This window comes from Pseudomonas sp. Root329, from assembly GCF_001424925.1.
Lineage (GTDB): Bacteria > Pseudomonadota > Gammaproteobacteria > Pseudomonadales > Pseudomonadaceae > Aquipseudomonas > Aquipseudomonas arabinosi.
The window spans coordinates 1-57,377 of the sequence record NZ_LMCV01000026.1; the positions used below are offsets into that span (position 1 = coordinate 1).

General features: G+C 57.1%; 58 protein-coding genes and 1 tRNA gene (1 of these 59 running past the window's edge). 9 read left to right on the forward strand and 50 right to left on the reverse strand.

Features of this window, described 5'->3' with window-relative positions; genetic code table 11:
- The first annotated feature begins 171 nt into the window (after positions 1 to 171).
- On the forward strand, positions 172 to 4,488 hold the full coding sequence (locus ASC74_RS19865; protein ID WP_056743410.1) for a DEAD/DEAH box helicase: 4,317 nt from the start codon (positions 172 to 174) through the stop codon (positions 4,486 to 4,488).
- 50 nt (positions 4,489 to 4,538) lie between these two features.
- Here ASC74_RS19865 and ASC74_RS19870 read toward each other — a convergent pair whose 3' ends face one another.
- A complete protein-coding gene (locus ASC74_RS19870; protein WP_056743412.1) occupies positions 4,539 to 6,668 on the reverse strand; it encodes a mechanosensitive ion channel family protein in 2,130 nt (709 codons plus the stop codon).
- 242 nt (positions 6,669 to 6,910) lie between these two features.
- Here ASC74_RS19870 and ASC74_RS19875 point away from each other — a divergent pair, with 242 nt between their 5' ends.
- From ASC74_RS19875 to ASC74_RS19895, 5 genes are all read left to right on the forward strand, one after another.
- Entirely contained in the window at positions 6,911 to 8,122 is a 1,212-nt protein-coding gene (locus ASC74_RS19875) for an MFS transporter (protein WP_056743413.1), read from the forward strand.
- A gap of 227 nt (positions 8,123 to 8,349) precedes the next feature.
- A complete protein-coding gene (locus tag ASC74_RS19880; protein WP_056743415.1) occupies positions 8,350 to 9,276 on the forward strand; it encodes a DUF72 domain-containing protein in 927 nt (308 codons plus the stop codon).
- Entirely contained in the window at positions 9,273 to 10,070 is a 798-nt protein-coding gene (locus ASC74_RS19885; RefSeq protein WP_046047336.1) for an endonuclease/exonuclease/phosphatase family protein, read from the forward strand. Before ASC74_RS19880 ends, ASC74_RS19885 begins: the two co-directional genes overlap by 4 nt.
- A complete protein-coding gene (gene clsB / locus ASC74_RS19890) occupies positions 10,067 to 11,350 on the forward strand; it encodes a cardiolipin synthase ClsB (RefSeq protein ID WP_056743417.1) in 1,284 nt (427 codons plus the stop codon). Before ASC74_RS19885 ends, clsB begins: the two co-directional genes overlap by 4 nt.
- Positions 11,350 to 12,339 carry a lysylphosphatidylglycerol synthase domain-containing protein gene (locus tag ASC74_RS19895; RefSeq protein ID WP_056743419.1) on the forward strand — a complete coding sequence of 330 codons (990 nt, stop codon included), beginning with the start codon at positions 11,350 to 11,352 and terminating at the stop codon, positions 12,337 to 12,339. Before clsB ends, ASC74_RS19895 begins: the two co-directional genes overlap by 1 nt.
- Before the next feature lie 90 nt (positions 12,340 to 12,429).
- Here the strand turns inward: ASC74_RS19895 and ASC74_RS19900 are convergent, their stop codons facing one another.
- The 3 genes from ASC74_RS19900 to ASC74_RS19910 form a co-directional block, all read right to left on the reverse strand.
- Positions 12,430 to 13,188 (reverse strand): alpha/beta hydrolase family protein, encoded by a 759-nt coding sequence (locus tag ASC74_RS19900; protein ID WP_046047333.1) that lies wholly within the window; start codon positions 13,186 to 13,188, stop codon positions 12,430 to 12,432.
- On the reverse strand, positions 13,178 to 14,287 hold the full coding sequence (locus tag ASC74_RS19905) for a DUF3182 family protein (RefSeq protein ID WP_056743421.1): 1,110 nt from the start codon (positions 14,285 to 14,287) through the stop codon (positions 13,178 to 13,180). The genes ASC74_RS19900 and ASC74_RS19905 overlap by 11 nt, the downstream gene beginning before the upstream one ends.
- A gap of 208 nt (positions 14,288 to 14,495) precedes the next feature.
- A complete protein-coding gene (locus tag ASC74_RS19910; protein ID WP_056743423.1) occupies positions 14,496 to 15,488 on the reverse strand; it encodes a GlxA family transcriptional regulator in 993 nt (330 codons plus the stop codon).
- 101 nt (positions 15,489 to 15,589) lie between these two features.
- Here ASC74_RS19910 and ASC74_RS19915 point away from each other — a divergent pair, with 101 nt between their 5' ends.
- A complete protein-coding gene (locus tag ASC74_RS19915) occupies positions 15,590 to 16,144 on the forward strand; it encodes a cysteine hydrolase family protein (RefSeq protein ID WP_056743425.1) in 555 nt (184 codons plus the stop codon).
- A gap of 153 nt (positions 16,145 to 16,297) precedes the next feature.
- A complete protein-coding gene (locus tag ASC74_RS19920) occupies positions 16,298 to 18,502 on the forward strand; it encodes an OsmC domain/YcaO domain-containing protein (protein ID WP_056743427.1) in 2,205 nt (734 codons plus the stop codon).
- A 65-nt stretch (positions 18,503 to 18,567) separates the two neighbouring features.
- Here the strand turns inward: ASC74_RS19920 and ASC74_RS19925 are convergent, their stop codons facing one another.
- Both ASC74_RS19925 and ASC74_RS19930 read right to left on the reverse strand, forming a co-directional pair.
- Positions 18,568 to 19,095, reverse strand: a complete 528-nt coding sequence (locus ASC74_RS19925; RefSeq protein WP_056743429.1) for a single-stranded DNA-binding protein — start codon at positions 19,093 to 19,095, stop codon at positions 18,568 to 18,570.
- A gap of 9 nt (positions 19,096 to 19,104) precedes the next feature.
- Complete coding sequence (locus ASC74_RS19930; protein WP_033059461.1) at positions 19,105 to 20,502, reverse strand: MFS transporter; 1,398 nt, start codon at positions 20,500 to 20,502, stop codon at positions 19,105 to 19,107.
- A gap of 191 nt (positions 20,503 to 20,693) precedes the next feature.
- Between ASC74_RS19930 and uvrA the strand changes: the two genes are divergently transcribed.
- Positions 20,694 to 23,528, forward strand: coding sequence for an excinuclease ABC subunit UvrA (gene uvrA / locus ASC74_RS19935; protein ID WP_056743432.1), 2,835 nt, complete (start codon positions 20,694 to 20,696; stop codon positions 23,526 to 23,528).
- A 65-nt stretch (positions 23,529 to 23,593) separates the two neighbouring features.
- Here the strand turns inward: uvrA and bfr are convergent, their stop codons facing one another.
- The 44 genes from bfr to tuf (ASC74_RS20155) form a co-directional block, all read right to left on the reverse strand.
- A complete protein-coding gene (gene bfr / locus ASC74_RS19940; protein WP_056743433.1) occupies positions 23,594 to 24,058 on the reverse strand; it encodes a bacterioferritin in 465 nt (154 codons plus the stop codon).
- A 149-nt stretch (positions 24,059 to 24,207) separates the two neighbouring features.
- Positions 24,208 to 25,662, reverse strand: coding sequence for a catalase (locus ASC74_RS19945; RefSeq protein WP_056743436.1), 1,455 nt, complete (start codon positions 25,660 to 25,662; stop codon positions 24,208 to 24,210).
- Between the two features lie 209 nt (positions 25,663 to 25,871).
- The gene (gene rplQ, locus ASC74_RS19950; RefSeq protein ID WP_008145500.1) at positions 25,872 to 26,258 is read right to left on the reverse strand and encodes a 50S ribosomal protein L17; all 387 of its coding nucleotides are present in this window, start codon (positions 26,256 to 26,258) and stop codon (positions 25,872 to 25,874) included.
- A 42-nt stretch (positions 26,259 to 26,300) separates the two neighbouring features.
- A complete protein-coding gene (locus tag ASC74_RS19955) occupies positions 26,301 to 27,302 on the reverse strand; it encodes a DNA-directed RNA polymerase subunit alpha (RefSeq protein WP_003186012.1) in 1,002 nt (333 codons plus the stop codon).
- Between the two features lie 22 nt (positions 27,303 to 27,324).
- A complete protein-coding gene (gene rpsD / locus ASC74_RS19960; protein ID WP_003210056.1) occupies positions 27,325 to 27,945 on the reverse strand; it encodes a 30S ribosomal protein S4 in 621 nt (206 codons plus the stop codon).
- Between the two features lie 18 nt (positions 27,946 to 27,963).
- On the reverse strand, positions 27,964 to 28,353 hold the full coding sequence (gene rpsK / locus ASC74_RS19965) for a 30S ribosomal protein S11 (protein ID WP_002555466.1): 390 nt from the start codon (positions 28,351 to 28,353) through the stop codon (positions 27,964 to 27,966).
- Between the two features lie 30 nt (positions 28,354 to 28,383).
- A complete protein-coding gene (gene rpsM, locus ASC74_RS19970; protein ID WP_003186020.1) occupies positions 28,384 to 28,740 on the reverse strand; it encodes a 30S ribosomal protein S13 in 357 nt (118 codons plus the stop codon).
- A 130-nt stretch (positions 28,741 to 28,870) separates the two neighbouring features.
- Positions 28,871 to 28,987 (reverse strand): 50S ribosomal protein L36, encoded by a 117-nt coding sequence (gene rpmJ / locus ASC74_RS19975; RefSeq protein WP_002555468.1) that lies wholly within the window; start codon positions 28,985 to 28,987, stop codon positions 28,871 to 28,873.
- Between the two features lie 27 nt (positions 28,988 to 29,014).
- Positions 29,015 to 30,343, reverse strand: coding sequence for a preprotein translocase subunit SecY (secY, locus tag ASC74_RS19980; protein WP_003228718.1), 1,329 nt, complete (start codon positions 30,341 to 30,343; stop codon positions 29,015 to 29,017).
- On the reverse strand, positions 30,344 to 30,781 hold the full coding sequence (rplO, locus tag ASC74_RS19985; RefSeq protein WP_007896782.1) for a 50S ribosomal protein L15: 438 nt from the start codon (positions 30,779 to 30,781) through the stop codon (positions 30,344 to 30,346).
- A gap of 3 nt (positions 30,782 to 30,784) precedes the next feature.
- Positions 30,785 to 30,961 carry a 50S ribosomal protein L30 gene (gene rpmD / locus ASC74_RS19990; protein WP_003186033.1) on the reverse strand — a complete coding sequence of 59 codons (177 nt, stop codon included), beginning with the start codon at positions 30,959 to 30,961 and terminating at the stop codon, positions 30,785 to 30,787.
- 2 nt (positions 30,962 to 30,963) lie between these two features.
- Entirely contained in the window at positions 30,964 to 31,464 is a 501-nt protein-coding gene (gene rpsE, locus ASC74_RS19995; protein WP_007943782.1) for a 30S ribosomal protein S5, read from the reverse strand.
- A 3-nt stretch (positions 31,465 to 31,467) separates the two neighbouring features.
- Positions 31,468 to 31,818, reverse strand: coding sequence for a 50S ribosomal protein L18 (gene rplR / locus ASC74_RS20000; protein WP_003186037.1), 351 nt, complete (start codon positions 31,816 to 31,818; stop codon positions 31,468 to 31,470).
- A gap of 10 nt (positions 31,819 to 31,828) precedes the next feature.
- Positions 31,829 to 32,362, reverse strand: a complete 534-nt coding sequence (gene rplF, locus ASC74_RS20005; RefSeq protein ID WP_003176412.1) for a 50S ribosomal protein L6 — start codon at positions 32,360 to 32,362, stop codon at positions 31,829 to 31,831.
- A 12-nt stretch (positions 32,363 to 32,374) separates the two neighbouring features.
- Complete coding sequence (gene rpsH / locus ASC74_RS20010) at positions 32,375 to 32,767, reverse strand: 30S ribosomal protein S8 (RefSeq protein WP_003186040.1); 393 nt, start codon at positions 32,765 to 32,767, stop codon at positions 32,375 to 32,377.
- A gap of 209 nt (positions 32,768 to 32,976) precedes the next feature.
- A complete protein-coding gene (rpsN, locus tag ASC74_RS20015) occupies positions 32,977 to 33,282 on the reverse strand; it encodes a 30S ribosomal protein S14 (RefSeq protein WP_003176414.1) in 306 nt (101 codons plus the stop codon).
- Positions 33,283 to 33,295: 13 nt separating this feature from the next.
- On the reverse strand, positions 33,296 to 33,835 hold the full coding sequence (gene rplE, locus ASC74_RS20020; RefSeq protein WP_003176415.1) for a 50S ribosomal protein L5: 540 nt from the start codon (positions 33,833 to 33,835) through the stop codon (positions 33,296 to 33,298).
- Between the two features lie 20 nt (positions 33,836 to 33,855).
- Complete coding sequence (rplX, locus tag ASC74_RS20025) at positions 33,856 to 34,170, reverse strand: 50S ribosomal protein L24 (RefSeq protein WP_008145498.1); 315 nt, start codon at positions 34,168 to 34,170, stop codon at positions 33,856 to 33,858.
- 11 nt (positions 34,171 to 34,181) lie between these two features.
- Complete coding sequence (rplN, locus tag ASC74_RS20030; RefSeq protein WP_002555479.1) at positions 34,182 to 34,550, reverse strand: 50S ribosomal protein L14; 369 nt, start codon at positions 34,548 to 34,550, stop codon at positions 34,182 to 34,184.
- Between the two features lie 23 nt (positions 34,551 to 34,573).
- On the reverse strand, positions 34,574 to 34,840 hold the full coding sequence (gene rpsQ / locus ASC74_RS20035; RefSeq protein ID WP_003176419.1) for a 30S ribosomal protein S17: 267 nt from the start codon (positions 34,838 to 34,840) through the stop codon (positions 34,574 to 34,576).
- 2 nt (positions 34,841 to 34,842) lie between these two features.
- Positions 34,843 to 35,034, reverse strand: a complete 192-nt coding sequence (gene rpmC / locus ASC74_RS20040) for a 50S ribosomal protein L29 (RefSeq protein ID WP_002555481.1) — start codon at positions 35,032 to 35,034, stop codon at positions 34,843 to 34,845.
- Positions 35,034 to 35,447: a 50S ribosomal protein L16 gene (gene rplP, locus ASC74_RS20045; RefSeq protein WP_008145497.1), complete on the reverse strand. Its 414-nt coding sequence runs from the start codon at positions 35,445 to 35,447 to the stop codon at positions 35,034 to 35,036. Before rplP ends, rpmC begins: the two co-directional genes overlap by 1 nt.
- A 12-nt stretch (positions 35,448 to 35,459) precedes the next feature.
- Positions 35,460 to 36,146, reverse strand: a complete 687-nt coding sequence (gene rpsC / locus ASC74_RS20050) for a 30S ribosomal protein S3 (RefSeq protein ID WP_003176422.1) — start codon at positions 36,144 to 36,146, stop codon at positions 35,460 to 35,462.
- Positions 36,147 to 36,159: 13 nt separating this feature from the next.
- Positions 36,160 to 36,492 (reverse strand): 50S ribosomal protein L22, encoded by a 333-nt coding sequence (rplV, locus tag ASC74_RS20055; RefSeq protein WP_003103908.1) that lies wholly within the window; start codon positions 36,490 to 36,492, stop codon positions 36,160 to 36,162.
- Positions 36,493 to 36,503: 11 nt separating this feature from the next.
- Complete coding sequence (gene rpsS, locus ASC74_RS20060) at positions 36,504 to 36,779, reverse strand: 30S ribosomal protein S19 (RefSeq protein ID WP_002555486.1); 276 nt, start codon at positions 36,777 to 36,779, stop codon at positions 36,504 to 36,506.
- Positions 36,780 to 36,795: 16 nt separating this feature from the next.
- Positions 36,796 to 37,620: a 50S ribosomal protein L2 gene (rplB, locus tag ASC74_RS20065; protein ID WP_003176423.1), complete on the reverse strand. Its 825-nt coding sequence runs from the start codon at positions 37,618 to 37,620 to the stop codon at positions 36,796 to 36,798.
- 14 nt (positions 37,621 to 37,634) lie between these two features.
- The gene (gene rplW / locus ASC74_RS20070; RefSeq protein ID WP_002555488.1) at positions 37,635 to 37,934 is read right to left on the reverse strand and encodes a 50S ribosomal protein L23; all 300 of its coding nucleotides are present in this window, start codon (positions 37,932 to 37,934) and stop codon (positions 37,635 to 37,637) included.
- Positions 37,931 to 38,533, reverse strand: a complete 603-nt coding sequence (rplD, locus tag ASC74_RS20075; protein WP_046047318.1) for a 50S ribosomal protein L4 — start codon at positions 38,531 to 38,533, stop codon at positions 37,931 to 37,933. The genes rplW and rplD overlap by 4 nt, the downstream gene beginning before the upstream one ends.
- A 12-nt stretch (positions 38,534 to 38,545) precedes the next feature.
- A complete protein-coding gene (rplC, locus tag ASC74_RS20080; protein ID WP_003186059.1) occupies positions 38,546 to 39,181 on the reverse strand; it encodes a 50S ribosomal protein L3 in 636 nt (211 codons plus the stop codon).
- A gap of 80 nt (positions 39,182 to 39,261) precedes the next feature.
- Entirely contained in the window at positions 39,262 to 39,573 is a 312-nt protein-coding gene (rpsJ, locus tag ASC74_RS20085; protein ID WP_003186070.1) for a 30S ribosomal protein S10, read from the reverse strand.
- A 141-nt stretch (positions 39,574 to 39,714) separates the two neighbouring features.
- Positions 39,715 to 40,908: an elongation factor Tu gene (tuf, locus tag ASC74_RS20090; protein WP_046047317.1), complete on the reverse strand. Its 1,194-nt coding sequence runs from the start codon at positions 40,906 to 40,908 to the stop codon at positions 39,715 to 39,717.
- 31 nt (positions 40,909 to 40,939) lie between these two features.
- Complete coding sequence (gene fusA, locus ASC74_RS20095) at positions 40,940 to 43,045, reverse strand: elongation factor G (protein ID WP_056743438.1); 2,106 nt, start codon at positions 43,043 to 43,045, stop codon at positions 40,940 to 40,942.
- A gap of 30 nt (positions 43,046 to 43,075) precedes the next feature.
- Positions 43,076 to 43,546: a 30S ribosomal protein S7 gene (gene rpsG / locus ASC74_RS20100; RefSeq protein WP_002555493.1), complete on the reverse strand. Its 471-nt coding sequence runs from the start codon at positions 43,544 to 43,546 to the stop codon at positions 43,076 to 43,078.
- Positions 43,547 to 43,664: 118 nt separating this feature from the next.
- The gene (gene rpsL, locus ASC74_RS20105) at positions 43,665 to 44,036 is read right to left on the reverse strand and encodes a 30S ribosomal protein S12 (RefSeq protein WP_002555494.1); all 372 of its coding nucleotides are present in this window, start codon (positions 44,034 to 44,036) and stop codon (positions 43,665 to 43,667) included.
- 216 nt (positions 44,037 to 44,252) lie between these two features.
- Positions 44,253 to 48,452: a DNA-directed RNA polymerase subunit beta' gene (gene rpoC, locus ASC74_RS20110; protein ID WP_046047315.1), complete on the reverse strand. Its 4,200-nt coding sequence runs from the start codon at positions 48,450 to 48,452 to the stop codon at positions 44,253 to 44,255.
- A 64-nt stretch (positions 48,453 to 48,516) separates the two neighbouring features.
- The gene (gene rpoB / locus ASC74_RS20115; RefSeq protein WP_056743440.1) at positions 48,517 to 52,590 is read right to left on the reverse strand and encodes a DNA-directed RNA polymerase subunit beta; all 4,074 of its coding nucleotides are present in this window, start codon (positions 52,588 to 52,590) and stop codon (positions 48,517 to 48,519) included.
- A gap of 220 nt (positions 52,591 to 52,810) precedes the next feature.
- Complete coding sequence (rplL, locus tag ASC74_RS20120) at positions 52,811 to 53,176, reverse strand: 50S ribosomal protein L7/L12 (protein ID WP_008145490.1); 366 nt, start codon at positions 53,174 to 53,176, stop codon at positions 52,811 to 52,813.
- Between the two features lie 80 nt (positions 53,177 to 53,256).
- The gene (gene rplJ, locus ASC74_RS20125) at positions 53,257 to 53,757 is read right to left on the reverse strand and encodes a 50S ribosomal protein L10 (protein ID WP_008145489.1); all 501 of its coding nucleotides are present in this window, start codon (positions 53,755 to 53,757) and stop codon (positions 53,257 to 53,259) included.
- Between the two features lie 198 nt (positions 53,758 to 53,955).
- Entirely contained in the window at positions 53,956 to 54,651 is a 696-nt protein-coding gene (gene rplA / locus ASC74_RS20130; protein WP_007896626.1) for a 50S ribosomal protein L1, read from the reverse strand.
- On the reverse strand, positions 54,651 to 55,082 hold the full coding sequence (gene rplK, locus ASC74_RS20135; protein ID WP_003210097.1) for a 50S ribosomal protein L11: 432 nt from the start codon (positions 55,080 to 55,082) through the stop codon (positions 54,651 to 54,653). Before rplK ends, rplA begins: the two co-directional genes overlap by 1 nt.
- 117 nt (positions 55,083 to 55,199) lie before the next feature.
- Positions 55,200 to 55,733, reverse strand: a complete 534-nt coding sequence (gene nusG, locus ASC74_RS20140; protein ID WP_007896622.1) for a transcription termination/antitermination protein NusG — start codon at positions 55,731 to 55,733, stop codon at positions 55,200 to 55,202.
- Positions 55,734 to 55,742: 9 nt separating this feature from the next.
- Entirely contained in the window at positions 55,743 to 56,111 is a 369-nt protein-coding gene (secE, locus tag ASC74_RS20145) for a preprotein translocase subunit SecE (protein WP_008145488.1), read from the reverse strand.
- 45 nt (positions 56,112 to 56,156) lie between these two features.
- Positions 56,157 to 56,232 (reverse strand) — tRNA-Trp (locus tag ASC74_RS20150).
- Positions 56,233 to 56,285: 53 nt separating this feature from the next.
- On the reverse strand, positions 56,286 to 57,377 hold the 3' portion of the coding sequence (gene tuf, locus ASC74_RS20155) for an elongation factor Tu (RefSeq protein WP_007896619.1). It continues 102 nt past the right edge of the window; only the last 1,092 of its 1,194 coding nucleotides appear in the window; its start codon lies beyond the right edge, outside the window; the stop codon is at positions 56,286 to 56,288.

The following is a 57,377-nucleotide window of genomic DNA, read 5'->3' on the forward strand; positions in this document are numbered from 1 at the left end:
CTCAGACGCCGGATAGATGAAAGCAAGCCAAACACGCATCAAAAACAGTATTGCAGAAAAGGGGGTAACCATAGATGTGGGAGCGGGCTTGCTCGCGAAGGGGCCCTAAAGACCACCAGAGGTCTTGAGCGGTACTTGCATCTTCAGCCCTCCGCCCGCATAAATTGCTCCATGAATCTGCCAATCCCGACGGACAGCGCCCTGGCAGGCTTCCACCCCGCCGTCAGCGCCTGGTTCAGCAGCACCTTCCCGACGGTCACCGCCGCCCAGGCCCGGGCGTGGCCGTTGATCCGCCAGCACCGCTCGACCCTGGTCGCCGCACCCACTGGCTCCGGCAAGACCCTCACCGCATTCCTCGCGGTCATCGACGATCTGGTCCACCGCGCAATGGCCAACGACGGCCATCTGCCGGATGAAACCCTGGTGGTCTACGTTTCGCCGCTAAAAGCCTTGTCCAACGACATCCAGATCAACCTGCAAAACCCGCTGGCCGGCATCACCGAACAGTTACGCGAGATGGGCCTGCCGCAATTGCAGATCAACACCGCCGTACGCACCGGCGATACGCCGCAAAAAGACCGCTCGGCGATGCGCAAAACCGCCCCACACATTCTGGTGACCACTCCGGAATCCCTTTACGTGCTGCTCGGTTCCGACTCCGGCCGACAAATGCTCAGTACCGCCCGCACGGTGATCGTCGACGAAATTCACGCGATCGCCGCCAGCAAGCGCGGCAGTCACCTGGCCCTGAGCCTCGAGCGACTGCAAGCGTTATGCGCACAACCGCTGATGCGGATCGGCCTGTCTGCCACGCAAAAACCCATCGAAGCCGTCTCGCAGTTTCTGGTGGGCCGTGATCGCGCGTGCGAAATCATCGACATCGGCCACGCCCGCCCACGGGATCTGGACATCGAAGTGCCGCCCGTGCCGTTGTCGGCGGTGATGGCCAACGACATCTGGGAACTGGTCTACGACCGCCTCGCCGCCCTCGCCCGCGAACACCGCACCACACTGATTTTCGTCAACACCCGACGCCTCGCCGAACGCCTGAGCCGTCACTTGAGCGAACGCCTCGGCAAGGACGCGGTGGCCGCCCACCACGGCAGTCTGGCCAAGGAGTTTCGTCTCGACGCCGAACAGCGGCTCAAACGCGGCGAGCTGCAGGTGCTGATCGCCACGGCGTCCCTGGAACTGGGGATCGATATCGGCGATGTCGACCTGGTCTGCCAGATTGCCTCGCCGCGTTCGATTGCCGGGTTTCTGCAACGGGTCGGCCGCTCCGGGCACCAGGTCGGCGGCACGCCCAAGGGCCGTTTGTTCGCCACCACCCGCGACGACCTGATCGAATGCGCCGCCCTGCTCGACTGCGTGCGTCGCGGCGAACTCGACACCTTGCTGATCCCCAAGGCACCGTTGGACGTGCTGGCCCAGCAAATTATCGCCGAGGTCAGTTGCCAGGAATGGCAGGAGCAGGCGCTGCTGGAGATGTTCCGCAACGCCTCGCCCTACCGCGAACTCGACGAAAAACACTATCAAGCGCTGCTGCAGATGCTCGCCGAAGGCTACAACGGTCGCCTGGGCATCCGCAGCGCTTACCTGCACCGCGACGCCGTGACCCGCACACTGCGCGGGCGCCGGGGCGCAAAACTGACGGCCGTGACCAGCGGCGGGACGATCCCGGACAACGCCGACTACAGCGTTTTACTCGAACCCCAAGGGCTGAACATCGGCAGCGTCAACGAAGACTTTGCGGTGGAAAGCATCGCCGGGGACGTCTTCCAATTGGGCAACACCTCCTACCGAATTCTGCGGGTCGAAACCGGCAAGGTCCGGGTCGAAGACGCGCAGGGCCAACCGCCGACCATTCCGTTCTGGCTCGGCGAAGCGCCGGGACGCAGCGCTGAACTGTCGTTCGCCGTGGCGCGCCTGCAAGCGCAACTCGATGAGCTGCTCGGCGCCACGCCCGGTCACTTGCAGCCCGCGATCGACTGGCTGACCGACACCCTCGGTCTGAACCTCGCCAGCGCCGAACAATTGGTCGATTACCTGGCCCGTGCGCGCCTGACATTGGGCGCCCTGCCGTCACAAGACACGTTGCTGATGGAGCGGTTTTTCGACGAGTCCGGCGGCACCCAATTGATCATCCACACGCCATTCGGTAGCCGCATCAACCGCGCCTGGGGCCTGGCCCTGCGCAAGCGTTTTTGCCGCACCTTCAACTTCGAATTGCAGGCCGCTGCCAGCGAAGACGCTATCGTGCTGTCGCTGTCCACCAGCCACAGTTTTGAACTCGATGACGTTTGGCGCTATTTACACAGCAACAGCGCCGAGCACACCCTGATTCAAGCCGTGCTCGATGCGCCGCTGTTCGGTGTGCGTTGGCGCTGGAATGCCGGGGTCGCTCTGGCGCTGCCACGCTACAGTGGCGGGCGCAAAGTCCCGCCGCAGATCCAGCGGATGAAAAGCGAAGACCTGATTGCCAGCGTGTTTCCCGATCAGATTGCCTGCGTGGAAAACCTCGCCGGCGAACGGGAAATTCCCGACCATCCGCTGGTGGAACAAACCCTCGACGATTGCCTGCACGAGGCCATGGACAGCGAAGGCTGGCTGGCGTTGTTGCGGCGCATGGAACGCGGCGACATCCGCCTGATCAGCCGTGACCTGCCGGCGCCCTCGCCGCTGGCAGCGGAAATTCTCAGTGCCCGGCCCTACACCTTTCTCGACGATGCGCCGCTGGAAGAGCGCCGCACTCAAGCGGTGCTCAACCGCCGCTGGAGCGATCCGCAGTCCACCGATGACCTCGGTGCGCTGGATGCGGACGCGATTCAAGCCGTGCGCGAGGAAGCCTGGCCAACGCCGACTGGCGTCGATGAAATGCATGAAGCGTTGATGAGCCTCGCGTGCATCTCCGACGTCGAGGCCCAGGCCCATCCAGACTGGCTCGACTGGCTGAATGCCCTGGCCGACAGCGGTCGCGCCAGCCGCTTGCAAGTCAACGCAGGGCAAGCGCTGTGGTTGGCACTGGAGCGGCTGACCTGCCTGCGGGCGATTTATCCACAAGCGATTTTGCAGCCACCGTTGGAGGCGTTGCCCGGGTTCGATGAAGTCTGGGCGCCGGACGAAGCGGTGCTGGAAGTGATTCGTGCGCGGCTCAGCGCGTTCGGTCCGTTGCCGCTGAACGCGGTTGCCGAACCGCTCGGATTAGCGGCGACTCAAGTCACCCGGGCGTTGGCGCAACTGGAACGCGAAGGCTATGTGCTGCGCGGTCAATTCACGCCTGGCACGGCTGAAGAAGAATGGTGCGAACGGCATTTGCTGGCGCGGATTCACCGCTACACCGTCAAGCGCCTGCGACGGGAAATCGAGCCCGTGGCGTTGCAGGATTTCATGCGTTTCCTGTTCGACTGGCAGCACCTGTCCGCCGCGACCCAGGGTCAGGGCAGCGCAGTATTGCCCGCGATAGTCGGTCAGTTCGAAGGCTACCCCGCCGCCGCTTCAGCCTGGGATAGCGATATTTTGCCGGCGCGAATAAAAGACTTTTCAGCGAGTTGGCTGGATGACCTTTGTCGCAGCGGCAAACTGGTGTGGACACGGCTGACCGCGCGCAACAAGAGCGCCAGCACGGCGCTGCGCAGTACACCGATTCTGCTATTGCCGCGCAGTCAGGTCGGGTTGTGGAGCGGGTTGACCGAGCAGACGCCAGTCAGCGAACTGTCGCCCAAGACGCAAAAAGTCTACGAAGCCCTGAGCCAACACGGCGCGCTGTTTTTCGATGAGCTGACTCACGAAGCCCACCTGCTGCGCTCGGAACTGGAAATCGCCTTGCAGGAATTGGTCGGCGCCGGGCTGGTGAACGCCGACAGCTTCGCCGGTCTGCGGGCGCTGATCACCCCGGCCAGCAAACGCCAGAATCGCAGCAGCCGACGCGGGCGCGGTGCGTTTGTTGGCGGTATGGACGATGCCGGGCGCTGGGCCTTGCTGCGACGCGGGGCGCCTGCGCCGGTTGTGGATAACAAACGTCCGGCACCGACGCCGACCGACACCCTTGAACATATCGCCAAGACCTTGCTCCGGCGCTACGGCGTAGTGTTCTGGCGCTTGCTGGAACGTGAAGCGGATTGGTTGCCGAGCTGGCGGGAATTGCTGCGCACTTTCCATCGGCTGGAAGCTCGAGGCGAGATTCGCGGCGGAAGGTTTGTCAGTGGCTTGGCCGGTGAACAGTTTGCGTTGCCCGAGGCCATTCCATTACTGCGCGAGGTGCGGCGACGGCCGCATGACGGGAGTTTGATTGCCGTGTGCGGGGTTGATCCGCTGAACCTCGCCGGGACGCTTTTACCCGGAGCGAAGGTGCCGGCATTGGCGAGTAATCGATTGGTGTATCGCGATGGTCTGCCGGCCGCTGCCGAGATTGCCGGCAAGCAGCTTTTTTGGCTGGAGCTGGATCAGCAATTGACTGCCGAACTGCACAACAAACTCATCCGACATTGATGTTGTCAGCACCGGCCTCTTCGCGATGAGGCCATCAGCCCCAACACAAATCATTGAGTGCGCGGCTGATCCGGCAGGAACACCGATGAATGCTCCGATGCAAGTCCATCGCTTTGCAGCGGTTCAACAGCCTGCCTTGGCATCAAAACCTGCTGTGGATAAGTCTGCGCGAAATGCACCCACGGGCTGTTATCCACAAGCTTTTTCAAACGCTGGTTGAACGCCCGACTCACTGCGTATTGCCCGCCCGACACGGTGCGGAACTGTGCCGTCAGCACCACGCCGTTGAGGTCCATCTTGTCGACCCCAAACACATCCAGCGGCCCTTGCAGGTTGTACTTGAGGAACGCATCGTCGCGGATGGAATCTCCAGCCTCGCGGATCAACTCGATAGCCTTGTCGACATCGGTGTCGTAAGTGAATTGCACCGAAAAGAACGCATAGGCGAATTGCCGCGATTGATTGGTCACGGCCTTGATCTGACCGAACGGCACCGAGTGCACAAACCCCTTGCCGTCGCGCAGGCGCAAAGTACGGATCGTCAGGCCTTCAACAGTGCCGGCGTGGCCAGAGTCGAGTACGACCCAATCGCCAATCGACAACGTGTCTTCGATGATGATGAACAACCCGGTGATCACGTCCTGCACCAGTTGCTGGGAACCGAATCCGATGGCCAGCCCTACGACACCGGCACCGGCCAGAAAGGGAGCAACGTTGATCCCCAGATTAGCCATGGTGGTGATAGCGCAGATCACCACCAGGATGATTTTGATCGCGTTGCGCAGCAGCGGCAGGATGGTTTTGATTCGGGTACTGGGCTGGTGCGCCGAGCGTTTGCTAACGGGTGGCTTCAGGGCTTCCTGAATCGCCGTGTCCAACACCACCCAGACCATCCAGGTCACCAGAAAAATCAAACCGATACGGCTCAGGGAATCGCTGATCGCCCGGCCGACTGAATTGCTCACCGCAAATTCAAACAGCGACACACCCCAGATGCGCCCCAGAACATCGATGAACACAATCGCCAGGGCGATCCGCAGCAACGCGTGCGAAAGGCTGAGGAAACGCTCTTTGTAGGCACTGCTGCGGCGCACGGCCAACTCACTGCGCGACTTGAACAAGTGATGCAGCGACGTGCTGAGAAACACCGTCGCAATCAATAACACCGTGGTAAACAGCGCACAGCGCAGTACTTTCTGGTTGTCATCGCCAATGCCGATCAGGTTGATCACCGACACCAGCACCATCAACAGAATCGGCCAGTACCAGAGCCCGGAAAAGATCCACAGCATTTCACGCAAGGCCGGCTGACTGAGGCGCTGGGGCAACGGCAAAATGCGGATCAGATGGGCGACCGGACGGCGCATCTTGATCACCAAAAGGCCAAAGGTGACCGAAGCCGCCACCCCGGTGAACACCGCGACGCTGCTGGTGAGATTGCCGCCGAGCAGGCGGGCGATCTGCGGGCTGGTCAAGGCGTCGCTCAGCGCCACGAGGAAGCCCATCAAAAACAGCGGTCGTGGGCTGTACTGACGAATAATCTGCACCGCCCGGCGCTTGTGGCCGGCGTTGAACAGCACCACCAGCGACAACAGCAACGACGCGGCGAAGATGCCGCTGCTGGTGGCGTAAGCGAAACACAATGCCAGCGCCCGACCGGCGGACACTTGCAAAAAGTGGCTGACATAAAGGGTCAGCGGCAAGCTGACCAGCGCCGGTACCGTGTAGGGCAACACATAACCGAGTAACGCCTGACCGCGCTCGCGAGTGAGCAGCAGGCGGTTCTGGCACAGACGTTTGGTGAGCAGCCCCCCCAGCAGCCAGAGCAGTGCGAAGACGCCAATCCACACACCGGACAACAGCAGGAAATCCCCCGCCACGCTCCAGCTTGAGCGGGACGACGGATGATTGACCAGTTGATCCACCTCAACCGCCGCCCGGTCTGCACGCAGACGCCAGGCGTCCAGCAGGTCCTCGTTGAGATCGAGTTTTCCCTGGACTTCCTCAATGCTTGAACTGATGGCACCCAGCAAACCACCCTGTACCAGCGGTTCGGGGTGGGCCAGCGGTGTCGTGGCGGCGGCCGCCGCTGGTACACCCGGTAGCGCGGCAGCCTCCAGCTCGTTGCTGCCCAGAATCAGCAACGCCCCCAGTAGTATCGCGGTCTTGAACTTGAACAAACGCGGCGCTCCTGCGAAAGGGTCTGTAAGGAACTGATCGGAAAAGTGTAGGCAAGTTCGGTTTTGGCCGGGAGATAACCAGCTAATGCGGCCATAACGCAGGGTCTGGTTGCAGCTGAAAAACCTTTAACCCTTTCGATATTTGATCTACACGCAAATATCAAATGCCCATCCCTGTATTTTTCCACACACCCCAAACCCCGACACTGCGCTCCATCAATCAATCCACCGGAGTTGCAGCCATGCCCATTGCCTTGCTCGCGCTGACCCTCAGCGCCTTCGCCATCGGGACGACCGAATTCGTCATCGTTGGCCTGTTACCCACCATCGGCGCCGACCTCGGCGTCAGCCTGCCGTCCGCCGGCCTGCTGGTCAGCCTCTACGCATTGGGCGTTGCCATTGGCGCCCCGGTGCTGACTGCCCTCACCGGCAAAGTCCCGCGTAAAATGCTGCTGTTGTCGCTGATGGTGCTGTTCACCCTCGGCAACCTGTTGGCCTGGAAAGCGCCAAGCTACGAATCGCTGATCATTGCGCGGATCGTCACCGGCCTGGCCCACGGGGTGTTTTTCTCGATTGGCTCGACCATCGCCACCAGCCTCGTGCCGAAGGAAAAAGCCGCCAGCGCGATCGCCATCATGTTCACCGGCCTGACCGTGGCGCTGGTCACCGGCGTGCCACTGGGGACGTTCATTGGTCAGCATTTCGGCTGGCGCGAAACCTTCCTCGCGGTGTCTGCACTGGGTGTGATCGCGTTTATCGGCAGCCTGCTTTACGTGCCGAAAAACATTGCCCACAGCAAGCCGGCTTCACTGTTGCAACAATTGCAGGTGCTCAAGCAGCCACGTCTGTTGCTGGTGTACGCCATGACCGCGGTCGGTTACGGCGGCTCGTTCATTGCGTTCACCTTCCTGGCGCCGATTCTTCAGGACATTTCCGGCTTCAGCGCCAGCACCGTCAGCCTGGTGCTGCTGGTCTACGGTATCTCGGTGGCCGTCGGTAACATCTGGGGCGGCAAACTGGCGGACAAACGCGGCCCGATCAGCGCCCTGAAAATCATCTTCGCCCTGCTCGCTGCCGTGTTGTTCGTACTGACCTTCACCGCCGGCAATCCATGGCTGGCCCTGGCCACCGTACTGGTCTGGGGCGCGGTTGCGTTCGGCAACGTGCCGGGCCTGCAAGTGTATGTGGTGCGTCAGGCCGAACATCACACCCCGCATGCGGTGGACGTGGCGTCGGGCCTGAACATCGCCGCGTTCAACCTTGGCATCGCCGGTGGCGCGTGGGGCGGTGGCTTGATCGTTGCTCACATGGGGCTGATCCACACCGCTTGGATCGGTGGGCTGGTGGTGTTGGTCGCGTTGGCGCTGACCGCGTGGAGCGGTCGTCTGGATCGATTGGGTCCGGTGTATGCCGAACCGACTGAAGGCACGGCCCGAGTGGTCGCCGGACACTAACCCCTGTGGGAGCGGGCTTGCTCGCGAAAGCGGTAGCACATTCAGCATTGATGTGACTGATAGTCCGCTTTCGCGAGCAAGTCGGATCGCCGCACCGCCGCTCCCACATTTTGATCGGTGGTGTTTGGTCGAGTGTGTGCCGTCCGTAGTCCCGTCGAAACTTTCTCGCCCGCCCCGCAGTCATCAAAAGACAGGGGCAGTCCGAGGACCATTAGACGGGAGGCGACATGGCGGCGATCCACATCGGTATTTCAGGCTGGCGCTACACGCCCTGGCGGGGGAATTTCTACCCAACGGGGCTGACCCACAAGCGCGAATTGCAATTCGCCTCACGGGCGGTCAACAGCATCGAAATCAATGGATCGTTTTACGCCCTGCAACGGCCCGAACGTTATGCCCAGTGGTACGCCGAAACCCCGAGGGGCTTCGTTTTCAGCGTCAAAGCCCCGCGCTTTATCACCCATATCAGGCGACTGCGGGACGTCCATAAACCCCTGGCGAATTTCTTTGCGTCCGGGGTGCTGGAACTCAAAGAAAAACTCGGCCCGATCCTCTGGCAATTCCCGCCCAATTTCAAATTCGATGCCGAGCTGTTCGAGACCTTTCTGGAGCAGTTGCCCCAAAACACCGAAGAGGCCGCCGCCCTCGCCCGCCAGCATGATTCGCACGTGAACGGTCACGCCAGCATGAAGGCCTACGGCAAAAAGCCTTTGCGCCATGCCGTAGAAATCAGAAACGAGAGCTTCGTCGACCCCGCCTTCATCCGCCTGCTCAAACGCCACAATGCTGCGCTGGTGATCGCCGACACCGCCGGTAAATGGCCGTACCGCGAAGACCTCACCAGCGACTTCGTTTACCTGCGCCTGCACGGTGCCGAAGAACTCTATGCCAGCGGTTACACCCCCGAGGCGCTGAAACGCTGGGGTGACCGGATCGAGGCCTGGTACCACGGCCAGCAACCGCCCGACCCGCAGCTGATCGCCCCCCGGCAAAAGCCCAAGGCGCGCAAGTCCCGTGAGGTGTTTTGCTACTTCGACAATGACATCAAAGTCCGCGCGCCCTTCGATGCCCGCCGCTTGCTGGAGCGCTTTCATCTGGATAAAGACCTCGCCACCCGTCCCGGTGAACTGGCCGCCGAAGGAGTGCTGTCATGAGCATTTCCGAACCGGTCGGCACCACCGACGAACAGCAACCCATCATCGCCTCCGTGCGCCGCTTTACCGTGCTGACGGTCAACACGCACAAGGGGTTCACCGCGCTCAACCGGCGTTTCATCCTGCCCGAATTGCGCGAAGCGGTGCGCAGCGTGTCCGCCGACGTGGTGTTTTTGCAGGAAGTCCACGGCACCCACGAGCATCACCCCCAGCGCTACAGCAATTGGCCGGCGATGCCGCAATACGAATTCCTCGCCGACACCCTGTGGCCGCAGTTCGCCTATGGGCGCAACGCGGTCTATCCGGCGGGCGATCACGGCAATGCGCTGCTGTCGAAATTCCAGATCATTCGCCACGACAACCTCGACGTGTCCATCAGCGGTCACGAAAACCGCGGCATCCTGCATTGCGTGCTGCGCCTGCCCGGTGACGGCCAGGAAGTGCATGCCATTTGCGTGCATTTGGGTCTTCGCGAAACCCACCGGACCGAACAACTCAAGTTGCTGGCCCAGCGCCTCGAAGAACTGCCGAGCGATGCCCCGGTGATCGTTGCCGGTGACTTCAACGACTGGCGTCAGCGTGCCGATGCGCTGCTCAAACCCAGCGGTCTACGGGAGGTTTTCGCCGAACTCCACGGCAAACCGGCGCGCAGTTTTCCAGCGCGTTTGCCAGCGCTGCGCCTTGACCGCATCTACGTGCGCAACCTCAAGGCCAGTCAGCCGCAAGTGTTGGCCGCGCGGCCCTGGTCACACCTTTCCGACCATGCGCCGCTATCGGTGGAGATCGAGCTATGAGCAGCCCGTCGATGGAAAAAACCCATGTGGAGCACTTATCCACAACCCCGCCGGTCCGTGAGCCGGGCGTGGTCGACGTCGAATATGGCTGGCAAGGCAACAACCGCGTAGAGCTGCTGGAAAATGGTGAAGATTATTTCCCTCGGGTGTTCGAAGCCATGCGTCAGGCCAAGACTGAAATCCTGCTGGAAACCTTCATTGTGTTCGAGGACAAGGTCGGTGATGAGCTGCAGGAAGTCCTGATCGCCGCCGCTCAACGCGGCGTGCGGATCACCGCCAGTCTCGATGGCTTTGGCTGCGGTGAACTGGGCACGGAATACCTCTCCGCCCTGAGCGAGGCCGGCGTGCGCATCCAGATTTTCGACCCGGCGCCCAAACTTCTGGGCATCCGCACCAACTGGTTCCGCCGCCTGCACCGCAAGATCGTGGTGGTCGACGGCACGATTGCATTCATCGGCGGCATCAACTTTTCTGCCGACCATTTGGCTGACTTCGGCCCTGAGGCCAAGCAGGATTATTCCGTTGAAGTGCAAGGCCCGGCGGTGGCCGACATCCATCACTTCGCACTGCTGCAATGCGGTCGCCCGGCTCGCGCCAAATACTGGTGGCAACGACGCAGGCAAAGGCGCTCGGAGCTGGCGTTCACCGATCATGACGGCCAGGTTCGCCTGGTGTACCGCGACAATGGCGAGCATCCGACCGACATCGAAGAGGTTTACCGACAGGTGCTGCGCAGTGCCCGGCGCCGGGTGGTGATCGCCAATGCCTACTTCTTTCCGGGTTATCGCCTGCTGCGCGAGATCCGCAACGCGGCGCGCCGTGGCGTCGATGTGCGGCTGATCCTGCAAGGTCAGCCCGATATGCTGGCGGCCAAACTCGCCGCGCGCATGACCTATGACTACCTGCTCAAATCCGGTGTGCAGATTTACGAATATTGCGACCGTCCGCTGCACGGCAAAGTCGCGCTGGTGGATGAGGATTGGAGCACGGTCGGTTCGAGCAACCTCGACCCGTTGAGCCTGTCCTTGAACCTGGAAGCCAATGTGTTGATCCGCGATCGCGCCTTCAACCGCGACCTGTTCGAGCGCCTCGAAGACCTGAGTAACAACCATTGCAAGGTCATGTCCGCAGACAAGTCCCCGCGCGGGCGGGTCTGGCACATGACCGTCGGCTTTCTGGTGTTTCACTTTCTGCGGCACTTCCCGGCCTGGGCCGGTTGGCTGCCGGCGCACAAGCCGCGCCTGAAGCCCTTTTCCCATTCAGCCGGGAGTGACACCTGATGAGCCACTCTGATACACAATCGGCGACCCACGCCGACAACCCGACCAAATCCCGCTGGAGCCGCTGGAAACGGCCGCTGACGATGCTATTTTTCCTGGCGCTGATCGCGCTGTTCACGATGCTTGCACAGCGCATCGAATGGGATGAAGTGTTCGACAACCTCGCAGATTTCAAGGTGCGCACGCTGATCATCGCGTCCGCTCTGACCTTGCTGAGTTTTCTGGTCTACGCCTGCTTCGACCTGATCGGCCGTACTTACATTCGTCAGGACCTGACGTGGAAGCAGATCTTGCCGGTGGGGATTATCAGCTATGCCTTCAATCTCAATTTGAGCGCTTGGGTCGGCGGTATTGCCATGCGTTATCGCCTGTATTCGCGACTCGGGGTGAGCAAGGGCAACATCGCGAAAATTCTCGGGTTGAGCCTGGCGACCAACTGGTTCGGTTACATGGTGATTGCCGGTGCGGTGTTCAGCAGCGGATTGGTGCGAATGCCGCCAGGCTGGAAGCTGAGCAGCGACGCCTTGCAAGGTGTGGGCGTGTTGTTGCTGCTGGTGAGCGCGGGGTATCTGGCAGCGTGTCAGTTCTCCAAGCGACGGGAGTGGGCGATACGCGGGGTGGAAATCGACCTGCCGTCCCTGCGCATGGCAGTGTTGCAACTGGCTCTCGGGGCGCTGAACTGGTCGCTGATGGCGGCAGTGATTTTCACTTTGCTGCCGAGCAAACTGGATTACCCGCTGGTGCTTGGGGTGTTGCTGATCAGCGCGATTGCCGGGGTCATCACGCACATCCCCGCCGGGCTCGGCGTGCTTGAAGCGGTGTTCGTGGCGCTGCTGCAACATGAAGTGTCCCGAGGCAGCCTGGTGGCCGGATTGCTGGCCTATCGGGCGATCTATTTCATCTTGCCGCTACTGATTACCCTGGTGATGTACCTAATCGTGGAAGCCAAGGCCAAGTCGTTGCGAATAGCGAAAAAGCCTCGGGATTAGAAGCAAGATCAAAAGATCGCAGCCTCGTTTCACTCGACAGCTCCTACAGGGGATCGCGTAGACCTGGAGCTGCCGAAGGCTGCGATGTTTTTACGATGACTGAATAATGCTCAACCGCTCGCCCACCACCATTTCCGTGATCCAGCCCACCAGGATCGAGGTGTATGCCTGTTGCGAAACAGGCTCGCTCAAGGCGTGATCGGCGCCGTCGATAATCCGGTGGGTCAGCGAGTGAGTCTGCTGACAGGCCGCGCGGTAACTCATGATGGTTGAGTGGGGCACATAGTCGTCGGTCTCGGACTCCACAAGCAGCACATCCCCGGTAAATTGCGAACAGGCATGCAGCGCACGATTGCTGTCGGCGCGCACTAGCGTGCGGCGGTAATCACGTAAATCGAGCTTGTCCAGGTCACGTTTGGGTGTGTGCCATTGATCATCGCGATACAGCGCCGGCACCCGCAGCGCCAGCCAGCGCACCGGACGCAATGACGTCAGGATCGAGGCCAGGTAACCGCCATAACTGGTGCCGACCACGGCAATCGCCGATGTATCGAGCGCCGGGTGCGCGAGCAAGCGGTCATACGCTGCCAGCAGGTCGCGCAGGTTGTCTTCGCGCGTTACTCGACTCAGCGCAATACCCCTGCCGCCGGTGTGCCCGCGCAAGTCGAACGTCAGGCACACACAACCCAAACCGGCAATGCCTTTGGCCCGTTCCAGGTCCCGCTCCTGGCTGCCGCCCCAACCGTGCACGAAGAGCACGCCTGGCACTTTCGATTTTGGACTGAGAAAGGTCCCGATCATCTGTTCATCGTCGATGTCGATTTGAATGGTTTCGCTTCTAGCCGTCATAGGATTTAACCGTTACGTACTTGAGAAGAAAGTCACTGTTTTGCGCGGGCCCGCGATACACCTCGATGGCGTCCGCCGGCAGCGGCTGGTCGATGTAGGTCTCGACCGACGACACGCGAATCGCGCGCATCCCGGGGTCGTTGACGAAGCTCTGCAAGGCGGCGACTTCGGCGCTGCTGGCACCGCCCATCCGCCAGGACTGCTCGAGCACGCCGCTGCGCCGTTTGCCATTACTGTCCACGCCTTGGGCGATGTCGTAGTTGCGCCGCGAGGCGTAGAAACCGGGATAAGCCTCATCCGCGGCACGGTCGAACACTTGCGCCTGCCGGATCGCTAGCCGTACATCGTCCGGCAGTTCCAGTTCGAGCAGATCATCGTAGTGACCCCGCACTACCAGCAGGTTGGAGCCTCCATAAACCTGCTCGCCCTGACCGTCTTCGGTCAAGTATTGATCACCGCAATAACTCAGCACCGTGTCGCCGATAAAACTCTGACCGACGCTGTGGGTGATCACATGGTCCAGGTCCTGCTCCAGCACCACGCCTTCGGTGAACAGCGTTCTGGCATCGGGTCTGGCGAGGATGGCATCGAACTGGTCGAGGCTTTTGATCACTTCCTGACCGCGTCCGGCGCAGGCATGAATAGGCTTGATGCGGATCGGGCCGCTGTAGAGCAGATGCTCCGCCGCAGGACGCGCATCGTCCATGGAAAAAACACTGAGGCCGTCGAGCACCACGCTGCGTACACGTTCGGAAAACAACGGTGACCAGCCGTCCGGAGCGTGGGCATTTTTGTTGCGCAACCCGTGACTGATGGCTTTGGTGCAGATGAAATCATGGTCGACGTAACCGCCCCACAAATCCTCAGGCCCCTTAACGCCCAATTGACGGGCGGCAGCGACGCCCACAAGCGTCTGGGTCGGCAACAGATACAGGTCTCGACCGTTGTGCAGTTCCGGGTCGTAATTGCCGCCGTATTTAAGCCCCAGGACCTGCGCCAGCCAACGGGCCAGCGCACGATTGGTTTCTACTTCGTGCAACGGAGCCTCGGGCCGCACGGAGTGGGCGACCACCAGCTTCTTGCGGTTTGTTGGGGTCATGCGTCCCCCTTCAATCTGCGCTTGATGAATGTAGTTGAAGGGGTGCAGAGATCAGGCCAAGGAGGGCCAAAGACAAACGTTTTTCAAATCAGACAGTTGCGAAAAACATGATGGCACCCTGCCTGTTTGATTCTGCACGACAGCCTTCAAGATTCCGGCATTTTGCACGATTCAAGCCTTCCACTGACCCAATGTGGGAGTGAGGCTTCTACCGGGTTGCCGCAGTCGGTGTCACTCCAAACCGTGTCCGGTAATCACTCGGCGCCAACCCGGTAATCTTCTTGAACGTCGCCCGAAAGGCACTCGGATCCTGATAACCCACCGTCCAGGCAATGTGATCGATGGTGCCGTTGGTGAACTCGAGCATTTCCCGGGCCTTGCCGACCCGCAGATGCTGGCAGTACTCGGTGGGTTTAAGCCCGGTTGCGGCGCGAAATCGACGCAGGAACGTGCGTTCTTCCAGCCCTGCCCGCTCGGCCATCGTCGGCAGTGACACATCGGTCGCTCCGGTGCTTTGCAGCCAATGCTGGACCTTGAGAATCGAGGCGTCACCATGGCTGAGAATGGGTGAAAAATTGCTGCCGCATTCACTCGCGCTGTCGCTGTGTTCCACCACCAGAAATCGCGCGGTACTGGTGGCGATGCTTGGCCCCAGCAGGCGATTGACCAGGCGCAAGCCCAGTTCGGACCAGGCCATCAGCCCGGCGGTCGTAATCAGGTCGCCGTCGTCAACGATGGGAGTGTCGGCCTTGAGCTTGATCGCCGGATAACGCTCGGCGAAGGCTTTGGCCGAGGTCCAGTGAGTAGTGGCGCTACGGCCGTCGAGCAGGCCGCTCTCGGCCAACAGAATCGACCCCACGCAAACCCCGCCGAGTGTCGCGCCATTGGCGTGTTGCTGACGCAGCCAGCGAAACAGCGCCTGCGGTGCCTGGCCTTCGGAAAAACCGGCAATCGACGGCGGGATCAACACCGCCACCAACGCACCGTCCGCAGCGGGATAACTGTCGTAGACCCGCTCGGGCGCCTGATCGCTATCAACCTGCCAATGGCTGACCCGCAACAATGGCAACTGCGCCGCCTGATGCTCGGCAGCAATCCGGTTCGCCACCCCGAACAAGTCCGTCAATCCATGCACCGCCGCCATCTGCGCACCGGGATAGATCAGCACGCCCAACTCGGCGATTGCCCTTTCTGCGTCCATTGTCAGTTTTCCCCCTTCTATTGTCGGTGCGGCCAATCCTCGGACGGCCTGCCAGACCCAATACTTCATTCCACACCAACAAGCACTTCGAGGAAACAGTCATGGCCAAGCAAGCACTCATCGTAGTCGATATCCAAAACGACTACTTCCCCCAAGGCAAGTGGCCGCTGGTCGGCGCCGATGCCGCGGCGGACAATGCCGTTCGTCTGCTCAAAGCCTTCCGCGATGCCGGTGATTCGGTGGTGCACATCCGCCACGAATTCACCTCCGACGAAGCCCCTTTCTTCACCCCGGGTTCGGAAGGCGCGAAGCTGCACCCCAAAGTCCTGAATCGCGCCGATGAGCCTGTGGTGCTCAAGCATTTCGTCAACTCGTTCCGTGAAACACAACTGAAATCGATCCTCGACGAACAAGGCATCAAGGAGCTCGTGGTCGTCGGCAGCATGAGCCACATGTGTGTCGATGGCATCACCCGCGCCGCCGCGGACTTTGGCTACAGCGTTACCGTGATTCACGACGCCTGCGCTACCCGTGATCTGGAGTTCAACGGCGTCACCGTTCCGGCAGCCTACGTTCATGCCGCCTTCATGTCGGCCCTGGGCTTCGCCTATGCAAGCGTGGTGTCCACTGACGAGTTCCTGGCGGCGCATCACTGACCAACGCTTCTGCCTCGGGTGCTGCAATCTGACGCTCCCGAAACAAAGAAGGCCAGTCGCGTGCGCACATGACTGGCCTTTTTTCTGAGACTTACGGCCGAAAAGCCGGATAATGGCGGCCAAATCGTCTAGCCGTTATTCTGGTAATCCCCCATGGAAATCAAGGTCAACTTTCTCGACAACCTTCGACTTGAAGCCAAGTTCGACGACTTCACGGTGGTGGCCGATCAACCTATCCGCTACAAGGGCGATGGCTCGGCACCGGGTCCGTTCGACTACTTCCTGGCTTCGTCGGCGTTGTGTGCGGCTTATTTCGTGAAGCTGTACTGCGACACTCGCAGTATTCCCACCGAAAACATCCGCCTGTCGCAGAACAACATTGTTGATCCGGAAAACCGCTACAACCAGATTTTCAAGATCCAGGTCGAGCTACCAGCGGACATCTCCGACAAGGACCGCCAGGGCATCCTGCGTTCCATCGACCGTTGCACCGTGAAAAAAGTGGTGCAAGCCGGGCCTGAGTTTGTGATCGAAGAAGTGGAAAACCTCGACGCCGATGCCCAGGCGTTGCTGATGCCTGCGTCTAATTCAGAGGCGCACACCTATATCGCGGGCAAGGATCTGCCGCTGGAGCAGACCATCGCCAACATGTCGGCCATTCTGGCGGACCTGGGCATGAAGATTGAAATCGCCTCGTGGCGCAATATCGTTCCCAACGTGTGGTCGCTGCATATCCGCGATGCGCACTCGCCGATGTGTTTTACCAACGGCAAGGGCGTAACCAAGGAAGGCGCGCTGGCGTCGGCGTTGGGCGAGTTTATCGAGCGACTCAACTGCAACTTCTTCTACAACGATCAGTTCTGGGGCGAAGAGATCGCCAACGCGCCGTTTGTGCATTACCCGGACGAACGCTGGTTCAAGCCTGGCCGTAAAGATGAACTGCCGGCCGAAATCCTCGACGCGTACTGCCTGAAGATTTACAACCGCGACGGCGAGTTGCGTGGCTCCCACCTGATCGACACCAACTCGGGCAATGAAGAGCGCGGCATCTGCTCGCTGCCATACGTGCGCCAGTCGGACGGCGAAGTGGTGTATTTCCCGTCCAACCTGATTGAAAACCTGTTCCTGAGCAACGGCATGAGTGCCGGCAACACGCTGGCCGAAGCCCAGGTGCAATGCCTGTCGGAGATCTTCGAGCGTGCGGTAAAACGCGAAATCATCGAAGGTGAATTTGCACTGCCGGATGTGCCCGCCGATGTGCTGGCGAAGTACCCCGGGATACTGGCCGGTATTCAGGCGCTGGAAGAGCAAGGGTTCCCCGTATTGGTGAAGGATGCATCCCTGGGCGGTGAATTCCCGGTGATGTGCGTCACGTTGATGAACCCGCGTACCGGCGGTGTGTTCGCCTCGTTCGGCGCGCACCCGAGCCTGGAAGTGGCGCTGGAGCGCAGCCTGACCGAATTGCTCCAGGGCCGCAGCTTCGAAGGCCTCAACGACTTGCCCCAGCCGACGTTTGAAGGCCATGCGGTGACCGAGCCGAATAACTTCGTCGAGCACTTCATCGATTCCAGCGGCGTGGTGTCGTGGCGCTTCTTCAGCTCCAAGTCCGATTACGAATTCGTGGAGTGGGATTTCTCCGGCCAGGGTGAAAACTCGAATGCCGAAGAAGCCGCGACCTTGTTCGGCATTCTCGAAGGCATGGGCAAGGAAGTGTACATGGCGGTCTACGAGCATATCGGCGCCAAGGCGTGCCGCATCCTCGTACCGGATTATTCGGAGATCTATCCCGCGGATGATCTGATCTGGGACAACACCAACAAAGCGCTATTCTTCCGTGCCGACATCCTGAACCTGCATCGCCTGGACGAAGACGAACTGCGAGCGTTGGTTGAGCGCCTGGTGGAAAGTGAGCTGGACGACTACACCGACATCACCAGCCTGATCGGCATCGAATTTGACGACAATACGGCGTGGGGTCAGCTGACGATTCTTGAGTTGAAGCTGCTGATTTATCTCGCCTTGCAGCAATACGAAGAGGCGAAAGAGGCGGTAGAAATGTTCCTGCAGTACAACGACAACACGGTTGAGCGTGGTTTGTTCTACCAGGCCGTCAATGTGGTGCTGGAGATGAAGCTGGACGAAGACCTGGAACTGGAAGACTACGAGGCCAATTTCCGCCGGATGTTTGGCAACGAGCGCACGGATGCAGCGATCGGATCGGTGAACGGCAGCGTGCGTTTCCATGGCTTGACGCCGACCAGCTTGAAACTGGAGGGGCTCGACAGGCACCTGCGGTTGATCGATAGCTACAAGAAACTGCACTCGGCACGGGCCAATGTGACCGCGTTATCCAGTTAATAGCGCCAACAAAAAAGCGAAGCCAGATGGCTTCGCTTTTTTGTTACTGACTGGATAACTGCTTTTTAGAACGGGATATCGTCATCAAAGCTGTCGAAATCCGGAGCCGGTTGCGGAGCGGCCTGCTGCTGTGGAGCCGGACGCGACTGTTGCGGTGCTGCCGACTGCTGTGGACGCGGAGCCTGTTGGCGTGGGGCCGGGGCGGACTGCTGGTAGTTATTGCCCCCGCCTTGTTGGTCGCCCTGCTGTGGACGGCCGCCCAGCAGCTGCATGGTGCCTTGCATGTCGACCACGATTTCAGTGGTGTAACGCTTGATACCGTCTTTTTCCCACTCGCGGGTCTGCAGCTTGCCTTCGATGTAGACCTGCGAACCTTTACGCAGGTACTCGCCGGCGATCTCGGCAACTTTGCCGAACATCGACACACGGTGCCATTCGGTCTTCTCGACCTTCTGACCGGTTTGCTTGTCGGTCCACTGTTCGCTGGTCGCCAGACTCAGGTTGGTCACGGCGTTACCGTTAGGCAAGTAGCGAACTTCGGGATCCTGGCCGCAAGTGCCGACCAATATGACTTTGTTAACCCCACGGGCCATAACGTTCTCCTAGGCTACGCACGCTGCCTCGGCCGGGTTGTTCACCAGGCGCTCAAGGGTCGTGCGATCCAATAGTTCTGTGTCCAATTTGATGTAAATCGCCGCTTCATCAGCAACGATCACCGCATCTGTTACCCCTACGACGGCCTTCAGGCGCTCAACCAGACCCGCTTCGCGGATCGCCTCGGGCGACAACGGCAAGCGCAGGCTCGTCACGTAGGGTGGTTCGCGCATGGTAACAGCAAAGGCCAGCCAGAGGGCAGCCAGACCGGCGCATCCAAGGAACACAACCGACAGACCGCCATGCTGGAACAACCAGCCGCCGAGGATCCCGCCCAGTGCCGAACCGAGGAACTGACTGGTGGAATAAACCCCCATCGCCGTGCCTTTGCCGCCTGCTGGTGAAACCTTGCTGATCAGCGATGGTAGAGAAGCTTCCAGCAAGTTGAACGCGGTAAAGAACACCACCGTCCCGATCACCAGAGCTCGCAAGCTATCGCCGAACTGCCAGAAGAATAGCTCAGTGAGCATCAGCGTCGCGACGGCGCCGAGTAAAACTCGTTTCATTTTGCGTTTCTTCTCGCCGTAGATAATGAACGGGATCATGGCGAAGAAGGAAATCAGCAACGCGGTCAGGTAGACCCACCAGTGCTGCTCTTTAGGCAACCCGGCTTTTTCGACCAGCGCCAAAGGCAACGCAACGAAGCTCGACATCAACATCGCGTGCAACACAAAAATACCCAGGTCCAGACGCAGCAGGTCTGGATGCTTGAGCGTCGGTATCAGCGCCTGGCGCGCAACGCCGGATTCGCGGTGCTGCAACGGCCCGGTCGAACGCGGCACCATGAACATCACGATCACGATGCCGAACAATGCCATGCCGCCCGTGGCGAGGAACAACCCGGACAGGCCGAAGGCGCGGGTCAGCAACGGTCCTACAACCATCGCGACAGCGAACGACAGACCGATCGTCATGCCGATCATGGCCATGGCTTTGGTCCGATGCTGTTCACGGGTCAAGTCTGACAGCAACGCCATCACCGCCGCGGAAATCGCCCCGGCGCCTTGCAGGATCCGTCCGGCGATCACGCCCCAGATCGAGTCGGCATTGGCCGCCAGCACGCTACCGAGGGCGAAGACGATCAGCCCCAGGTAAATCACCGGACGACGACCGATCCGGTCGGAAATAAAGCCGAAGGGAATTTGAAAGATCGCCTGGGTCAGGCCGTAAGCGCCAATCGCCAGCCCGATAAGGGCCGGGGTCGCTCCTGCCAGATCCATCCCATAGGTCGCCAGTACCGGCAACACCATGAACATGCCAAGCATACGGAAGGCGAACACCAGGGCCAGACCGCTTGCTGCGCGGGTCTCGCTGCCACTCATGCGTTCGCTGTGGGGATCGTGCATGGAAAAACCTCATGTGAACCGGCGGCGATTCTACCAGTCCCATCGATTGACGGGGTATATCGCGACGCTTTGACGCGCTCTGCTGACAGACTCTTCATGTAAGGCTGTAACCCGCTCATTTGATAGTGTGCATCCATCCAGTATTTGGCCGTATACTCCTACGTTTTCGACGCCCGCCGAGCGAGGCCACTTTGGACAAGATCCTGATTCGTGGGGCCCGAACCCACAACCTGAAGAACATCGACCTGACCCTGCCCAGGGACAAACTGATTGTCATCACCGGCCTGTCCGGCTCGGGAAAATCATCCCTGGCATTCGACACACTGTACGCCGAAGGCCAGCGCCGCTACGTCGAATCGCTGTCGGCCTACGCTCGGCAATTTTTGTCGATGATGGAAAAGCCTGACGTCGACACCATCGAAGGTTTGTCGCCAGCTATTTCCATCGAGCAGAAATCGACCTCGCACAACCCGCGTTCGACGGTCGGCACCATCACCGAAATCTACGACTATCTGCGCCTGCTTTACGCTCGCGTGGGTATTCCGCGTTGCCCGGATCACGACATTCCGCTGGAAGCCCAGACCGTCAGCCAGATGGTCGACCTGGTCCTCGCCCAACCGGAGGGCAGCAAGCTTATGCTGCTGGCCCCGGTGATCCGCGAGCGTAAAGGCGAACACCTTTCCGTCTTCGAAGAACTGCGCGCCCAAGGCTTTGTGCGGGCCCGGGTCAACGGCCGGCTCTGCGAGCTGGACGAATTGCCGAAGCTGGACAAGCAGAAGAAGCACTCGATCGATGTGGTGGTCGACCGCTTCAAGGTGCGCGCCGACCTGCAGCAGCGCCTGGCCGAGTCGTTCGAGACCGCGCTGAAGCTGGCAGACGGCATCGCCCTGGTCGCGCCGATGGACGACGAGCCCGGCGAAGAAATCATCTTCTCCGCGCGCTTCGCCTGCCCGATCTGCGGCCATGCCATCAGCGAGCTGGAACCCAAGCTGTTCTCCTTCAACAATCCGGCCGGCGCTTGCCCGACGTGTGATGGCCTGGGTGTAAAGCAGTTCTTCGACATCAAGCGATTGGTCAATGGTGAACTGACGCTGGCCGAGGGCGCGATTCGTGGCTGGGACCGGCGCAACGTCTATTACTTCCAGATGCTCGGCTCGCTGGCTTCACACTACAAGTTCAGCCTGGAAGTGCCATTCAACGAACTGACGGCCGATCAGCAGAAGTTCATCCTGCACGGCAGCGGGTCGCAAAACGTCGACTTCAAATACCTGAACGACCGCGGGGACATCGTCAAACGCTCGCACCCGTTCGAAGGCATCGTGCCGAATCTGGACCGTCGCTACCGTGAAACCGAGTCCGCCTCGGTGCGTGAAGAGCTGGCCAAGTTCCTCAGCACCCAGCCTTGCCCGGATTGCCGTGGTACTCGCCTGCGTCGTGAGGCGCGGCATGTGTGGGTGGGCGAGAAGACGCTGCCGGCGGTGACCAATCTGCCGATTGGCGATGCCTGTGAATATTTCGGCGTGCTGAAACTCACTGGCCGCCGTGGCGAAATTGCTGACAAGATTCTCAAGGAAATTCGCGAGCGACTGCAGTTCCTGGTCAACGTTGGCCTGGACTATTTGTCGCTGGATCGCAGTGCGGACACGTTGTCCGGTGGTGAAGCGCAGCGTATCCGTCTGGCCAGCCAGATCGGCGCCGGACTGGTGGGCGTTCTGTACATTCTCGACGAACCATCGATTGGTTTGCACCAGCGAGACAACGATCGGCTGCTCGGTACGCTCAAGCACCTGCGGGATATCGGTAATACGGTGATTGTGGTTGAGCACGACGAAGATGCGATTCGCCTGGCCGACTACGTGGTGGATATCGGTCCGGGCGCAGGTATACACGGGGGACACATTGTCGCCGAAGGTACGCCGGCCGAAGTCATGGCTCATCCAGACTCGTTGACCGGCAAGTACTTGTCGGGTCGGGTAAAGATTGCAGTCCCGGCCAAACGCACGCCGCGTAACAAGAAGTTGTCGCTGTCCCTCAAGGGCGCCCGTGGCAACAACTTGCGCAATGTCGATCTGGACATTCCGATCGGTCTGCTGACCTGTGTAACCGGCGTGTCCGGCTCGGGCAAGTCGACGCTGATCAACAACACCTTGTTCCCGCTTAGCGCTACGGCATTGAACGGTGCGACGACGCTCGAAGCGGCCGCTCACGACAGCATCAAAGGTCTGGAGCATCTGGATAAGGTTGTCGACATCGACCAGAGCCCGATCGGTCGAACGCCACGCTCCAACCCGGCGACCTACACCGGGTTGTTCACACCGATTCGCGAACTGTTCGCCGGTGTGCCGGAGTCCCGCTCCCGCGGTTATGGTCCTGGACGCTTCTCCTTCAACGTGAAGGGCGGACGTTGCGAAGCGTGTCAGGGTGATGGCCTGATCAAGGTGGAAATGCACTTCCTGCCGGACATCTATGTCCCGTGCGACGTCTGCAAGAGCAAGCGCTACAACCGCGAAACCCTGGAGATCAAGTACAAGGGCAAGAGCATCCACGAAACCCTCGAGATGACGATCGAGGAAGCGCGGGTGTTCTTCGACGCGGTTCCGGCCCTGGCGCGCAAGCTTCAGACGCTGATGGATGTCGGCCTGTCGTACATCAAGCTCGGGCAGTCAGCGACCACGCTGTCGGGTGGTGAAGCCCAGCGGGTGAAGCTGTCCCGCGAACTGTCCAAGCGCGACACCGGCAAGACGCTGTACATCCTCGATGAGCCGACGACCGGCCTGCACTTCGCTGATATTCAGCAGCTGCTCGACGTTTTGCATCGATTGCGCGACCACGGCAACACTGTGGTGGTGATCGAGCACAACCTGGACGTTATCAAGACGGCCGACTGGCTGGTGGACTTGGGGCCGGAAGGCGGTTCCAAGGGCGGCCAGATCATTGCCGTCGGTACGCCGGAAGAAGTGTCCGAGATGAAGCAATCGCACACGGGCTTCTACCTCAAGCCGCTGCTGGCTCGCGACAAAGCCTGAGTCAGGCCCATGAAAAAGCCCCTGTCACCTCATCGGTGACAGGGGCTTTTTTGTAGCCGGTGGAATCAGAACTGCGATTGCAGGTAATTCTCCAGACCGATCAACTTGATCAGACCCAGCTGCTTCTCGAGCCAGTAGGTGTGATCTTCTTCGGTGTCATGCAATTGAACCCGCAGCATCTCGCGGCTGACGTAGTCCTTGTGCTGTTCGCAGAGCTTTATGCCCTTGCAGAGCGCGGCGCGGACTTTGTATTCCAGCCGCAGGTCAGCGGCGAGCATGTCCGGCACGGTAGTGCCGACATCAAGGTCGTCCGGACGCATGCGCGGCGTACCTTCGAGCATCAGAATTCGGCGCATCAGGGCATCAGCGTGCCCGGCCTCTTCTTCCATCTCGTGGTTGATACGTTCGTAGAGCTCGGTGAAACCCCAGTCCTCGTACATCCGCGAATGGATGAAATATTGATCACGCGCCGCCAGTTCGCCGGTCAGCAACGTGTTGAGGTAATCGATTACGTCTGGGTGGCCTTGCATCGCCCTACATCTCCCTGCTTGAAAGTCTGTAGTTTGAACCAAGCAGACTGTTTGGTCACTCTGCTTGCGCGATAAAAGCGAAGATATTCTGAGAAAAGTGGTTTAAATAACGCGAAAACCGCCCAAATGAGGGCGGTTCTGCTTCTCGTTTAGACTTCGTTAAGCTGTACGTTGAGCAGCTTTGCGATTGCTTCTCCGTACGCCGGATCGGCTTTGTAGAAATGCTGCAATTGGCGGTCAACTACATCGCTGGAAACTCCGGTCATTGCGCCGGCAATGTTGCCGACCAACAGCGCTTTCTGCTCATCGCTCATCAAACGGAACAACGCACCGGAGTGGCTGTAGTAGTCGGTATCCTCGCGGTGATCGTAGCGATCAGCCGAACCACTTAGCGCCAATGGCGGCTCTGCATAACGAGGTGCTTGCTTCGGTGATTCGACGTAGCTGTTCGGCTCATAGTTAGGTGTCGCTCCGCCATTGCTGCCAAACGCCATTGAACCATCACGCTGATAGCTGTTCACCGGGCTGCGAGGCGCGTTCACCGGCAGTTGCTGGTGGTTGGTGCCAATACGGTAGCGGTGAGCATCGGCGTAAGCGAACACTCGACCCTGCAGCATGCGGTCAGGCGACAAACCGACACCTGGGACCATGTTGCTCGGACCGAACGCCGCTTGCTCGACTTCAGCAAAATAGTTCTGCGGGTTGCGGTTAAGCTCCAATTCGCCCACTTCGATCAGCGGAAACTCTTTCTGCGACCAGGTTTTGGTCACGTCAAACGGGTTCTCGTAGTGCGCTGCGGCCTGAGCCTCAGTCATGATTTGGATGCACACGCGCCATTTCGGAAAATCACCGCGCTCGATCGCGCCGAACAGATCACGCTGCGCATAATCCGGATCGGTACCAGCCAGGCGTGCTGCTTCTGCTGGCGCCAGGTTTTTAATCCCTTGCTTGGTCTTGTAGTGCCACTTCACCCAGTGACGTTCGCCATTGGCGTTGATCAGGCTGTAGGTGTGGCTGCCGAAGCCGTGCATGTGACGGTAGCCATCGGGGATGCCGCGGTCCGAGAACAGAATAGTGACCTGATGCAACGCCTCAGGTGAGTGCGACCAGAAGTCCCACATCATTTGCGCGCTTTTCAGATTGCTTTGTGGCAGACGTTTCTGGGTGTGAATAAAGTCCGGGAATTTCAAAGGATCGCGGATGAAGAACACTGGCGTGTTGTTGCCGACGATGTCCCAGTTGCCTTCTTCGGTGTAGAACTTCAGGGCGAAACCACGTGGATCGCGCTCGGTGTCGGCCGAACCACGCTCACCGCCAACGGTGGAAAACCGCAGGAAGGTTGGGGTTTGCTTGCCGACAGACTCAAACAGTTTGGCGCTTGTGTACTCGGTGATGTCCCGAGTTACGGTGAACGTACCGTAAGCACCCGAACCTTTGGCGTGTACACGGCGCTCAGGGATGTTTTCACGGTTGAAGTGGGCAAGCTTCTCGATCAGGTGAAAGTCGTCGAGCAGCAGCGGGCCACGAGGGCCGGCGGAACGGGAATTCTGGTTATCAGCGACAGGAGCGCCACTGGCGGTGGTAAGTGTTTTATTTTGGCTCATGCGATGTCTTCCTCTGTCAGTCTTTCCTACTGCCGGCTAATCGGCTGAGAGGGAGTATTGACCATCAACATGACACCATCAAATTCATTAAATTGTGAGAATCGATAGATAAATACTAATGAAGCTTTATCGCTTAGGCATTTCGATACTTTTCGAGCGCGCACAAAAAACCGGGCACTAGGCCCGGTTCTTCGTTTCAGACTGACGTCTTACTCAGCGGATACAGCTTCACCACCGGCAGGACGATCAACCAACTCGACGTACGCCATAGGCGCGTTGTCGCCAGTGCGGAAACCGCACTTGAGGATGCGCAGGTAGCCACCCTCACGGGTAGCGTAACGCTTGCCCAGGTCGTTGAAGAGCTTACCAACGATAGCTTTCGAACGAGTACGGTCGAAAGCCAGACGGCGGTTAGCCAGGCTGTCTGTCTTGGCCAAAGTGATCAGCGGCTCAGCAACGCGACGCAGTTCTTTAGCTTTCGGCAGTGTAGTTTTGATCAGCTCGTGCTCGAACAGCGACACTGCCATGTTTTGAAACATGGCCTTGCGGTGCGAGCTAGTGCGGCTCAGGTGACGACCACTTTTACGATGACGCATGGTTCATTCCTTACCAAACACAACGTTCGGTGATTACGACGATCAGGCAGTCGCCTTGTCGTCCTTCTTAAGACTTGCAGGCGGCCAGTTGTCGAGGCGCATGCCGAGGGACAGACCGCGGGAGGCCAGAACGTCCTTGATTTCAGTCAAGGATTTCTTGCCAAGGTTCGGAGTCTTCAACAGCTCTACTTCGGTACGCTGAATCAGGTCACCGATGTAGTAGATGTTTTCCGCCTTAAGGCAGTTAGCCGAACGTACAGTCAGTTCCAGATCGTCAACCGGGCGAAGCAGGATCGGATCGATCTCGTCTTCCTGCTCAACAACCACTGGCTCACTGTCACCTTTGAGGTCGACGAACGCAGCCAACTGCTGTTGCAGAATGGTTGCAGCGCGGCGAATTGCCTCTTCAGGATCCAGAGTACCGTTGGTTTCCAGATCAATAACCAGCTTGTCCAGGTTAGTACGCTGCTCGACACGGGCGTTTTCCACCACGTATGCGATACGGCGAACCGGGCTGAACGAAGAGTCAAGCTGCAAGCGACCGATGCTGCGGCTTTCGTCTTCATCGCTCTGACGCGAGTCTGCCGGTTCATAACCACGACCACGAGCTACGGTGAGCTTCATGTTCAGGGCGCCGTTAGACGCCAGGTTAGCGATTACGTGATCGGGATTAACGATCTCGACATCATGATCCAGCTGAATATCGGCAGCGGTAACCACCCCCGAACCCTTCTTCGACAAGGTCAGCGTAACTTCGTCACGGCCGTGCAGCTTGATAGCCAGACCTTTAAGGTTCAACAGGATTTCAATTACGTCTTCCTGTACACCTTCGATGGCGCTGTACTCATGGAGCACACCGTCAATCTCGGCCTCGACTACTGCGCAGCCGGGCATTGAGGACAACAGGATGCGGCGCAGCGCGTTGCCCAGGGTGTGGCCGAAACCACGCTCGAGAGGCTCGAGAGTGATCTTGGCGCGGGTTGGACTGACAACCTGCACATCAATATGGCGGGGTGTCAGGAACTCATTTACCGAAATCTGCATGGATGCACCTATTTTCTAGCCCTTACTTGGAGTAGAGCTCGACAATCAGGCTTTCGTTGATGTCGGCGGACAGATCACTGCGAGCAGGAACGTTCTTGAAAACGCCCGACTTCTTCTCAGTGTCTACTTCTACCCATTCTACGCGGCCACGTTGGGCACACAGATCGAGAGCTTGGACAATGCGAAGTTGGTTCTTTGCTTTCTCGCGAATCGCGACCACGTCACCAGCACGAACCTGGTACGACGGCACGTTTACGGTCTGACCGTTAACGCTTACGGATTTGTGCGATACCAGCTGACGGGATTCGGCACGAGTAGAGCCAAAACCCATACGGTATACAACGTTGTCCAGACGGCATTCGAGCAGTTGCAACAGGTTTTCGCCAGTTGCACCTTTCTTGCCAGCAGCTTCTTTGTAGTAGCCGCTGAATTGACGCTCGAGAACGCCGTAGATACGACGGACCTTCTGCTTTTCACGCAGTTGGGTGCCGTAATCGGACTGGCGACCGCGGCGTTGGCCGTGGATACCAGGTGCTGCTTCAATGTTGCACTTCGATTCGATCGCGCGCACGCCGCTCTTCAAGAAGAGATCGGTGCCTTCGCGACGAGCGAGTTTGCATTTTGGACCAATGTAACGAGCCATTCTTTACAATCTCCTGGATTACACGCGGCGCTTCTTCGGCGGACGGCACCCGTTGTGCGGGATTGGCGTCACGTCGGTGATGCTGGCGATCTTGTAGCCACAGCCGTTCAAAGCGCGGACTGCAGATTCACGACCTGGACCTGGACCTTTGACGTTAACGTCGAGGTTTTTCAGGCCATATTCCAGCGCAGCTTGACCAGCACGTTCAGCAGCTACTTGAGCAGCAAACGGGGTGGACTTGCGGGAACCGCGGAAACCCGAACCACCGGAGGTAGCCCAGGAAAGAGCGTTGCCTTGACGGTCGGTGATGGTCACGATTGTGTTGTTAAAAGATGCATGGATGTGGGCGATGCCATCAACCACTGTCTTTTTAACTTTTTTACGAGGACGAGCAGCAGGTTTAGCCATGATTAATTTCCTGTCGATTCGCTGGGGCGATTACTTGCGGATCGGCTTACGCGGACCTTTACGGGTACGCGCGTTAGTCTTGGTACGCTGACCGCGCACTGGAAGACCACGACGATGACGCAGACCGCGATAGCAACCGAGGTCCATCAAACGCTTGATTTTCATGTTGATTTCGCGACGCAGGTCACCTTCAGTGGTGAACTTCGCCACTTCGCCACGCAGCTGTTCAATCTGCTCGTCGCTCAGATCTTTGATCTTTGCGGCTGGGTTTACCCCAGTCACTGCACAGATCTTCTGTGCAGTAGTGCGACCAACACCATAGATGTAGGTCAGCGAGATAACAGTATGCTTGTTATCTGGAATGTTAACGCCTGCAATACGGGCCATTCAGTGGGACTCCAATTGACAGCTACCTACGCCCCGGAAGCCAAGAAATAGGGCGCGAGATAATATCGCTGTAATAACAAATAATCAACCCGGCAGCGCACTAGCTGCCGGGCTTGAAGCACAATCACACTCAGCCTTGGCGCTGTTTGTGACGCGGTTCCGCGCTGCAAATTACTCGAACAACACCTTCGCGGCGAATAATCTTGCAGTTACGGCACAGCTTTTTCACCGATGCACGAACTTTCATCACCAACTCCTCGAACCTTATGGGTACTCAGCGCAACATGCCGCTGCCGTAACCCTTCAGGTTGGCTTTCTTCATCAGGGATTCGTACTGGTGCGAAACGAGGTGCGATTGTACTTGGGACATGAAGTCCATCACAACCACGACGACGATCAGCAACGAGGTCCCGCCAAGGTAGAACGGTACGTTTGCTGCAACCACCAGAAACTGGGGCAACAGGCACACGGCCGTCATGTAAAGAGCACCGAACATGGTCAAGCGAGTCAGAACGCCATCAATGTAGCGCGCAGACTGCTCACCTGGACGGATGCCCGGAATAAAGGCACCGGACTTCTTCAGGTTTTCCGCTACGTCTTTCGGATTGAACATCAACGCCGTATAGAAGAAGCAGAAGAAAATAATCCCTGCACTAAACAGCAGAATATTCAACGGCTGACCAGGAGCGATCGACTGCGAGATGTCCTGCAACCAGCCCATACCTTCAGACTGGCCGAACCAGGCACCCAACGAAGCCGGGAACAGCAAAATGCTGCTCGCGAAAATGGCCGGAATAACACCGGCCATGTTCACCTTCAGCGGCAAGTGGCTAGTCTGCGCAGCGAAGACCTTGCGGCCCTGCTGACGCTTGGCGTAGTGAACAGCAATACGACGCTGACCACGCTCAATGAACACCACGAAACCGATAATCGCTACTGCCAGCAAACCGATGGCAACCAGGGCGAAGATGTTGATATCACCCTGACGCGCAGACTCGAAAGACTGCCCGATCGCTCTCGGAAGACCGGCGACGATACCCGAAAAAATCAACATCGAGATACCGTTGCCAACACCACGCTCAGTAATCTGCTCACCCAGCCACATCATGAACATCGCACCAGCCACAAAAGTGGATACCGCGACGAAATGGAAGCCAAAGTCACCAGTGAACGCAACGCCCTGCCCTGCCAGACCAATGGACATGCCAATTGCCTGAACGAGAGCGAGAACGACAGTGCCGTAGCGGGTGTACTGGCTGATCTTGCGACGGCCAGCTTCACCTTCCTTCTTCAACTGTTCCAGCTGCGGGCTAACGGCGGTCATCAGTTGCATGATGATCGATGCCGAAATGTACGGCATGATCCCCAGTGCAAAGATGCTCATCCGCTCCAGCGCGCCGCCGGAAAACATGTTGAACAAGCTAAGAATGGTCCCCTCATTCTGTCGAAACAGGTCCGCGAGTCGGTCCGGGTTGATACCTGGAACCGGGATGTGTGCGCCTATTCGGTAGACGATAATCGCCAGGAACAGAAAACGCAGACGAGCCCAGAGTTCAGACATACCGCCTTTGCCGAGCGCAGAGAGAGCACCTTGCTTAGCCATTTATTCCTCGAACTTGCCGCCAGCTGCTTCGATAGCCGCACGCGCACCTTTGGTGGCGCCGATTCCCTTTCCGATGGTGACAGCGCGAGTAACTTCGCCGGACAGCATGATTTTCACACGCTGAACGTTGACGTTGATCACGTTGGCATCTTTCAGGGACTGCACGGTGACGATGTCGCCTTCCACTTTAGCCAGCTCGGACAAACGCACTTCTGCGCGATCCATGGCTTTCAGGGAAACGAAACCGAATTTCGGCAGGCGACGATGCAGCGGCTGTTGACCGCCTTCAAAGCCTGGAGCAATGGTGCCACCGGAGCGGGAGGACTGACCTTTGTGGCCACGGCCACCGGTCTTGCCCAAACCACTACCGATACCACGGCCCGGACGATGCTTTTCGCGACGGGAACCCGGCGCTGGACTCAGATCATTGAGTTTCATCGATTAACCCTCGACACGCAGCATGTAGTAAGCCTTGTTGATCATCCCGCGATTCTCGGGAGTATCAAGTACTTCTACAGTGTGACCGATGCGACGCAGACCCAGACCCTTAACGCACAGTTTGTGGTTAGGGATGCGGCCGGTCATGCTTTTGATCAGCGTAACTTTAACGGTAGCCATGATCAGAAGATCTCCTTGACGCTTTTGCCACGCTTGGCGGCAATGGATTCAGGAGACTGCATAGCTTTCAAACCTTTGAAAGTGGCGTGAACCACGTTTACCGGGTTAGTCGAGCCGTAGCACTTGGCCAGAACGTTCTGAACGCCAGCAACTTCGAGGACAGCACGCATAGCGCCGCCAGCGATGATACCGGTACCTTCAGAAGCAGGCTGCATGTACACCTTCGAAGCGCCGTGACCGGACTTCATTGCGTACTGCAGAGTGGTGCCGTTCAGGTCAACTTGGATCATGTTGCGGCGAGCAGCTTCCATTGCCTTCTGGATCGCAGCAGGCACTTCACGCGACTTGCCACGGCCGAAGCCAACACGCCCTTTACCATCACCCACCACGGTCAACGCGGTGAAAGTGAAGATACGGCCGCCTTTAACGGTTTTGGCTACGCGGTTAACTTGAACCAGCTTCTCGATGTAGCCTTCGTCGCGCTTTTGGTCGTTATTTGACATAACTTAGAACTCCAGCCCAGCTTCACGAGCAGCATCAGCCAGCGCCTTGACGCGGCCGTGATACTTGAAGCCAGAGCGGTCGAAAGCCACCTGCGAGACGCCAGCGGCTTTAGCACGCGTAGCGACCAGCTGGCCAACCTTAGTGGCCGCGTCGATGTTGCCAGTGGCGCCATCACGCAGTTCTTTATCCAAAGTCGAGGCAGATGCCAGGACTTTGTTGCCGTCGGCCGAAATGACCTGGGCGTAGATGTGCTGCGACGAGCGGAACACGCAGAGACGCACGACTTCGAGTTCGTGCATTTTCAGGCGTGCTTTGCGAGCGCGGCGCAGTCGAGTAACTTTTTTGTCGGTCATTTGCTATGCCCTACTTCTTCTTGGCTTCTTTACGACGGACGACTTCGTCCGCGTAGCGCACACCTTTGCCTTTGTACGGCTCTGGTGGACGGAAGTCGCGGATCTCGGCGGCCACTTGACCTACCAGCTGCTTATCGATGCCCTTGATCAGGATATCGGTCTGGCTAGGAGTCTCAGCGGTGATGCCTTCCGGCAGTTCATAATCCACTGGGTGCGAGAAGCCAAGAGCCAGGTTCAGCACTGTGCCTTTTGCTTGCGCTTTGTAACCAACACCGACCAGCTGGAGCTTGCGCTCGAAGCCTTGGCTTACGCCTTGGACCATGTTGTTTACCAACGCACGAGTGGTACCAGCCATTGCGCGAGTTTGTTGATCGCCATTGCGAGCAGCGAAACGCAGCTCACCAGCTTCTTCAACGATCTCAACGGACGAATGGATGTTCAGTTCGAGAGTGCCCTTGGCACCCTTCACCGAAAGCTGTTGGCCTGCGAATTTGACTTCGACACCGGCTGGCAGCTTAACGGGGTTCTTAGCGACGCGTGACATGCTTATCCCCCCTTAGAACACAGTGCAAAGAACTTCGCCGCCGACACCGGCAGCGCGCGCAGCACGATCCGTCATCACACCTTTGTTGGTGGAGACGATAGACACACCGAGACCGCCACGAACTTTTGGCAGATCATCGACGGACTTGTACTGACGCAGGCCTGGACGGCTAACGCGCTTCACTTCCTCGATGACCGGACGGCCTTCGAAGTACTTCAGCTCGATGGACAGCAGTGGTTTGATTTCGCTGCTGATCTGATAACCCGCAATGTAACCTTCGTCCTTCAGGACTTTGGCAACAGCTACCTTCAAAGTAGAAGATGGCATGCTTACGACGGACTTTTCAGCCATCTGGGCATTACGGATTCGAGTTAGCATGTCCGCTAACGGGTCCTGCATACTCATGGGCTAGACGCTCCTAATACAAAAAAATTAGCCTTGCGGCTACTACTTATCGCCGAGCTCATCCATGCGGAAAAAGCACGGGCTCAGGCGAGCCGGGTATTCTAGACACACCCCACAAATGAATCAAGCCCCAAAAGGGGCTTGATTCAAGTTCAAGGTCACCGATGGTCAGGATCTTGCGATCCGGACCACCGAGACTTTGATAGTGCTTACCAGCTGGCTTTAACCAGACCAGGTACGTCACCACGCATTGCAGCTTCACGCAGTTTGTTACGGCCGAGGCCGAACTTGCGGTAAACGCCGTGTGGACGACCGGTCAGGCGGCAGCGGTTACGCATGCGCGAGGCGCTTGCGTCACGTGGCTGCTTCTGCAGAGCTACTGTAGCTTCCCAACGCGCTTCTGGACTTGCGTTCAGATCTACGATGATAGCTTTCAGTGCTGCACGCTTTTTGGCGTACTTGGCAACCGTGAGCTGACGCTTCAGCTCGCGGTTTTTCATGCTCATCTTGGCCATTTTCCTACTCCAATCAGTTGCGGAACGGGAATTTGAAAGCACGCAGCAGCGCGCGACCTTCATCATCGTTCTTGGCAGTGGTGGTCAGGGTAATGTCCAGACCGCGGAGAGCATCGATCTTGTCGTAGTCGATTTCCGGGAAGATGATCTGCTCTTTAACGCCCATGCTGTAGTTACCACGACCATCGAAGGACTTGGCATTCAGGCCGCGGAAGTCGCGGACCCGAGGCAGGGAGATCGACAGCAGACGATCCAGGAATTCGTACATACGCTCACGGCGCAGGGTCACTTTGACGCCGATCGGCCAACCTTCACGGACTTTAAAGCCAGCGATGGATTTCCGAGCGTAGGTCACAACGACTTTCTGGCCGGTGATCTTTTCCAGGTCGGCAACAGCGTGCTCGATGACTTTTTTGTCACCGACCGCTTCGCCCAGACCCATGTTCAGGGTGATTTTTGTAACGCGTGGAACTTCCATCACGTTCGAAAGCTTAAGTTCTTCCTTAAGCTTCGGTGCGATTTCCTTCCAGTAAATCTCTTTTAGTCGTGCCATGGTCTTCTACCTAGCAGTGTTCAAGCATCAACCGCTTTTTGGGTCGACTTGAAGACACGAATTTTCTTGCCGTCTTCTACTTTGAAACCAACGCGGTCAGCCTTGTTGGTTTCGCCGTTGAAAATGGCGACGTTAGAAGCGTCCAGTGGAGCTTCTTTTTCGACGATACCGCCTTGTACGCCCGACGCCGGGTTAGGCTTGGTATGACGCTTAACCAGGTTCAGACCACCAATAACCAGACGGTTATTAGCGAGAACCTTAAGCACCTTACCGCGCTTACCTTTGTCTTTGCCGGCGATCACGATGATCTCGTCGTCACGACGAATCTTTTGCATGTCGGATCTCCTTACAGCACTTCTGGGGCGAGCGAGACGATCTTCATGAACTTCTCAGTACGAAGTTCACGGGTCACTGGCCCAAAGATACGGGTGCCGATCGGCTCTTGCTTGTTGTTCAGAAGAACAGCAGCGTTGCCATCAAAGCGGATAATGGAGCCATCAGCACGACGTACGCCGTGACGAGTGCGGACTACAACAGCAGTCATCACTTGGCCTTTTTTCACTTTACCGCGAGGAATTGCTTCCTTCACGGTAACTTTGATGATGTCACCGATACCAGCGTAACGACGATGGGAGCCACCCAGCACCTTGATGCACATAACACGGCGAGCGCCGCTGTTATCGGCCACATCGAGCATGGATTGAGTCTGAATCATATAATTTCTCCGACCCCTAGTCCTTAGACTTCCACAGCGCGTTCGAGAACATCAACCAGCGCCCAAGACTTGGTCTTGGCCAAAGGACGAGTTTCACGAATAGTGACTTTGTCGCCGATGTGGCACTGATTGGTTTCGTCGTGCGCGTGCAGCTTAGTCGAACGCTTAACGTATTTACCGTAGATCGGGTGCTTAACGCGACGCTCGATCAGAACGGTGATGGTTTTGTCCATCTTGTCGCTGACAACACGGCCAGTCAGCGTACGGACAGTTTTTTCGGCTTCAGCCATGATTACTTACCTGCCTGCTGGTTAAGCACAGTCTTCACGCGAGCGATGTCACGTTTAACTTGCGAGAGCAGATGAGACTGCCCCAACTGGCCAGTTGCTTTCTGCATACGCAGATTGAACTGGTCGCGCAGCAGGCCGAGCAGTTGCTCGTTCAGCTGCTGTGCGGATTTTTCACGAAGTTCATTCGCTTTCATCACATCACCGTCCGTTTAACAAAGGCGGTGGCGAGCGGCAGCTTTGCAGCAGCCAGGGCAAAAGCCTCACGCGCCAGCTCTTCAGTAACACCCTCGATTTCATACAGGACTTTGCCTGGCTGAATCTGGGCAACCCAGTACTCCACACTACCCTTACCTTTACCCATCCGAACTTCGAGTGGCTTTTTGGAAATAGGCTTGTCCGGGAATACACGGATCCAGATCTTGCCGCCACGTTTAACGTGACGGGTCAGAGCACGACGCGCTGACTCGATCTGACGAGCGGTGAGACGACCACGAGCTACAGACTTCAGCGCGAACTCGCCGAAGCTGACTTTGCTACCGCGCTGTGCCAGACCACGGTTGTGGCCTGTCATCTGCTTGCGGAACTTCGTACGCTTTGGTTGCAACATTTGGCGTACCCCTTACTTAGCAGCTTTTTTACGAGGCGCTGGTGCTTGTGGTTTCAGTTCTTCTTGGCGACCACCAATTACTTCGCCTTTGAAGATCCAAACCTTTACACCGATCACACCGTAAGTGGTGTGAGCTTCGTAGTTGGCATAGTCGATGTCGGCACGCAGGGTGTGCAGTGGCACACGACCTTCGCGATACCATTCAGTACGTGCGATTTCAGCACCGCCGAGACGACCGCTCACTTGGATTTTGATGCCTTTGGCACCAATGCGCATGGCGTTCTGAACAGCGCGCTTCATAGCGCGACGGAACATTACGCGACGCTCCAGCTGCTGAGCTACGCTCTGCGCAACCAGCATACCGTCGAGTTCCGGCTTGCGGATCTCTTCGATATTGATGTGCACAGGCACACCCATTTGCTTGGTCAGGTCCTGACGCAGTTTCTCAACATCTTCACCTTTCTTCCCGATAACGATACCTGGACGAGCGGTGTGGATGGTGATACGTGCAGTCTGAGCCGGACGATGGATATCGATACGGCTTACGGACGCGCTTTTTAGTTTGTCTTGGAGATACTCGCGCACCTTCAGATCAGCGAACAAATAGTCCGCATAAGTCCGACCGTCTGCGTACCAGACGGAGGTGTGCTCCTTGACGATTCCCAGGCGAATGCCAATGGGATGTACTTTCTGACCCATCTCTTCGACTCCGTTACTTGTCAGCAACCTTGACAGTGATATGGCAAGACCGCTTGACGATGCGATCAGCACGGCCTTTGGCACGTGGCATGATGCGCTTCAGCGAACGCCCTTCGTTGACGAAAACGGTGCTGACTTTAAGGTCATCAACGTCTGCGCCTTCGTTATGCTCGGCGTTGGCTACGGCCGACTCCAGCACTTTCTTCATGATCTCGGCGGCTTTCTTACTGCTGAAAGCCAACAAGTTGAGCGCTTCGCCCACCTTCTTCCCGCGGATCTGGTCGGCGACCAAGCGGGCTTTCTGGGCGGAGATTCGAGCGCCCGACAACTTAGCGGCTACTTCCATTTCCTAACCCCTTAACGCTTGGCTTTCTTGTCTGCCACGTGCCCACGATAAGTGCGGGTACCGGCGAACTCGCCCAGTTTGTGGCCGACCATGTCTTCGTTAACGAGAACTGGGACGTGTTGACGACCGTTGTGTACTGCGATGGTCAAACCGACCATTTGTGGCAGGATCATCGAACGACGCGACCAGGTTTTCACCGGTTTGCGATCATTCTTTTCCGCCGCCACTTCGATCTTCTTCAGTAGGTGAAGATCGATAAAAGGACCTTTTTTCAGAGAACGTGGCACTGTCGTATCCCTCTATTTACTTGCGACGACGGACGATCATTTTGTCGGTACGCTTATTACCACGAGTCTTCGCGCCCTTAGTCGGGAAGCCCCATGGCGATACCGGATGACGACCACCAGAGGTACGACCTTCACCACCACCATGTGGGTGGTCAACCGGGTTCATGGCAACACCACGAACGGTTGGGCGAACGCCACGCCAGCGTTTGGCACCAGCTTTACCCAGCGAACGCAGGCTGTGCTCGGAGTTCGAGACTTCACCCAGGGTCGCGCGGCATTCAGCCAGCACTTTACGCATCTCACCAGAACGCAGACGCAGGGTCACGTAGACACCTTCACGAGCGATCAGCTGAGCCGAAGCACCAGCGGAACGAGCGATTTGCGCGCCTTTACCTGGCTTCAATTCGATGCCGTGTACGGTGCTACCAACTGGAATGTTACGCAGTTGCAGAGCGTTGCCCGGCTTGATCGGTGCCAGAGCACCTGCGATCAGCTGGTCGCCAGCACTCACGCCTTTAGGGGCGATGATGTAGCGACGCTCGCCATCTGCGTACAGCAGCAGAGCGATGTGAGCAGTACGGTTTGGATCGTATTCAATACGCTCGACAGTGGCAGAGATGCCATCTTTGTCGTTGCGACGGAAATCGACCAGACGATAATGCTGCTTATGGCCACCACCGATGTGACGAGTGGTAATACGACCATTGTTGTTACGACCACCAGTCTTCGATTTTTTCTCGAGCAGCGGTGCGTGAGGAGCGCCTTTATGCAGCTCCTGGTTGACCACCTTGACCACAAAACGGCGGCCAGGGGAAGTCGGTTTGCATTTAACGATTGCCATGATGCACCCCTTCCTTACTCAGCACTGCTGCTGAAATCGAGATCTTGGCCTGGCTGAAGGGAGATAACTGCCTTCTTCCAGTCATTACGCTTGCCCAGACCGCGAGCAGTGCGCTTGCTCTTACCCAGAACATTCAGGGTAGTAACACGCTCTACTTTCACGCTGAACAGGCTTTCGACGGCCTTCTTGATTTCCAGCTTGGTTGCGTCAGTTGCAACCTTGAAAACGAACTGGCCTTTCTTGTCAGCCAGAACCGTAGCCTTCTCGGAAACGTGCGGGCCAAGCAGAACTTTAAATACGCGTTCCTGGTTCATCCCAGCAGCTCCTCGAATTTCTTCACGGCCGACACGGTGATCAACACCTTGTCGTATGCGATCAGACTAACTGGATCGGAACCTTGCACGTCACGTACATCAACGTGTGGCAGGTTACGAGCAGCCAGGTACAGGTTCTGATCAACTACTTCAGACACGATCAAGACGTCAGTCAGGCCCATGCCGGTCAGTTTGTTCAGCAGATCTTTGGTCTTCGGTGCATCAACAGCGAAGTCCTGAACCACAACCAGACGATCAGTACGCACCAGCTCAGCAAGGATGGAACGCATTGCTGCGCGATACATCTTCTTGTTCAGCTTCTGGGAGTGATCCTGAGGACGAGCTGCGAAAGTGGTACCGCCGCCACGCCAGATTGGGCTACGGATAGTACCAGCACGAGCACGGCCAGTACCTTTCTGACGCCATGGGCGCTTACCGCCACCACGAACGTCGGAACGGGTCTTTTGCTGCTTGGTACCTTGACGGCCGCCGGCCATGTAGGCCACGACTGCTTGGTGAACCAGCGTCTCGTTGAACTCGCCGCCAAACGTCAGTTCGGAAACTTCGATCGCTTGAGCGTCATTTACATTTAATTGCATGTCAGCTTCCCCTTAACCGCGAGCCTTGGCTGCTGGACGTACAACCAAGTTGCCGCCAGTAGCGCCAGGAACAGCGCCCTTGACCAACAACAGATTGCGTTCAGCGTCCACGCGCACTACTTCGAGGGACTGCACGGTCACGCGCTCAGCGCCCATATGACCGGACATTTTTTTGCCCTTGAATACACGACCAGGAGTCTGGCACTGGCCGATAGAGCCTGGAACGCGGTGGGATACGGAGTTACCGTGGGTATTATCTTGCCCGCGGAAATTCCAACGCTTGATCGTACCCTGGAAGCCTTTACCTTTGGACTGACCGGTTACATCAACCAGTTGACCAGCGGCGAAGATTTCAGCGTTGATCAGATCGCCGGCCTGGTACTCGCCTTCTTCAAGACGGAATTCCATTACGGTACGACCAGCGGCAACGTTCGCTTTAGCGAAGTGGCCAGCTTGAGCAGCTGTAACACGCGAAGCACGACGCTCGCCTACAGTGACTTGCACTGCACGATAGCCATCGGTCTCTTCAGTTTTGAACTGGGTGACGCGATTCGGTTCGATCTCAATGACCGTGACCGGAATGGAGACACCTTCTTCGGTGAAAATACGGGTCATACCGCATTTACGACCGACTACACCAATAGTCATGTTGTAAACCTCATGAGTGTACGGGGCTTTCACCCGCTATGGCCGCCCATTTCAGAGCGTTACACGACTAAGACCGAGTCTTAGCCGAGGCTGATCTGCACTTCCACACCGGCCGCAAGATCAAGCTTCATAAGAGCATCAACGGTTTTATCCGTTGGCTGGACGATGTCCAGAACGCGCTTATGAGTACGGATCTCATACTGGTCACGCGCGTCTTTGTTGACGTGCGGGGAGACCAGAACGGTGAACCGCTCTTTACGGGTAGGCAGTGGAATTGGACCACGCACTTGAGCACCAGTACGTTTCGCGGTTTCCACGATTTCCTGGGTGGATTGGTCGATCAGGCGATGGTCAAAAGCCTTCAACCTGATACGGATTTGCTGATTTTGCATTGGATTTCAGACTCCGGCTGCTATTCCCAGCGAGCGCAATACGCCCGTTAAAAGGAGGCGCAATTCTATAGACGGGCTACTACAGTGTCAACCCAATAAAAAAGCCCCCGCTAGGCGGGGGCTTTTTCAAGTCATCACTTATTAAGCGATGATTTTGGCTACGACGCCAGCGCCGACGGTACGACCGCCTTCACGAATAGCGAAACGCAGACCATCTTCCATTGCGATGGTTTTGATCAGGGTGACAACCATTTTGATGTTGTCGCCTGGCATTACCATTTCAACGCCTTCCGGCAGTTCGCAGTTACCGGTCACGTCAGTGGTCCGGAAGTAGAACTGTGGACGGTAGCCTTTGAAGAACGGAGTGTGGCGACCGCCTTCTTCTTTGCTCAACACGTACACTTCAGCTTCGAAGGTAGTGTGCGGCTTAACCGAACCTGGCTTGACCAGAACCTGGCCACGCTCAACGTCGTCACGCTTGGTGCCGCGCAGCAGCACGCCGCAGTTCTCGCCAGCACGACCTTCGTCGAGCAGCTTACGGAACATTTCAACACCGGTGCAGGTGGTGACGGTAGTGTCACGCAGACCAACGATTTCCAGTGGATCCTGAACCTTGACGATACCGCGCTCGATACGGCCAGTTACAACAGTACCGCGACCGGAGATCGAGAATACGTCTTCGATTGGCATCAGGAACGGCTTGTCGATAACACGAACTGGATCCGGAATGTAGCTGTCCAGAGTTTCTACCAGGCGCTTAACAGCGGTGGTACCCATTTCGTTGTCGTCTTGGCCGTTCAGAGCCATCAGAGCCGAACCGATGATGATCGGAGTGTCGTCACCTGGGAAGTCGTAAGTGCTCAGCAGATCGCGCACTTCCATCTCAACCAGTTCCAGCAGCTCAGCGTCGTCAACCATGTCAGCCTTGTTCAGGAAGACAACGATGTACGGAACGCCAACCTGACGGGACAGCAGGATGTGCTCACGGGTTTGCGGCATCGGACCATCAGCGGCCGAGCAAACCAGGATAGCGCCGTCCATTTGAGCAGCACCGGTGATCATGTTCTTCACATAGTCAGCGTGACCTGGGCAGTCAACGTGAGCGTAGTGACGGATCAGCGAGTTGTATTCAACGTGTGCGGTGTTGATGGTGATACCACGAGCCTTTTCTTCCGGAGCGCTGTCGATTTTGTCGAAAGCAACAACGGCCGAACCGAAGATTTCGGAGCAGACGCGAGTCAGAGCAGCGGTCAGCGTGGTTTTACCGTGGTCGACGTGACCGATGGTGCCAACGTTGACGTGCGGGAGGGTACGGTCAAATTTTTCTTTAGCCACGACAATTAACTCCTAGCCTAAAGGGGCTGAATCAGCCTTGTTTTTTGGTAACAGTTTCGACGATATGCGACGGAGCTGTATTGTATTTTTTGAATTCCATAGAGTAGCTTGCGCGACCTTGGGACATGGAACGAACGTCGGTTGCGTAACCGAACATCTCACCCAGCGGAACCTCGGCGCGAATCACTTTGCCGGAAACCGTGTCTTCCATACCCAGGATCATGCCGCGACGACGGTTAAGGTCGCCCATCACGTCACCCATATAGTCTTCAGGCGTAACAACCTCTACCGCCATGATCGGCTCAAGCAACTCACCACCGCCCTTCTGGGCCAGTTGCTTGGTCGCCATGGAAGCAGCCACCTTAAACGCCATCTCGTTGGAGTCGACGTCGTGGTAGGAACCATCAAACACGGTAGCCTTCAGGCCGATCAGCGGATAGCCGGCAACAACGCCGTTCTTCATCTGCTCTTCGATACCCTTCTGGATAGCCGGGATGTATTCCTTAGGAACCACACCACCCACTACTTCGTTCAGGAATTGCAGACCTTCCTGACCTTCGTCAGCAGGAGCAAAACGAATCCAGCAGTGACCGAACTGGCCACGACCGCCGGATTGGCGAACGAACTTGCCTTCAATTTCGCAGCTCTTCGTGATGCGCTCACGGTACGAAACTTGAGGCTTACCGATGTTGGCTTCGACGTTGAACTCACGGCGCATCCGGTCAACCAGGATGTCCAGGTGCAACTCGCCCATGCCGGAGATGATCGTTTGACCAGTCTCTTCATCAGTCTTGACGCGGAAAGATGGATCTTCCTGAGCAAGCTTGCCCAGAGCGATACCCATTTTTTCCTGGTCGTCCTTGGTCTTAGGCTCTACGGCAACCGAAATAACCGGCTCCGGGAAGTCCATGCGAACCAGGATGATTGGCTTGTCAGCGTTGCACAAAGTTTCACCAGTGGTGACGTCCTTCATGCCGATCAAGGCCGCGATGTCACCAGCGCGTACTTCCTTGATTTCTTCACGGGCGTTTGCGTGCATTTGCACCATACGACCCACACGCTCTTTCTTGCCTTTAACCGAGTTGATCACGCCGTCGCCGGAAGCCAACACGCCCGAGTAAACTCGAACAAAGGTCAAGGTACCCACGAATGGGTCGGTAGCGATCTTGAACGCCAGAGCCGAGAACGGCTCGCTGTCGTCTGCGTGACGCTCCATTTCCTGGGTCTCGTCATCAGGGTCAGTACCCTTGATGGCAGGAATGTCGCTTGGAGCAGGCAGGTAGTCGATAACGGCGTCGAGAACCAGGGGAACACCCTTGTTCTTGAAGGAAGAACCGCAAACAGCCAAGACGATCTCACCAGCGATAGTACGCTGACGCAGAGCAGCCTTGATTTCCTCATTGGTGAGTTCTTCACCTTCGAGGTACTTGTTCATCAGCTCTTCGCTGGCTTCAGCCGCAGCTTCAACCATGTTGCCGCGCCATTCGTCAGCCAGTTCCTGCAGTTCAGCAGGGATAGGCTTGCGAACTGGAACCATGCCTTTGTCAGCGTCATTCCAGTAAACAGCTTCCATAGCCATCAGATCGATCTGACCCTGGAAGTTGTCTTCGGAACCGATAGCCAACTGGATTGGCACCGGGGTGTGACCCAGACGCTGCTTGATCTGACCGATCACGCGCAGGAAGTTCGCACCAGCACGGTCCATCTTGTTTACGTAAACAAGACGTGGAACGCCGTATTTGTTGGCTTGACGCCATACGGTTTCCGACTGAGGCTCAACGCCCGAGGTGCCGCAGAACACAACGACCGCGCCATCGAGTACACGCAGGGAACGTTCAACTTCAATAGTGAAGTCAACGTGGCCCGGGGTATCAATAACGTTAAAGCGGTATTGGTCCTTGTGCTGCTTCTCGGAACCCTGCCAGAAGGCGGTAATAGCAGCAGAAGTAATGGTAATACCACGCTCCTGCTCCTGCACCATCCAGTCTGTGGTCGCGGCGCCGTCATGCACCTCGCCCATCTTGTGACTTTTGCCAGTGTAAAAAAGGACGCGCTCGGTGGTGGTGGTTTTACCAGCATCCACGTGAGCAACGATACCAATGTTACGGTAGCGATTAATCGGTGTAGTACGAGCCATAAAGCCCTCGCAAAATTAGTGACGCTAAAATTAGAAGCGGTAGTGCGAGAAAGCCTTGTTGGCTTCAGCCATACGGTGCACGTCTTCACGCTTCTTAACTGCAGCACCTTTACCTTCGGCAGCGTCCAACAGTTCGCCAGCCAAACGCAGAGCCATAGACTTCTCGCCGCGCTTACGGGCGAAGTCTACCAACCAGCGCATTGCCAGGGCGTTACGACGGGACGGACGAACTTCAACCGGAACCTGGTAAGTAGCACCGCCTACACGGCGCGACTTTACTTCGACCAGCGGAGCGATGGCGTCGAGAGCTTTCTCGAAGATTTCCAGGGGGTCGCTGTTCTTGCGTTCTTTAACCTTCTCCAGCGCGCCATAAACGATACGCTCGGCAACGGCTTTCTTGCCGCTTTCCATAACGTGGTTCATGAACTTGGCCAGGATTTGGCTTCCGTATTTTGGATCGTCAAGCACTTCGCGCTTGGCTGCTACGCGTCTTCTTGGCATGGATAAGCCCTCAAACGGTCTTCAGGTTCGCTCGGAATCGGTGCCCTTTCGGGACGCCTCCGACCTTACTCTTATCGACTCAGAAAAATAGAAAATCAGTTTTTACAAAAAGCCACTACTACTTAGGCTTCTTGGTACCGTACTTCGAGCGACCCTGGTTACGACCTTTAACGCCGGAAGTATCCAAAGAACCGCGTACGGTGTGGTAACGAACACCTGGCAAGTCTTTTACACGACCGCCGCGGATCAGTACCACGCTGTGCTCTTGCAGGTTGTGGCCTTCACCGCCGATGTACGAGGAAACCTCGAAACCGTTGGTCAGACGCACACGGCATACTTTACGCAGTGCCGAGTTAGGTTTTTTCGGCGTGGTGGTATACACACGGGTGCATACGCCACGACGTTGCGGGCAGTTCTGCAGCGCAGGCACGTCGGATTTCTCGACGATACGCTTACGCGGCTGACGTACCAGCTGGTTGATAGTTGCCATCTACTAGCTCCACTGTTGTCTTGCGACGCTATTGTCTTGCAAGAAAAGCAAAATGGCAGGAACGAATTCCCGCCAAATTTAGGGGTACAAGAGTCTAAAGAGGATCTTGCCCCCAGTCAAGGCAAGGCCCCGACCTCCTCACTCATCCAACCTCGACAAATTGTCTCGATTCGATGAACGGAATGGCCAGGGCCTTACGCTCATTTACCGCAGAACTCAGTTACCGCTCGAGTTCAGCGCTTCGGTCAGTGCAGCTTCCACTTCACTGGCGCTTACGCGCAACGGTTTGTCAGCATCACGGCGGCGTTTGCGCTCGCTGTGATAAGCCAGACCGGTACCAGCCGGGATCAGACGACCCACGACCACGTTTTCTTTCAGGCCGCGCAGGTAATCGCGCTTGCCGGTTACCGCCGCTTCGGTCAGTACGCGAGTGGTTTCCTGGAAGGAAGCCGCCGAGATGAACGATTCGGTGGACAACGACGCCTTGGTGATACCCAGCAGCACGCGAGTGAACTTGGAAACGAATTTCTCGTCGCCAGCCAAACGCTCGTTCTCTACCAGAACGTGAGTCAACTCCATCTGGTCGCCCTTGATGAAAGTCGAGTCGCCGGATTCAGCGATTTCAACCTTACGCAACATCTGACGCAGGATGGTCTCGATGTGCTTATCGTTGATCTTCACGCCTTGCAGACGATAAACGTCCTGGATCTCGTTCACGATGTACTTGGCCAGCGCACTCACACCCAGCAGACGCAGGATGTCGTGTGGATCGCTCGGGCCGTCGGAGATAACTTCGCCGCGGTTTACCTGTTCGCCTTCGAAGACGTTCAGGTGACGCCACTTAGGAATCAGCTCTTCGTACGGATCGGTACCGTCGTTCGGGGTGATAACCAGACGGCGCTTGCCTTTGGTCTCTTTACCAAACGCGATGGTGCCGCTGACTTCAGCCAGAATCGAGGCTTCTTTCGGACGACGTGCTTCGAACAAGTCGGCAACACGTGGCAGACCACCGGTGATGTCACGGGTCTTCGAAGTCTCTTGCGGGATACGAGCGATAACGTCACCGATCGCAATCTTCGCACCGTCCGCTACACCAACCAGGGCGTTAGCAGGCAGGAAGTACTGAGCAATTACGTCGGTACCCGGCAGCAAGAGATCCTTGCCGTTGTCATCAACCATCTTCACAGCAGGACGGATATCTTTACCGGCAGCTGGACGGTCTTTGGCGTCGAGTACTTCAATGTTGGTCATACCGGTCAATTCGTCAGTCTGACGCTTGATCGTGATGCCTTCTTCCATGCCCACGTAGGTCACGGTACCTTTCATTTCGGTAACGATTGGGTGAGTGTGCGGATCCCACTTGGCCACGATTGCGCCAGCGTCGACCTTGTCACCTTCTTTAACCGAAATCACAGCACCGTACGGCAGCTTGTAACGCTCGCGCTCACGACCGAAGTCATCCGCGATTGCCAGCTCACCGGAACGGGACACAGCAACCAGGCAACCATCCACTCGCTCAACGTGCTTCAGGTTGTGCAGACGGACGGTACCGCCATTCTTCACCTGAACGCTGTCGGCCGCGGAGGTCCGGCTTGCCGCACCACCGATGTGGAACGTACGCATGGTCAGCTGGGTACCCGGCTCACCGATGGACTGGGCAGCGATAACGCCGACCGCTTCACCGATGTTCACCTGGTGACCACGAGCCAAGTCACGGCCGTAGCACTTGGCACAAATGCCGTAGCGGGTTTCGCAGCTGATCGGCGAACGCACGATCACTTCGTCGATGCTGTTCAGCTCGATGAACTCGACCCACTTCTCGTCTACCAGCGTGCCGGCAGGAACGATGATTTCTTCGGTACCTGGCTTGAACACGTCACGGGCAATAACACGACCCAATACGCGCTCACCCAGCGGCTCAACAACGTCACCGCCCTCAATATGCGGAGTCATTACCAGGCCATGCTCGGTGCCGCAATCGATCTCGGTTACTACCAGATCCTGCGCCACGTCTACCAGACGACGAGTCAGGTAACCGGAGTTCGCAGTTTTCAACGCGGTATCCGCCAAACCTTTACGAGCACCGTGAGTGGAGATGAAGTACTGAAGTACGCTCAAACCTTCACGGAAGTTCGCAGTAATCGGCGTTTCGATGATGGAACCATCCGGCTTGGCCATCAGGCCACGCATACCGGCGAGCTGACGGATCTGCGCAGCAGAACCCCGTGCGCCCGAGTCGGCCATCATGTACATCGAGTTGAAGGACTCTTGGTCGACTTCGACGCCATGGCGGTCGATGACTTTCTCTTTCGAGAGGTTGGCCATCATCGCCTTGGAAACTTCGTCGTTCGCCTTGGACCAAAGGTCGATCACTTTGTTGTACTTCTCGCCCTGGGTTACCAGGCCGGAGGCGTACTGACTTTCGATCTCTTTCACTTCATCAGTAGCAGCATTGATGATGCGGGCTTTTTCATCCGGGATAACGAAGTCGTTAACACCGATGGAAACGCCGGAAATGGTCGAATAGGCAAAACCGGTGTACATCAACTGGTCAGCGAAGATCACGGTCTCTTTCAAACCAACCACGCGGTAGCACTGGTTGATCAGCTTGGAGATCGCCTTTTTCTTCATCGGCTGGTTGACGACGTCGTACGACAGGCCAGGTGGAACAACCTGGAACAACAGCGCACGGCCGACAGTGGTGTCGACGATACGAGTGCCGCTCACGCTGCCGCCATCACGGTCGTTGACGGTTTCGTTGATCCGCACTTTGACTTTAGCGTGCAGTGCGGCTTCGCCGGCACGGAACACACGGTCAACTTCTTGCAGATCCGCAAACACACGACCTTCGCCCTTGGCGTTGATCGCTTCACGAGTCATGTAGTACAGACCCAATACAACGTCCTGCGACGGAACGATGATTGGCTCACCGTTGGCTGGCGACAGAATGTTGTTGGTCGACATCATCAACGCACGCGCTTCCAACTGGGCTTCCAGTGTCAGCGGTACGTGCACGGCCATTTGGTCGCCGTCGAAGTCGGCGTTGTACGCAGCACAGACCAACGGGTGCAGCTGGATAGCCTTACCTTCGATCAGTACCGGTTCAAACGCCTGGATACCCAGACGGTGAAGGGTCGGTGCACGGTTGAGGAGAACCGGGTGTTCACGGATCACTTCAGCGAGAACGTCCCAAACCTCTGGCAGCTCGCGCTCGACCATCTTCTTGGCAGCTTTGATGGTGGTCGCGAGACCACGCATTTCCAGCTTGCCGAAAATGAACGGCTTGAACAGCTCGAGAGCCATCTTCTTCGGCAGACCGCACTGGTGCAGACGCAGAGTCGGACCTACGGTAATTACCGAACGACCGGAGTAGTCAACACGCTTACCGAGCAAGTTCTGACGGAAACGACCTTGTTTACCCTTGATCATGTCAGCCAGGGATTTCAGAGGACGCTTGTTGGAACCGGTGATAGCGCGGCCACGACGACCGTTATCGAGCAGTGCGTCGACAGCTTCCTGCAACATACGCTTTTCGTTGCGCACGATGATGTCCGGAGCGGACAGATCAAGCAGGCGCTTCAAGCGGTTGTTACGGTTGATCACTCGACGATACAGATCGTTGAGGTCGGAAGTCGCGAAGCGACCGCCATCCAGCGGGACCAGTGGACGCAGATCTGGCGGCAGAACCGGCAGAACGGTCAGCACCATCCATTCTGGAAGGTTGCCGGAACCCTGGAAGGCTTCCATCAACTTCAGACGCTTGGACAGCTTCTTGATTTTGGTTTCGGAGTTGGTTTGCGGAATTTCTTCACGCAGACGGCCAATCTCGTGCTCCAGGTCGATAGCGTGCAGCAGTTCACGGACAGCTTCGGCACCCATGCGGGCATCGAAATCGTCGCCGAACTCTTCCAGCGCTTCGAAGTACTGCTCATCGTTGAGCAGCTGACCTTTTTCAAGGGTGGTCATGCCTGGATCGATAACGACATAGCTCTCGAAGTAGAGAACGCGTTCGATATCACGCAGGGTCATGTCCATCAGCAAGCCGATACGCGACGGCAGCGATTTCAGGAACCAGATGTGGGCAACTGGCGAGGCCAGTTCGATGTGCGCCATGCGCTCACGACGAACTTTGGCCAGCGCGACTTCAACGCCGCACTTCTCGCAGATCACACCGCGGTGCTTCAAGCGCTTGTACTTACCGCACAGGCACTCGTAATCCTTTACCGGGCCAAAGATCTTGGCGCAGAACAGGCCGTCACGCTCAGGTTTGAACGTACGGTAGTTGATGGTTTCCGGCTTTTTAACTTCACCGAACGACCACGAACGGATCATCTCAGGCGATGCCAATCCAATACGGATGGCGTCGAACTCTTCGACTTGACCCTGGTTTTTCAGCAAATTCAGTAGGTCTTTCAAGGCCTTTCCTCCTGGCGGAGCAGAGAGCGGGCAATCCTGCCCCGCTCTCGATTCGCGTCACGTGTTATTCGGTTTCCAGATCGATATCGATGCCGAGGGAACGAATTTCCTTGATCAACACGTTGAAGGACTCGGGCATGCCCGGCTCCATACGGTGATCGCCATCCACGATGTTTTTGTACATCTTGGTACGGCCGTTCACATCGTCCGACTTCACTGTGAGCATTTCTTGCAGAGTGTAAGCAGCACCGTATGCTTCCAGTGCCCAGACCTCCATCTCCCCGAAACGCTGACCACCGAACTGCGCCTTACCACCCAGCGGCTGCTGAGTAACCAGGCTGTACGAACCGGTAGAACGAGCGTGCATCTTGTCGTCTACCAAGTGGTTCAGCTTCAGCATGTACATGTAGCCAACAGTAACCGGGCGCTCGAACTTGTTGCCGGTACGGCCGTCGGTCAGCTGCATCTGGCCGCTTTCTGGCAGGTCTGCCAGTTTCAGCATGGCCTTGATTTCGCTTTCCTTGGCGCCGTCGAACACTGGAGTGGCCATTGGAACGCCGCCACGCAGGTTCTTCGCCAGATCCAGGATTTCCTGGTCGGAGAAGCTATCCAGATCTTCGTTACGACCGCCGATCTGGTTGTAGATCTCGTCCAGGAATTTACGAAGCTCAGCGACTTTGCGCTGCTCTTCGATCATCCGGTTGATCTTCTCGCCCAAGCCTTTAGCCGCGAGGCCCAGGTGGGTTTCAAGGATCTGACCAACGTTCATACGCGAAGGTACGCCCAACGGGTTGAGGACGACGTCGACCGGGGTGCCATTGGCATCGTGCGGCATGTCTTCAACCGGCATGATCACGGAGACCACACCTTTGTTACCGTGACGACCGGCCATCTTGTCGCCCGGCTGGATGCGGCGACGGATTGCCAGGTAAACCTTGACGATTTTCAGCACGCCTGGAGCCAGGTCATCGCCCTGCTGCAGTTTGCGCTTCTTGTCTTCGAACTTGTCGTCCAGCAGACGGCGGCGATCAACGATGTAGGCCTGAGCCTTCTCGAGCTGCTCGTTCAGAGCATCTTCAGCCATGCGCAGTTTGAACCACTGACCATGCTCAAGACCGTCGAGAACTTCGTCGGTGATTTCCTGACCTTTCTTCAGACCGGCGCCGCCTTCGGCTTTGCGGCCGACCAGAGCGGAACGCAGACGTTCGAAAGTAGCGCCTTCAACGATACGGAACTCTTCGTTCAGGTCCTTGCGGATCTCGTCGAGTTGAGTCTTCTCGATCGACAGTGCACGAGCATCACGCTCAACGCCGTCGCGGGTGAAGACCTGTACGTCGATGACGGTACCCTTGGTGCCGGTAGGCACGCGCAGGGAGGTGTCTTTAACGTCGCTGGCTTTTTCACCGAAGATGGCACGCAGCAGTTTTTCTTCCGGAGTCAGCTGGGTCTCGCCTTTCGGAGTGACCTTACCAACCAGGATGTCGCCTGCGCCAACTTCAGCACCTACGTAAACGATACCGGCTTCGTCCAGCTTGTTCAGTGCAGCTTCACCCACGTTCGGGATGTCTGCAGTGATTTCCTCTGGCCCAAGCTTGGTGTCACGTGCCACACAGGTCAGTTCCTGAATGTGGATCGTGGTAAAGCGATCTTCTTGAACAACTCGTTCCGACAGGCAGATGGAGTCTTCGAAGTTGTAACCGTTCCAGGCCATGAACGCGATGCGCATGTTCTGACCCAGCGCCAGTTCACCCATGTCGGTGGACGGGCCGTCAGCCATGATGTCGCTACGCTGAACCCGATCACCTTTACGCACCAGCGGACGCTGGTTGATGCAGGTGTTCTGGTTGGAGCGGGTGTATTTGGTCAGGTTGTAGATGTCGACACCAGCTTCACCGGTTTCAACTTCATCATCAGCAACACGAACCACGATACGGCTGGCGTCGACGGAATCGATAACGCCACCACGACGAGCCACGACGCAAACGCCGGAGTCACGAGCTACGTTACGCTCCATGCCAGTACCGACCAGCGGCTTGTCAGCGCGCAGGGTTGGTACAGCTTGACGCTGCATGTTCGAACCCATCAACGCACGGTTGGCGTCATCGTGCTCGAGGAACGGGATCAGCGACGCTGCAACCGAAACTACCTGCTTCGGAGAAACGTCCATCAAGGTGACGTCTTCCGGCGCCTTGACGGTGAACTCGTTCAAGTGACGAACAGCTACCAGCTCGTCGATCAGCATTTTCTTGTCGTTCATCGTGGCCGAAGCCTGAGCGATCACGTGATCAGCTTCTTCGATGGCGGACAGGAACACGATCTCGTCGGTGACCAGAGCGTCTTTCACCACACGGTACGGGCTCTCGAGGAAGCCGTACTGGTTGGTGCGCGCATAAGCTGCCAGGGAGTTGATCAGACCGATGTTCGGACCTTCCGGCGTTTCAATCGGGCATACACGACCGTAGTGAGTCGGGTGTACGTCACGAACTTCAAAGCCAGCACGCTCACGAGTCAAACCGCCAGGGCCGAGTGCAGAAACACGACGCTTGTGGGTGATCTCGGACAGCGGGTTGTTCTGGTCCATGAACTGGGAAAGCTGGCTGGAACCGAAGAACTCTTTCACCGCCGCAGCCACTGGCTTGGCGTTGATCAGGTCTTGCGGCATCAGGCCTTCGCTTTCAGCCATCGACAGACGCTCTTTGACCGCACGCTCAACACGTACCAGGCCAACGCGGAACTGGTTCTCGGCCATTTCGCCTACGCAGCGAACACGACGGTTACCCAAGTGGTCGATGTCATCGACGATGCCTTTGCCGTTACGGATGTCGACCAGAGTCTTCAGCACCGCAACGATGTCTTCCTTGCACAACACGCCCGAACCTTCGATCTCGGTACGACCGATACGACGGTTGAACTTCATCCGGCCGACCGCAGACAGGTCATAGCGCTCAGGGCTGAAGAACAGGTTGTTGAACAGAGTCTCGGCAGCGTCTTTGGTTGGCGGCTCGCCTGGACGCATCATGCGATAGATCTCGACCAGCGCTTCCAATTGGTTGCTGGTGGAGTCGATCTTCAGCGTGTCGGAGACGAACGGACCGCAGTCGATATCGTTGGTGTACAGAGTTTCGATGCGAACAACCTGGGCCTTGGCGATTTTTGCCAGGATCTCGGTGTTCAGCTCGGTGTTGCACTCAGCCAGGATTTCGCCGGTTGCCGGATGCACGATGGCCTTGGCGGTAGTGCGACCCAGGACGTAGTCCAGAGGCACTTCCAGGGTCTTGAGACCGGCTTTTTCGATCTGGTTGATGTGGCGCGCAGTAATACGACGACCAGCCTCAACGATGACCTTGCCCTTCTCGTCCTGAATATCAAGAACAGCGATTTCACCACGCAGACGCGAAGCAATCAGTTCCAGACTGAGGGTTTCGCCGCTCAGGTGGAAAACGTTGGTGGTGTAGAAAGCGTCCAGCACTTCTTCGGTGGTATAGCCGAGCGCGCGCAGCAGTACCGATGCAGGCAGCTTGCGACGACGGTCGATACGCACGAATACGCAGTCTTTCGGGTCGAACTCGAAGTCCAGCCACGAACCGCGGTAAGGAATGATACGCGCCGAGTACAACAGTTTGCCGGAGCTGTGCGTCTTGCCACGGTCGTGGTCGAAGAACACGCCCGGGGAACGGTGCAGCTGGGAAACGATTACACGCTCGGTACCGTTGATTACGAAGGTACCGTTCTCAGTCATCAGGGGGATTTCACCCATGTAGACTTCTTGCTCTTTAATGTCCTTGATCGCTTTGTTCGACGATTCTTTGTCGAAAATGATCAGGCGCACTTTTACCCGCAAAGGTACGGCATAAGTTACACCGCGCAATACGCATTCTTTGACATCAAATGCCGGTTCGCCCAGGCGATAACCGACGTACTCCAGCGCAGCATTGCCGGAGTAGCTGATGATCGGGAAAACGGATTTGAAGGCCGCATGCAGGCCCACGTCGCGGAACTGATCTTTAGTCGCTCCCGCTTGCAAGAATTCACGATACGAATCCAGCTGGATGGCCAGGAGGTACGGCACATCCATGACGTCCGGCAACTTGCTAAAGTCCTTGCGGATACGTTTTTTCTCAGTATATGAGTAAGCCATCAGCGTTCCCCAGCTTGGTCACCTGCTTGTTTGGCCTCTCCCGACGGGAGCAGCCAGAAAATCGTGCAAACCCCATGGTTTGCGCCACCGCATCGGGTGGTTACAGCTCGTTATCAGCACCGACCCAGTCGGCTGCCAATAACGGAAAAAGGCCGGTGGCAAGAGCCACCAGCCATCAGCCTTTCGCTTAACGCTCGGGCTGGAGACGCAAAGTCGATGCTTACTTCAGCTCGACTTTAGCGCCTGCTTCTTCCAGAGTGGCTTTTGCTTTGTCAGCTGCGTCTTTCGAAACAGCTTCCAGAACAACGCCAGGAGCGCCGTCAACTACAGCCTTGGCTTCTTTCAGGCCCAGACCGGTCAGTTCACGTACTGCCTTGATCACGTTAACTTTCTTCTCGCCAGCTTCCAGCAGCATGACGTTGAATTCAGTTTGTTCTTCAACAACGGCAGCGACAGCAGCTGGACCAGCGGAAGCAGCGGCAGCGGAAACGCCGAACTTCTCTTCCATGGCCTTGATCAGCTCAACGATTTCCAGAACGGATTTTTCGCCGATTGCTTCGATGATTTGGTCGTTAGTCAGAGACATGACTATAAATTCCTGTATTGGGGTGACAGCCTACGCGGCCATCGAAATAAACAATAAACGCTGAAAGGAGTCGCTCAGCCTTAGGCTGCGGCAGCTTCTTTCTGGTCGCGAAGAGCCGCCAGAGTACGAGCCAATTTGCTGGTTGCGCCTTGAATCACGCTCATCAGCTGAGAAATTGCTTCGTCACGGGTCGGCAGGCTTGCCAGTACGTCGATCTGATTAGCTGCGAGGAACTTGCCCTCGAACGCAGCTGCCTTGATCTCGAACTTATCCTGACCTTTTGCGAACTCTTTGAAGATACGAGCAGCAGCGCCCGGATGATCTTTGGAGAATGCAATCAAGGTCGGGCCGGTGAACACGTCGTTGAGCACGTCATATTGAGTGCCAGCAACGGCGCGCTTGAGCAGGGTGTTACGTACAACACGTACGTAAACGCCAGCTTCACGAGCCTCTTTACGGAGTCCGGTCATAGCGCCTACTGTTACGCCACGGGCATCAGCCACGACAGCGGACAGAGCAACTTGGGCAGCCTTGTTGACTTCAGCGACGATGGCCTTCTTGTCTTCAAGTTTAATTGCCACGGGAAAAACTCCTGCTTGTTACCGTTTCATCCAACCGAGGCCAGATGTCGTTTTGGTGTCTGATTCGGTAAGGAACCGGGAGCACCATCTGCGTAGGCTTGAGGTTTAAGACTTGCGTCGCCTACGGTCTTGGATAGCCCCCGCCAGGCAGGGACCCCAATCTTTCAATTGGCGCAATCGCTTGCGCCAACCTGTGTCTTACGCGTCGAGCGAACCTTGGTCGATGACCAGGCCTGGACCCATGGTGGTGCTCAGGGTAACGCGCTTGACGTAAATACCTTTCGAGGAAGCAGGCTTGATACGCTTCAGATCAGCGATCAGGGCTTCAACGTTTTCCTTCAGCTTGACGGCGTCGAAGCCAACCTTGCCAACGGAGGTGTGGATGATGCCGTTTTTGTCGGTGCGATAACGAACCTGACCAGCCTTGGCGTTCTTAACCGCGGTAGCTACGTCTGGCGTTACGGTGCCGACTTTAGGGTTAGGCATCAGGCCACGTGGGCCCAGGATCTGACCCAACTGACCAACAACGCGCATTGCATCCGGGGATGCGATAACTACGTCATAGTTCAGGTCGCCGCCTTTCATTTCGGCAGCCAGATCGTCCATACCTACACGGTCAGCGCCGGCAGCCAAAGCGGCCTCAGCAGCTGGACCTTGGGTGAACACAGCAACGCGAACGGTCTTGCCAGTGCCGTGTGGCAGCACAGTAGCGCTACGAACGACCTGGTCGGATTTACGCGGGTCAACGCCCAAGTTTACAGCAACGTCGAACGACTCGCTGAACTTGACGGTCGACAGCTCAGCCAGCAGAGCAGCAGCGTCTACAAAGTTGTAGGACTTGCCTGCTTCGATTTTGCCGGCGATAGCCTTTTGACGCTTGGTCAACTTAGCCATTACACACCCTCCACGTTAAGGCCCATGCTACGAGCAGAACCGGCGATAGTACGCACGGCCGCGTCCATATCAGCTGCAGTCAGATCCGCGTTTTTGGTTTTCGCGATTTCTTCCAGCTGAGCACGGGTAACGGTGCCAACCTTAACTGTGTTCGGACGAGCGGAACCGCTAGTCAGACCAGCAGCTTTCTTCAGCAGAACCGAAGCAGGTGTGGATTTGGTTTCGAAAGTGAAGCTACGGTCGCTGTAGACAGTGATGATCACTGGAGTCGGCAGACCTGGCTCAATACCCTGAGTACGGGCGTTGAAAGCCTTGCAGAATTCCATGATGTTCACGCCGTGCTGACCCAGAGCAGGACCAACAGGTGGGCTTGGGTTAGCCTGAGCGGCCTTCACTTGCAGCTTGATGTAAGCGGTAATCTTCTTGGCCATGAGGCACTCCAATTACGGGTTCGAACGCCTCGAAAGGCTCCCCGGTTACTTGCGCGTTTATCCCAGTGACGACAAAACCCCACAGCCTAGGGCTGCGGGGTTGGGATGCTTGCTCAGCTAGACTTTTTCGACCTGGCTGAACTCTAGCTCTACCGGAGTAGAGCGACCGAAAATGAGCACCGCCACTTGGATCCGGCTCTTCTCGTAGTTAACTTCTTCGACCGTGCCGGTAAAGTCGGCAAACGGACCGTCATTGACACGCACCGACTCACCTGGCTCGAACAACGTCTTCGGCTTCGGCTTGTCGCTACCATCAGCAACGCGACGCAGAATCGCTTCTGCCTCTTTATCAGTAATAGGTGCAGGTTTATCCGCAGTACCGCCGATAAAGCCCATCACCCGAGGAGTATCCTTGACCAAGTGCCAAGTACCCTCATTCATATCCATCTGAACCAGCACATAACCTGGGAAGAACTTGCGCTCGCTTTTGCGTTTCTGGCCATTACGCATTTCAACCACTTCTTCAGTGGGAACCAGAATTTCGCCGAAGCCATCTTCCATGCCAGCCAGCTTTACGCGCTCTACCAACGAGCGCATGACATGCTTCTCGTAACCGGAGTAAGCATGCACAACGTACCAACGCTTAGCCACGGGACACCCTTAGCCGACAATCAAGGAAACAAGCCAGCCGAGCAGGGAATCAAGCCCCCACAACAGCAACGCCATAACCAGAACAACAGCCACAACAATCAACGTGGTCTGCGTGGTTTCTTGGCGAGTTGGCCATACGACTTTACGAATCTCGGTGCGAGCTTCCTTAACCAGTACAAAGAAAGACTTGCCCTTGACCGTCTGCAGGCCTACAAAGGCAGCTACAGCAGCAATGGCGAGCAAAGCAAGTACGCGGTACAGGATCGGCGAAGCAGAGTAATACTGATTGCCAACAACGCCAACAACCACCAAAGCAACTACTACTAGCCACTTGAGTAGATCGAAGCGAGAGCCTTGAGCTTCAGCTTTAGGAGTCATCTATGAAGATCCTGTGAAAAGAAAGCCAGACACACCAAGTGAATCTGGCAGGTCAGGAGGGAATCGAACCCCCAACCTACGGTTTTGGAGACCGTCGCTCTGCCAATTGAGCTACTGACCTAAAACAAAATCAGGCCGACCATTATGCCGGCCCGAAAAAGACATTACAACAATTTACTCGATAACCTTAGCAACGACACCAGCGCCGACGGTACGACCGCCTTCACGAATGGCGAAACGCAGACCATCTTCCATTGCGATGGTTTTGATCAGAGTGACCGTCATTTGGACGTTATCACCTGGCATCACCATTTCAACGCCTTCCGGCAGTTCGCAGTTACCGGTCACGTCGGTGGTCCGGAAGTAGAACTGTGGACGGTAGCCTTTGAAGAATGGCGTATGACGACCACCCTCTTCCTTGCTCAAAACGTAAACTTCAGCAGTGAACTTGGTATGCGGCTTGACAGTGCCCGGCTTAACCAGAACCTGGCCACGCTCAACATCATCACGCTTGGTACCACGCAGCAACACGCCGCAGTTCTCGCCAGCACGACCTTCGTCGAGCAGCTTGCGGAACATCTCAACACCAGTGCAAGTAGTTTTGACAGTGTCACGAAGACCAACAATCTCAACCTCTTCCTGAATGCGGACAATGCCACGCTCAACACGACCAGTCACAACAGTACCGCGACCGGAGATCGAGAAAACATCCTCGATCGGCATCAGGAACGGCTTATCAATAGCACGCTCAGGCTGCGGAATGTAGCTATCCAGAGTCTCGACCAACTTCTTGACGGCAGTAGTGCCCATCTCGTTGTCGTCTTGACCATTCAGCGCCATCAGCGCCGAACCAATGATGATCGGAGTGTCATCACCTGGGAAATCATAAGTGCTCAGCAGGTCGCGCACTTCCATCTCAACCAGCTCCAGCAGCTCAGCATCATCGACCATGTCAGCCTTGTTCAGGAAGACAACGATGTACGGAACGCCAACCTGGCGAGACAGAAGGATATGCTCACGGGTTTGCGGCATCGGACCATCAGCGGCCGAGCAAACCAGAATCGCACCATCCATCTGAGCAGCACCGGTAATCATGTTTTTTACGTAGTCAGCGTGACCTGGACAGTCAACATGTGCGTAGTGACGCACGGCCGAATCGTACTCAACGTGAGCGGTGTTGATGGTAATACCACGAGCTTTTTCTTCAGGGGCGCTATCGATCTTGTCGAAGTCAACCTTTGCCGAACCGAAAACCTCGGAGCAGAC

Bases quoted from the DNA above. Each gene is read 5' to 3' on its own strand.
- ASC74_RS19865 (WP_056743410.1), top strand. From the start codon at position 172: ATGAATCTGCCAATCCCGACGGACAGCGCCCTGGCAGGCTTCCACCCC.
- ASC74_RS19875 (WP_056743413.1), top strand. From the start codon at position 6,911: ATGCCCATTGCCTTGCTCGCGCTGACCCTCAGCGCCTTCGCCATCGGG.
- ASC74_RS19880 (WP_056743415.1), top strand. From the start codon at position 8,350: ATGGCGGCGATCCACATCGGTATTTCAGGCTGGCGCTACACGCCCTGG.
- ASC74_RS19885 (WP_046047336.1), top strand. From the start codon at position 9,273: ATGAGCATTTCCGAACCGGTCGGCACCACCGACGAACAGCAACCCATC.
- clsB (WP_056743417.1), top strand. From the start codon at position 10,067: ATGAGCAGCCCGTCGATGGAAAAAACCCATGTGGAGCACTTATCCACA.
- ASC74_RS19895 (WP_056743419.1), top strand. From the start codon at position 11,350: ATGAGCCACTCTGATACACAATCGGCGACCCACGCCGACAACCCGACC.
- ASC74_RS19900 (WP_046047333.1), bottom strand. From the start codon at position 13,188: ATGACGGCTAGAAGCGAAACCATTCAAATCGACATCGACGATGAACAG.
- ASC74_RS19905 (WP_056743421.1), bottom strand. From the start codon at position 14,287: ATGACCCCAACAAACCGCAAGAAGCTGGTGGTCGCCCACTCCGTGCGG.
- ASC74_RS19910 (WP_056743423.1), bottom strand. From the start codon at position 15,488: ATGGACGCAGAAAGGGCAATCGCCGAGTTGGGCGTGCTGATCTATCCC.
- ASC74_RS19915 (WP_056743425.1), top strand. From the start codon at position 15,590: ATGGCCAAGCAAGCACTCATCGTAGTCGATATCCAAAACGACTACTTC.
- ASC74_RS19920 (WP_056743427.1), top strand. From the start codon at position 16,298: ATGGAAATCAAGGTCAACTTTCTCGACAACCTTCGACTTGAAGCCAAG.
- ASC74_RS19925 (WP_056743429.1), bottom strand. From the start codon at position 19,095: ATGGCCCGTGGGGTTAACAAAGTCATATTGGTCGGCACTTGCGGCCAG.
- ASC74_RS19930 (WP_033059461.1), bottom strand. From the start codon at position 20,502: ATGCACGATCCCCACAGCGAACGCATGAGTGGCAGCGAGACCCGCGCA.
- bfr (WP_056743433.1), bottom strand. From the start codon at position 24,058: ATGCAAGGCCACCCAGACGTAATCGATTACCTCAACACGTTGCTGACC.
- ASC74_RS19945 (WP_056743436.1), bottom strand. From the start codon at position 25,662: ATGAGCCAAAATAAAACACTTACCACCGCCAGTGGCGCTCCTGTCGCT.
- rplQ (WP_008145500.1), bottom strand. From the start codon at position 26,258: ATGCGTCATCGTAAAAGTGGTCGTCACCTGAGCCGCACTAGCTCGCAC.
- ASC74_RS19955 (WP_003186012.1), bottom strand. From the start codon at position 27,302: ATGCAGATTTCGGTAAATGAGTTCCTGACACCCCGCCATATTGATGTG.
- rpsD (WP_003210056.1), bottom strand. From the start codon at position 27,945: ATGGCTCGTTACATTGGTCCAAAATGCAAACTCGCTCGTCGCGAAGGC.
- rpsK (WP_002555466.1), bottom strand. From the start codon at position 28,353: ATGGCTAAACCTGCTGCTCGTCCTCGTAAAAAAGTTAAAAAGACAGTG.
- rpsM (WP_003186020.1), bottom strand. From the start codon at position 28,740: ATGGCCCGTATTGCAGGCGTTAACATTCCAGATAACAAGCATACTGTT.
- rpmJ (WP_002555468.1), bottom strand. From the start codon at position 28,987: ATGAAAGTTCGTGCATCGGTGAAAAAGCTGTGCCGTAACTGCAAGATT.
- secY (WP_003228718.1), bottom strand. From the start codon at position 30,343: ATGGCTAAGCAAGGTGCTCTCTCTGCGCTCGGCAAAGGCGGTATGTCT.
- rplO (WP_007896782.1), bottom strand. From the start codon at position 30,781: ATGAAACTCAATGATCTGAGTCCAGCGCCGGGTTCCCGTCGCGAAAAG.
- rpmD (WP_003186033.1), bottom strand. From the start codon at position 30,961: ATGGCTACCGTTAAAGTTACGCTGATCAAAAGCATGACCGGCCGCATC.
- rpsE (WP_007943782.1), bottom strand. From the start codon at position 31,464: ATGTCAAATAACGACCAAAAGCGCGACGAAGGCTACATCGAGAAGCTG.
- rplR (WP_003186037.1), bottom strand. From the start codon at position 31,818: ATGACCGACAAAAAAGTTACTCGACTGCGCCGCGCTCGCAAAGCACGC.
- rplF (WP_003176412.1), bottom strand. From the start codon at position 32,362: ATGTCACGCGTCGCTAAGAACCCCGTTAAGCTGCCAGCCGGTGTCGAA.
- rpsH (WP_003186040.1), bottom strand. From the start codon at position 32,767: ATGAGTATGCAGGACCCGTTAGCGGACATGCTAACTCGAATCCGTAAT.
- rpsN (WP_003176414.1), bottom strand. From the start codon at position 33,282: ATGGCCAAGATGAGCATGAAAAACCGCGAGCTGAAGCGTCAGCTCACG.
- rplE (WP_003176415.1), bottom strand. From the start codon at position 33,835: ATGGCACGACTAAAAGAGATTTACTGGAAGGAAATCGCACCGAAGCTT.
- rplX (WP_008145498.1), bottom strand. From the start codon at position 34,170: ATGCAAAAGATTCGTCGTGACGACGAGATCATCGTGATCGCCGGCAAA.
- rplN (WP_002555479.1), bottom strand. From the start codon at position 34,550: ATGATTCAGACTCAATCCATGCTCGATGTGGCCGATAACAGCGGCGCT.
- rpsQ (WP_003176419.1), bottom strand. From the start codon at position 34,840: ATGGCTGAAGCCGAAAAAACTGTCCGTACGCTGACTGGCCGTGTTGTC.
- rpmC (WP_002555481.1), bottom strand. From the start codon at position 35,034: ATGAAAGCGAATGAACTTCGTGAAAAATCCGCACAGCAGCTGAACGAG.
- rplP (WP_008145497.1), bottom strand. From the start codon at position 35,447: ATGTTGCAACCAAAGCGTACGAAGTTCCGCAAGCAGATGACAGGCCAC.
- rpsC (WP_003176422.1), bottom strand. From the start codon at position 36,146: ATGGGTCAGAAAGTACATCCCATTGGCATTCGCCTGGGAATCGTCAAG.
- rplV (WP_003103908.1), bottom strand. From the start codon at position 36,492: ATGGAAGTAGCCGCTAAGTTGTCGGGCGCTCGAATCTCCGCCCAGAAA.
- rplB (WP_003176423.1), bottom strand. From the start codon at position 37,620: ATGGCAATCGTTAAATGCAAACCGACTTCCCCTGGCCGCCGTTTTGTG.
- rplW (WP_002555488.1), bottom strand. From the start codon at position 37,934: ATGAACCAGGAACGCGTATTTAAAGTTCTGCTTGGCCCGCACGTTTCC.
- rplD (WP_046047318.1), bottom strand. From the start codon at position 38,533: ATGCAATTAAATGTAAATGACGCTCAAGCGATCGAAGTTTCCGAACTG.
- rplC (WP_003186059.1), bottom strand. From the start codon at position 39,181: ATGACTATTGGTGTAGTCGGTCGTAAATGCGGTATGACCCGTATTTTC.
- rpsJ (WP_003186070.1), bottom strand. From the start codon at position 39,573: ATGCAAAATCAGCAAATCCGTATCAGGTTGAAGGCTTTTGACCATCGC.
- fusA (WP_056743438.1), bottom strand. From the start codon at position 43,045: ATGGCTCGTACTACACCGATTAATCGCTACCGTAACATTGGTATCGTT.
- rpsG (WP_002555493.1), bottom strand. From the start codon at position 43,546: ATGCCAAGAAGACGCGTAGCAGCCAAGCGCGAAGTGCTTGACGATCCA.
- rpsL (WP_002555494.1), bottom strand. From the start codon at position 44,036: ATGGCAACTATCAACCAGCTGGTACGTCAGCCGCGTAAGCGTATCGTC.
- rpoB (WP_056743440.1), bottom strand. From the start codon at position 52,590: ATGGCTTACTCATATACTGAGAAAAAACGTATCCGCAAGGACTTTAGC.
- rplL (WP_008145490.1), bottom strand. From the start codon at position 53,176: ATGTCTCTGACTAACGACCAAATCATCGAAGCAATCGGCGAAAAATCC.
- rplA (WP_007896626.1), bottom strand. From the start codon at position 54,651: ATGGCTAAGTTGACCAAGCGTCAAAAGGCTATCGCCGGCAAAATCGAA.
- rplK (WP_003210097.1), bottom strand. From the start codon at position 55,082: ATGGCCAAGAAGATTACCGCTTACATCAAGCTGCAAGTGAAGGCCGCT.
- secE (WP_008145488.1), bottom strand. From the start codon at position 56,111: ATGACTCCTAAAGCTGAAGCTCAAGGCTCTCGCTTCGATCTACTCAAG.